This window comes from Yeosuana sp., from assembly GCF_057126245.1.
This window is the reverse complement of sequence record NZ_DBNGMQ010000075.1, coordinates 1-57,671: the sequence shown is the minus strand read 5'-3', so window position 1 is coordinate 57,671 and position 57,671 is coordinate 1. Positions and strand designations below refer to the sequence as shown.

The 57,671-nt window shown below is 31.5% G+C and carries 52 protein-coding genes and 1 pseudogene (1 of these 53 running past the window's edge); 30 read left to right on the top strand and 23 right to left on the bottom strand.

Annotation, left to right across the window (positions count from 1 at the left end):
- Positions 1-1,842: the 5' portion of a M1 family metallopeptidase gene (locus AC15TD_RS09395; RefSeq protein WP_484451884.1), read on the bottom strand. It extends 378 nt beyond the left edge of the window; 1,842 of the gene's 2,220 nt are visible here — the first part of the coding sequence; the start codon lies at positions 1,840-1,842; its stop codon lies beyond the left edge, outside the window.
- 137 nt (positions 1,843-1,979) lie between these two features.
- On the opposite strand from AC15TD_RS09395, the gene AC15TD_RS09390 reads away from it, so the two are divergent.
- The 12 genes from AC15TD_RS09390 (at position 1,980) to AC15TD_RS09335 (ending at position 17,022) form a co-directional block, all read left to right on the top strand.
- Positions 1,980-2,552, top strand: a complete 573-nt coding sequence (locus tag AC15TD_RS09390; protein ID WP_484451883.1) for a non-canonical purine NTP diphosphatase — start codon at positions 1,980-1,982, stop codon at positions 2,550-2,552.
- Positions 2,553-2,623: 71 nt separating this feature from the next.
- Positions 2,624-4,843 carry a RelA/SpoT family protein gene (locus AC15TD_RS09385; RefSeq protein WP_484451882.1) on the top strand — a complete coding sequence of 740 codons (2,220 nt, stop codon included), beginning with the start codon at positions 2,624-2,626 and terminating at the stop codon, positions 4,841-4,843.
- Between the two features lie 24 nt (positions 4,844-4,867).
- On the top strand, positions 4,868-5,320 hold the full coding sequence (locus tag AC15TD_RS09380) for a Fur family transcriptional regulator (RefSeq protein ID WP_484451881.1): 453 nt from the start codon (positions 4,868-4,870) through the stop codon (positions 5,318-5,320).
- Between the two features lie 11 nt (positions 5,321-5,331).
- Entirely contained in the window at positions 5,332-6,606 is a 1,275-nt protein-coding gene (locus tag AC15TD_RS09375) for an adenylosuccinate synthase (RefSeq protein WP_484451880.1), read from the top strand.
- A gap of 122 nt (positions 6,607-6,728) precedes the next feature.
- On the top strand, positions 6,729-8,528 hold the full coding sequence (locus AC15TD_RS09370; protein ID WP_484451879.1) for an OstA-like protein: 1,800 nt from the start codon (positions 6,729-6,731) through the stop codon (positions 8,526-8,528).
- 4 nt (positions 8,529-8,532) lie between these two features.
- Positions 8,533-9,720 (top strand): aspartate aminotransferase family protein, encoded by a 1,188-nt coding sequence (locus tag AC15TD_RS09365; RefSeq protein WP_484451878.1) that lies wholly within the window; start codon positions 8,533-8,535, stop codon positions 9,718-9,720.
- A 148-nt stretch (positions 9,721-9,868) separates the two neighbouring features.
- The gene (locus AC15TD_RS09360) at positions 9,869-11,257 is read left to right on the top strand and encodes a tetratricopeptide repeat protein (RefSeq protein ID WP_484451877.1); all 1,389 of its coding nucleotides are present in this window, start codon (positions 9,869-9,871) and stop codon (positions 11,255-11,257) included.
- A gap of 58 nt (positions 11,258-11,315) precedes the next feature.
- Entirely contained in the window at positions 11,316-12,236 is a 921-nt protein-coding gene (locus AC15TD_RS09355) for a polyprenyl-phosphate transporter (protein WP_484451876.1), read from the top strand.
- The gene (locus AC15TD_RS09350) at positions 12,236-13,255 is read left to right on the top strand and encodes a DUF368 domain-containing protein (protein ID WP_484451875.1); all 1,020 of its coding nucleotides are present in this window, start codon (positions 12,236-12,238) and stop codon (positions 13,253-13,255) included. The genes AC15TD_RS09355 and AC15TD_RS09350 overlap by 1 nt, the downstream gene beginning before the upstream one ends.
- Positions 13,224-13,985 (top strand): shikimate dehydrogenase family protein, encoded by a 762-nt coding sequence (locus tag AC15TD_RS09345; RefSeq protein WP_484451874.1) that lies wholly within the window; start codon positions 13,224-13,226, stop codon positions 13,983-13,985. The genes AC15TD_RS09350 and AC15TD_RS09345 overlap by 32 nt, the downstream gene beginning before the upstream one ends.
- Before the next feature lie 106 nt (positions 13,986-14,091).
- Positions 14,092-16,128 carry a DUF349 domain-containing protein gene (locus tag AC15TD_RS09340; RefSeq protein WP_484451873.1) on the top strand — a complete coding sequence of 679 codons (2,037 nt, stop codon included), beginning with the start codon at positions 14,092-14,094 and terminating at the stop codon, positions 16,126-16,128.
- Between the two features lie 90 nt (positions 16,129-16,218).
- Positions 16,219-17,022 (top strand): Cof-type HAD-IIB family hydrolase, encoded by an 804-nt coding sequence (locus tag AC15TD_RS09335; RefSeq protein ID WP_484451872.1) that lies wholly within the window; start codon positions 16,219-16,221, stop codon positions 17,020-17,022.
- Positions 17,023-17,068: 46 nt separating this feature from the next.
- On the opposite strand, the gene mazG is transcribed toward AC15TD_RS09335, so the two are convergent.
- The 6 genes from mazG to AC15TD_RS09305 form a co-directional block, all read right to left on the bottom strand.
- Positions 17,069-17,842: a nucleoside triphosphate pyrophosphohydrolase gene (gene mazG / locus AC15TD_RS09330; protein WP_484451871.1), complete on the bottom strand. Its 774-nt coding sequence runs from the start codon at positions 17,840-17,842 to the stop codon at positions 17,069-17,071.
- 107 nt (positions 17,843-17,949) lie between these two features.
- The gene (locus AC15TD_RS09325) at positions 17,950-20,220 is read right to left on the bottom strand and encodes an aconitate hydratase (protein WP_484451870.1); all 2,271 of its coding nucleotides are present in this window, start codon (positions 20,218-20,220) and stop codon (positions 17,950-17,952) included.
- A 292-nt stretch (positions 20,221-20,512) separates the two neighbouring features.
- Positions 20,513-21,466 carry an AAA family ATPase gene (locus AC15TD_RS09320; RefSeq protein WP_484451869.1) on the bottom strand — a complete coding sequence of 318 codons (954 nt, stop codon included), beginning with the start codon at positions 21,464-21,466 and terminating at the stop codon, positions 20,513-20,515.
- Positions 21,467-21,469: 3 nt separating this feature from the next.
- Positions 21,470-22,960 (bottom strand): peptidylprolyl isomerase, encoded by a 1,491-nt coding sequence (locus AC15TD_RS09315; protein ID WP_484451868.1) that lies wholly within the window; start codon positions 22,958-22,960, stop codon positions 21,470-21,472.
- Positions 22,923-23,747 carry a peptidyl-prolyl cis-trans isomerase gene (locus AC15TD_RS09310; RefSeq protein WP_484451905.1) on the bottom strand — a complete coding sequence of 275 codons (825 nt, stop codon included), beginning with the start codon at positions 23,745-23,747 and terminating at the stop codon, positions 22,923-22,925. Before AC15TD_RS09310 ends, AC15TD_RS09315 begins: the two co-directional genes overlap by 38 nt.
- Positions 23,748-23,777: 30 nt before the next feature.
- Positions 23,778-25,733, bottom strand: a complete 1,956-nt coding sequence (locus tag AC15TD_RS09305) for a foldase protein PrsA (RefSeq protein WP_484451867.1) — start codon at positions 25,731-25,733, stop codon at positions 23,778-23,780.
- 126 nt (positions 25,734-25,859) lie between these two features.
- On the opposite strand from AC15TD_RS09305, the gene AC15TD_RS09300 reads away from it, so the two are divergent.
- The 4 genes and pseudogenes from AC15TD_RS09300 to AC15TD_RS09285 all read left to right on the top strand — a co-directional run.
- Entirely contained in the window at positions 25,860-26,096 is a 237-nt protein-coding gene (locus AC15TD_RS09300) for a hypothetical protein (RefSeq protein WP_484451866.1), read from the top strand.
- Between the two features lie 226 nt (positions 26,097-26,322).
- The gene (locus AC15TD_RS09295; RefSeq protein WP_484451865.1) at positions 26,323-26,826 is read left to right on the top strand and encodes a hypothetical protein; all 504 of its coding nucleotides are present in this window, start codon (positions 26,323-26,325) and stop codon (positions 26,824-26,826) included.
- Positions 26,813-26,899: a histidine kinase gene (locus AC15TD_RS09290; protein ID WP_484451904.1), complete on the top strand. Its 87-nt coding sequence runs from the start codon at positions 26,813-26,815 to the stop codon at positions 26,897-26,899. Before AC15TD_RS09295 ends, AC15TD_RS09290 begins: the two co-directional genes overlap by 14 nt.
- Before the next feature lie 123 nt (positions 26,900-27,022).
- Positions 27,023-27,178: pseudogene (locus AC15TD_RS09285) on the top strand (LytTR family transcriptional regulator DNA-binding domain-containing protein); the annotation flags it as partial.
- 46 nt (positions 27,179-27,224) lie between these two features.
- Here the strand turns inward: AC15TD_RS09285 and guaB are convergent.
- Positions 27,225-28,697, bottom strand: a complete 1,473-nt coding sequence (gene guaB / locus AC15TD_RS09280) for an IMP dehydrogenase (RefSeq protein WP_484451864.1) — start codon at positions 28,695-28,697, stop codon at positions 27,225-27,227.
- A gap of 564 nt (positions 28,698-29,261) precedes the next feature.
- Here guaB and AC15TD_RS09275 point away from each other — a divergent pair.
- The gene (locus tag AC15TD_RS09275; RefSeq protein ID WP_484451863.1) at positions 29,262-31,475 is read left to right on the top strand and encodes a TonB-dependent receptor family protein; all 2,214 of its coding nucleotides are present in this window, start codon (positions 29,262-29,264) and stop codon (positions 31,473-31,475) included.
- On the opposite strand, the gene AC15TD_RS09270 is transcribed toward AC15TD_RS09275, so the two are convergent.
- Complete coding sequence (locus tag AC15TD_RS09270; protein ID WP_484451862.1) at positions 31,472-32,335, bottom strand: hydroxymethylglutaryl-CoA lyase; 864 nt, start codon at positions 32,333-32,335, stop codon at positions 31,472-31,474. The two genes, AC15TD_RS09275 and AC15TD_RS09270, sit on opposite strands and share 4 nt — an antisense overlap.
- 206 nt (positions 32,336-32,541) lie before the next feature.
- On the opposite strand from AC15TD_RS09270, the gene AC15TD_RS09265 reads away from it, so the two are divergent.
- Positions 32,542-33,738, top strand: a complete 1,197-nt coding sequence (locus AC15TD_RS09265; protein ID WP_484451861.1) for a zinc-dependent metalloprotease — start codon at positions 32,542-32,544, stop codon at positions 33,736-33,738.
- On the opposite strand, the gene AC15TD_RS09260 is transcribed toward AC15TD_RS09265, so the two are convergent.
- Positions 33,739-34,776, bottom strand: coding sequence for a quinone-dependent dihydroorotate dehydrogenase (locus AC15TD_RS09260; RefSeq protein ID WP_484451860.1), 1,038 nt, complete (start codon positions 34,774-34,776; stop codon positions 33,739-33,741). It abuts the gene before it with no gap.
- Positions 34,777-34,876: 100 nt separating this feature from the next.
- Here AC15TD_RS09260 and pepT point away from each other — a divergent pair, with 100 nt between their 5' ends.
- From pepT to AC15TD_RS09245, 3 genes are all read left to right on the top strand, one after another.
- Positions 34,877-36,109 carry a peptidase T gene (gene pepT / locus AC15TD_RS09255; RefSeq protein WP_484451859.1) on the top strand — a complete coding sequence of 411 codons (1,233 nt, stop codon included), beginning with the start codon at positions 34,877-34,879 and terminating at the stop codon, positions 36,107-36,109.
- A gap of 94 nt (positions 36,110-36,203) precedes the next feature.
- Positions 36,204-37,040, top strand: a complete 837-nt coding sequence (locus AC15TD_RS09250) for a mechanosensitive ion channel family protein (protein ID WP_484451858.1) — start codon at positions 36,204-36,206, stop codon at positions 37,038-37,040.
- Between the two features lie 18 nt (positions 37,041-37,058).
- A complete protein-coding gene (locus AC15TD_RS09245; protein WP_484451906.1) occupies positions 37,059-37,193 on the top strand; it encodes a hypothetical protein in 135 nt (44 codons plus the stop codon).
- Positions 37,194-37,244: 51 nt separating this feature from the next.
- Here AC15TD_RS09245 and yajC read toward each other — a convergent pair whose 3' ends face one another.
- The 3 genes from yajC to nusB form a co-directional block, all read right to left on the bottom strand.
- Positions 37,245-37,538, bottom strand: coding sequence for a preprotein translocase subunit YajC (yajC, locus tag AC15TD_RS09240; protein ID WP_484451857.1), 294 nt, complete (start codon positions 37,536-37,538; stop codon positions 37,245-37,247).
- 24 nt (positions 37,539-37,562) lie between these two features.
- Positions 37,563-38,051 carry a DUF1573 domain-containing protein gene (locus AC15TD_RS09235; protein ID WP_484451856.1) on the bottom strand — a complete coding sequence of 163 codons (489 nt, stop codon included), beginning with the start codon at positions 38,049-38,051 and terminating at the stop codon, positions 37,563-37,565.
- Between the two features lie 82 nt (positions 38,052-38,133).
- Positions 38,134-39,078: a transcription antitermination factor NusB gene (gene nusB, locus AC15TD_RS09230; protein WP_484451855.1), complete on the bottom strand. Its 945-nt coding sequence runs from the start codon at positions 39,076-39,078 to the stop codon at positions 38,134-38,136.
- A gap of 234 nt (positions 39,079-39,312) precedes the next feature.
- On the opposite strand from nusB, the gene AC15TD_RS09225 reads away from it, so the two are divergent.
- Positions 39,313-41,079, top strand: coding sequence for an ABC transporter ATP-binding protein (locus AC15TD_RS09225; RefSeq protein WP_484451854.1), 1,767 nt, complete (start codon positions 39,313-39,315; stop codon positions 41,077-41,079).
- A gap of 151 nt (positions 41,080-41,230) precedes the next feature.
- Positions 41,231-41,620 (top strand): PUR family DNA/RNA-binding protein, encoded by a 390-nt coding sequence (locus AC15TD_RS09220; protein WP_484451853.1) that lies wholly within the window; start codon positions 41,231-41,233, stop codon positions 41,618-41,620.
- A gap of 54 nt (positions 41,621-41,674) precedes the next feature.
- On the opposite strand, the gene AC15TD_RS09215 is transcribed toward AC15TD_RS09220, so the two are convergent.
- The 3 genes from AC15TD_RS09215 to AC15TD_RS09205 are packed head-to-tail and all read right to left on the bottom strand — an operon-like array spanning position 41,675 to position 43,956.
- Positions 41,675-42,709, bottom strand: coding sequence for a 1-acyl-sn-glycerol-3-phosphate acyltransferase (locus AC15TD_RS09215; RefSeq protein ID WP_484451852.1), 1,035 nt, complete (start codon positions 42,707-42,709; stop codon positions 41,675-41,677).
- Positions 42,703-43,614 carry a bile acid:sodium symporter family protein gene (locus tag AC15TD_RS09210; protein WP_484451851.1) on the bottom strand — a complete coding sequence of 304 codons (912 nt, stop codon included), beginning with the start codon at positions 43,612-43,614 and terminating at the stop codon, positions 42,703-42,705. Before AC15TD_RS09210 ends, AC15TD_RS09215 begins: the two co-directional genes overlap by 7 nt.
- Positions 43,615-43,620: 6 nt before the next feature.
- A complete protein-coding gene (locus AC15TD_RS09205; RefSeq protein ID WP_484451850.1) occupies positions 43,621-43,956 on the bottom strand; it encodes a tRNA-binding protein in 336 nt (111 codons plus the stop codon).
- Between the two features lie 46 nt (positions 43,957-44,002).
- Between AC15TD_RS09205 and AC15TD_RS09200 the strand changes: the two genes are divergently transcribed.
- Complete coding sequence (locus AC15TD_RS09200) at positions 44,003-44,563, top strand: thioredoxin family protein (protein ID WP_484451849.1); 561 nt, start codon at positions 44,003-44,005, stop codon at positions 44,561-44,563.
- Here AC15TD_RS09200 and AC15TD_RS09195 read toward each other — a convergent pair.
- The 4 genes from AC15TD_RS09195 to AC15TD_RS09180 all read right to left on the bottom strand — a co-directional run bounded on the left by AC15TD_RS09195 (position 44,560) and on the right by AC15TD_RS09180 (position 48,673).
- Positions 44,560-45,042, bottom strand: coding sequence for an N-acetyltransferase family protein (locus AC15TD_RS09195; protein ID WP_484451848.1), 483 nt, complete (start codon positions 45,040-45,042; stop codon positions 44,560-44,562). The genes AC15TD_RS09200 and AC15TD_RS09195 overlap by 4 nt on opposite strands.
- 70 nt (positions 45,043-45,112) lie before the next feature.
- Entirely contained in the window at positions 45,113-46,726 is a 1,614-nt protein-coding gene (locus AC15TD_RS09190) for a lipocalin-like domain-containing protein (protein ID WP_484451847.1), read from the bottom strand.
- A gap of 181 nt (positions 46,727-46,907) precedes the next feature.
- Entirely contained in the window at positions 46,908-47,597 is a 690-nt protein-coding gene (locus AC15TD_RS09185) for a tetratricopeptide repeat protein (protein ID WP_484451846.1), read from the bottom strand.
- A 143-nt stretch (positions 47,598-47,740) separates the two neighbouring features.
- Entirely contained in the window at positions 47,741-48,673 is a 933-nt protein-coding gene (locus AC15TD_RS09180; RefSeq protein ID WP_484451845.1) for a peptidylprolyl isomerase, read from the bottom strand.
- Positions 48,674-48,774: 101 nt separating this feature from the next.
- Here AC15TD_RS09180 and AC15TD_RS09175 point away from each other — a divergent pair, with 101 nt between their 5' ends.
- Positions 48,775-49,212 carry a hypothetical protein gene (locus AC15TD_RS09175; RefSeq protein ID WP_484451844.1) on the top strand — a complete coding sequence of 146 codons (438 nt, stop codon included), beginning with the start codon at positions 48,775-48,777 and terminating at the stop codon, positions 49,210-49,212.
- A 5-nt stretch (positions 49,213-49,217) separates the two neighbouring features.
- Here the strand turns inward: AC15TD_RS09175 and AC15TD_RS09170 are convergent, their stop codons facing one another.
- A complete protein-coding gene (locus AC15TD_RS09170) occupies positions 49,218-51,416 on the bottom strand; it encodes a RecQ family ATP-dependent DNA helicase (protein ID WP_484451843.1) in 2,199 nt (732 codons plus the stop codon).
- A gap of 212 nt (positions 51,417-51,628) precedes the next feature.
- On the opposite strand from AC15TD_RS09170, the gene AC15TD_RS09165 reads away from it, so the two are divergent.
- From AC15TD_RS09165 to lptB, 4 genes are all read left to right on the top strand, one after another.
- The gene (locus AC15TD_RS09165) at positions 51,629-52,594 is read left to right on the top strand and encodes a KpsF/GutQ family sugar-phosphate isomerase (protein ID WP_484451842.1); all 966 of its coding nucleotides are present in this window, start codon (positions 51,629-51,631) and stop codon (positions 52,592-52,594) included.
- Positions 52,595-52,617: 23 nt separating this feature from the next.
- Positions 52,618-53,418, top strand: a complete 801-nt coding sequence (gene tatC / locus AC15TD_RS09160) for a twin-arginine translocase subunit TatC (protein ID WP_484451841.1) — start codon at positions 52,618-52,620, stop codon at positions 53,416-53,418.
- A complete protein-coding gene (locus AC15TD_RS09155) occupies positions 53,411-53,758 on the top strand; it encodes a carboxymuconolactone decarboxylase family protein (protein ID WP_484451840.1) in 348 nt (115 codons plus the stop codon). The genes tatC and AC15TD_RS09155 overlap by 8 nt, the downstream gene beginning before the upstream one ends.
- A gap of 70 nt (positions 53,759-53,828) precedes the next feature.
- Positions 53,829-54,569 (top strand): LPS export ABC transporter ATP-binding protein, encoded by a 741-nt coding sequence (lptB, locus tag AC15TD_RS09150; protein ID WP_484451839.1) that lies wholly within the window; start codon positions 53,829-53,831, stop codon positions 54,567-54,569.
- On the opposite strand, the gene AC15TD_RS09145 is transcribed toward lptB, so the two are convergent.
- Together AC15TD_RS09145 and AC15TD_RS09140 are read right to left on the bottom strand one after the other, a co-directional pair.
- Complete coding sequence (locus AC15TD_RS09145) at positions 54,566-55,465, bottom strand: DUF808 domain-containing protein (RefSeq protein ID WP_484451838.1); 900 nt, start codon at positions 55,463-55,465, stop codon at positions 54,566-54,568. The two genes, lptB and AC15TD_RS09145, sit on opposite strands and share 4 nt — an antisense overlap.
- Positions 55,466-55,482: 17 nt before the next feature.
- Positions 55,483-56,223 carry a CDP-alcohol phosphatidyltransferase family protein gene (locus AC15TD_RS09140; RefSeq protein WP_484451837.1) on the bottom strand — a complete coding sequence of 247 codons (741 nt, stop codon included), beginning with the start codon at positions 56,221-56,223 and terminating at the stop codon, positions 55,483-55,485.
- Positions 56,224-56,349: 126 nt separating this feature from the next.
- Between AC15TD_RS09140 and AC15TD_RS09135 the strand changes: the two genes are divergently transcribed.
- On the top strand, positions 56,350-57,420 hold the full coding sequence (locus AC15TD_RS09135) for a putative type IX sorting system protein PorV2 (RefSeq protein ID WP_484451903.1): 1,071 nt from the start codon (positions 56,350-56,352) through the stop codon (positions 57,418-57,420).
- The last annotated feature ends 251 nt before the right edge of the window (positions 57,421-57,671 follow it).

The following is a 57,671-nucleotide window of genomic DNA, read 5'->3' as shown; positions in this document are numbered from 1 at the left end:
ACCACTTGAAAAATCCTTTGCTATTCCTCCAGAGTTTTCACCTTCAATTTTCATTTTTACATTTTTAATTTGATCTTCAATATTCAATGATTCTTCATAAACCTTAAACCATTTGACATTCGATAATTCCATATCTACATTATCGGTTGTAAAAAACCAACCCTTAAAAAACCAATCTAAATCAACGGCCGTCGCATCCTCAAGCGTTCTAAACAAATCTCCTGGATTAGGGTGTTTATATTTCCAACGGTTACAGTACTCTTTAAAGGCTTGATCAAACAATTCTTCTCCTACAATTGAATGTCTTAACATTTGAAGACCAACAGTTGGCTTCATGTAAAAATTAGCTCCAAATTGACTTAATAATTCACTATCAGAAGTTGTCATAATTGGTCTCATAATACTTTTATCACCACTCATAAAAGGAACAATGCTTTTAGGAGTTGTACTATTAAAATCAGGATAACGTTCTGCTATTGTTCTTTGATGAATGAAGGTATTTAATCCTTCGTCCATCCACATCCATTTGCGTTCATCAGAACTTATAATCATCGGAAACCAATTGTGTCCTACTTCATGAACGATGGTTCCAATCATCCCTGCTTTCGCTCTATCACTTATTTTTCCGTTTACTGGCCTTCCACCGTTAAAACTAATCATTGGAAATTCCATACCTATATTAGATGTGTTTACCGAAATAGCCACTGGATAAGGATATTCAAAGGTTGATTCTGAATATACTTCTAAAGCGTTAACCACTGCTTTTGTAGATTCTTCCTGCCAAACGGGTAATCCCTCCTTTGGATAAAAGGACATAGCCATCGTATTATGGTCTGAGAATTTTACAGCTTGTGCATCCCAAATAAATTTTCTTGAGGATGCAAAAGAGAAATCTCTAACATTAGTGGCTTTAAATTTCCACGTTTTTAATTTTTTTGATTTTGATTTCTCATTAGCCTCTGCTTCAGCTTTAGTAACAATTAATACGGGCTTATCGAATGATTTTTTTGCTTCATCAAATCTTTTTTGTTGCGTTCTGTTTAAAACTTCATTTGTATTTTGCAACGCACCTGTCGACGCTACTACATGATCTTCTGGCACAGTAATGTCTACCTCATAATCACCAAACTCTAAAGCAAACTCACCAAGCCTTTGAAACTGTTGATTTTGCCAACCTTCAGTATCATTATAAACGGCCATTCTTGGAAACCAATGCGCTATTAAATATACGGTATTGTCATCTTCAGGAAAATATTCATAACCTTCTCTTGATAACATAAACATGCTTCTGTCTGTAACAGGATAAGACCAACCTATTGAAAAACTTAAAGTGGCTCCTGATTTCAAAGGCTCATTTAGGAGTACTTTCATCATGGTATTATTAACCAACGATTTAATATTACTTCCATTAACATCTTTTATATATTTAATAGAGTAACCTGCTGGAAAATCTATAGCTCTTGTGAGCATTTGCATTTGGCGTGTACTAATGCCGTCTGCTAAAGTATTTCCTATAGAACCAAAATCTTCACTTCCCTTTTTATTAACATTCTGCTCTAATTGAATCCACAAGTAACTTAAGTCATCCGGAGAATTATTGTAATAGGTAATGGTTTCATCACCAGAAATAGTATTATTAGCCTCATCTAATCGCACATTGATTTTATAATCTGCCCGCTGTTGCCAATAGGCCTTTCCTGGTGCTCCGCTTGCTGCTCTAAAACTATTTGGTGGATTAATCATGTTATCAATTGGTTCAAACTTACCTTGCCAGGGTTGATTTTGAGATTGAAGATTACACATTAAAAAAACGGAAATGGCAAAAGTTAGTATACGTCGCATTTATAAAATAATATTATTATGAATTAAATACTGCAAGTTATAAATTTTAGATAGATTTTTTTATATTAAAATTCTGAGTTCAATTTTAAGTTATAGATTTGTTTTAAAATAGTTTACACATATTAAATCTCAATTATATGAAACTTGTTTTCGCCACCAATAACCTTAATAAACTCAATGAAGTACAAGCCCTTATTCCAAAACATATAACCTTACTAAGTCTTAAAGATATTGGTTGTTTAGAAGACATTCCAGAGACAAAAAATACAATTGAAGGTAATGCTGTTCAAAAAGCAAAGTATGTTAAAGAACATTATGGCTACGATTGTTTTGCTGATGATACTGGACTGGAAGTTGATGCTTTAAATGGTCAGCCAGGCGTCTATTCGGCCCGTTTTGCTGGTGAACAACGAAATAGTGACGACAATACAAAAAAACTACTTGACCAGCTTCAAAACAAGGATAGTAGAAAAGCCCAATTTAAAACGGTTATTGCGCTATCCATCAATAATAACATCGACACCTTTACAGGAATATGTAAAGGTAACATTACCAAAACTAAACATGGTAAAAATGGTTTTGGCTATGATCCCGTTTTTAAACCGATTGGTTATAAACAAACATTTGCTGACATGGATTTAGCTTTAAAAAATAAGATTGGTCATCGCGGAAAAGCAGTGTCTTTATTGATAGATTTTCTTAATTCTTAATATATTCCTTTTTTATCGTAAAAGTTATCAAAGCTGTTGCTTGTTAATATTCTTTATAGTATTTTTAATTTATGACAGATGTAGACATAGAAGAAGAAAACGCAGCCATTGCTAAAGCTTACAAAGAACTTTTAAAAGTTAGTTATAGAACACTATCTGATGAGGACAAGAAACTTATTAGAAGTGCTTTTGATGTTGCACTTGATGGTCATAAAAACCAACGCAGACGCTCTGGAGAAGCCTATATATTTCATCCACTTGCTGTTGCAAGAATCGTTGCTAAACAAATCGGTTTAGATGCTACCTCTATAGCCGCTGCATTACTTCATGATGTTGTTGAAGATTGTGACGACTATTCTATCGTAGATATTGAGCGGCTTTTTGGAAATACCGTTGCTAAAATTGTAGATGGCTTAACTAAAATTTCATCCTTAAGTAAAGAAAAAGACATGGATGTGTCTTTACAGGCTGAGAATTTCCGTAAAATGCTTCTTACGCTGAATGATGATGTTCGAGTCATTATCATAAAAATTGCAGATAGACTTCATAACATGCAAACCATGGATGTTATGCGTCCTGAAAAGCAAGTAAAAATAGCTTCAGAAACACTCTATATCTATGCACCTTTGGCTCATAGAATTGGTCTGTATAACATAAAAACAGAACTCGAAGACCTTGGATTAAAATATACAGAACCAGAAGTTTACGATGATATTCTTAATAAAATTAAAGAAAGTAAAGAAGAACAAGATCTTTACATTAAGGATTTTAGTAAAGTCATTAAAATATCGTTAGACAAAGAAAATCTAAATTATAGTATAAAAGGAAGGCCAAAATCTATTTTCTCCATCAGAAAGAAAATGCTAAAACAAGGGGTTTCTTTTGATGAAGTGTATGATAAGTTTGCTGTTAGAATCATTTATAAAAGTGATTTTGCAAATGAAAAGTTTTTAGCTTGGAAAATCTATTCCATTGTTACAGACCATTTTAGACCTAACCCGGTAAGGCTAAGAGATTGGATTTCCTCCCCAAAATCAACGGGTTATGAAGCGCTTCATATTACCGTTATGGGCCCGAAAGGAAGATGGGTTGAAGTACAGATACGAAGTGAGCGCATGAATGAAATAGCAGAAAAAGGATATGCAGCTCATTATAAATACAAACAAGTTTCTGAAAAAGAAGATAATCTAGAAGACTGGATAAATAGATTACAAGAAGCACTCGAAAATCAAGGAGGAAATGCAGTAGATTTTGTTGAACAGTTTAAACTTAATCTTTATTCTAAAGAAATATTTGTGTTTACGCCAAAAGGTGAATTAAAATCATTGCCAAAAGGAGCTACCGCGTTAGATTTCGCTTTTAATATTCATTCAGAAGTGGGCATGAAAACGAGAGGTGCTAAGGTTAATGGTAAACTAGTTCCCTTAAGTCATGAGCTTCAAAGTGGTGATCAAGTCGATATATTAACATCTGAAAGTGCGAAACCAAATCCCAACTGGTTAGATTATTCAACGACTGCTAGAGCCAGAAGTAAAATAAAATCAGCTTTAAAAGAAGACAAAAAACGCATCGGTGAAGAAGGAAAAGAAATTTTAAGACGAAAACTAAAACAACTTAAAGTTACTTTAAATGAAACCAGCGTTAATGAGTTAGTAAATTATTTTAAACTTAAAACTAGTTTAGATTTATTTTACAGAGTCGGTATTGGTACGATAGATAACACCATGCTTAAAGACTTTGCGTCTTCTAAGAACAATGCCTTGATGAGTTTTATTAAAAATAAAATTACAAGGAAGTCAAATATTAAAAAAGAAGATTTAGAAAAAGAAGAAATTACTGCTAACTACGATTCTCTTGTCTTTGGCAAAGAAGAAGATAAACTAGACTATAAGTTGGCCAACTGCTGTAATCCAATACCTGGTGATGAAGTTTTTGGATTTTTAACAGTTACAGAAGGAATAAAAGTCCATAAAAAAAATTGTCCTAATGCCGTAAGCTTACAATCTAATTATGCATACAGAATTATGTCTGCCAAATGGATAGATTCATCACAACAAGAGTTTCTAGTAAAAATACTCGTATCTGGTATTGATCATATTGGTTTGGTAAATGACATTACTAAAGAGATTTCATCTAACATGCATGTTAATATGAAAAGTTTAAGTTTTGAAAGTGATGACGGTTTATTTAAAGGAAAAATTAATATCGTTGTAAAAAATAATACACTTGTTAAAAAACTAATAGAAAAACTTAAAAAAATTAATGGTATAGATAAAGTAAATAGAGCTTAAAAAGTGTAAATTTGCAATGAGCGTATGAATGTTAAAGCTGAGACAAAAAATCAAGATATTGTTAAGAGTGTTTTTACAAACTTCTTAGAGACTAACGGGCACCGTAAAACACCCGAGCGTTACGCTATACTTCAAGAAATATACAATAAAACAGAGCATTTTGATATAGAATCATTATATCTAAGCATGAAAAACAAAAAGTATCGCGTATCTCGTGCTACTTTGTATAATACTATTGAGCTACTTTTAGAATGTGGTTTAGTAAGAAAACATCAGTTTGGTAAAAACCAAGCACATTATGAAAAATCGTATTTTGACAGACAACATGACCATATAATTCTTACTGATACTGGTGAGGTTATTGAGTTTTGTGATCCACGAATACAATCTATAAAAAAAACAATAGAAGAAGTTTTTGATATTGAAATTAATAATCATTCACTCTACTTTTACGGAAACAGAAAATCAAACAAATAATTATTTTTACAATGGCAGTAGATTTACTACTAGGTTTACAATGGGGAGACGAAGGCAAAGGAAAAATTGTTGACGTATTAACATCCAAATATAATATTATTGCACGTTTTCAAGGTGGGCCAAATGCAGGTCATACACTGGTTTTTAACGGAAGAAAACATGTTTTACATACCATTCCTTCAGGGATTTTTCATGATGAAGCGACCAATCTAGTTGGTAACGGCGTTGTTATAGATCCTGTTATTTTTAAAAAGGAATTGGATAAACTTGAAGAACAAGATGTAGATTACAGAAAATCACTCTTAATCTCGCGTAAGGCGCATATAATTTTACCAACACATCGCTTATTAGATGCCGCTAGTGAAGCTTCAAAAGGAAAGGCCAAAATTGGTTCTACGCTTAAAGGTATTGGCCCGACTTACATGGATAAAACTGGTAGAAATGGTATTCGTGTAGGAGATTTAGAATTAAAAGATTGGAAAGAACGTTATAGAGCGTTGGCTGACAAGCATGAGTCTATGATAGCTTTCTATGATGTAGATATAGAATATGATTTAGCCGAATTGGAAAAAGAATTCTTTGAAGCGGTCGATATTTTAAAATCTATAACTTTCATTGATTCTGAAGAATACATGTATCAAGCTCAAAAATCGGGTAAAACTATTTTAGCCGAGGGTGCTCAAGGTTCTTTATTAGATATTGATTTTGGAACGTATCCGTATGTAACCTCAAGCAACACGACTGCCGCTGGCGCATGTACCGGCTTAGGTGTTTCACCAAGTCAAATTGGTGATGTTTTTGGAATATTCAAAGCCTATACAACACGTGTTGGTTCTGGGCCATTTCCAACAGAATTATTTGATGAAGATGGCGCAACCATGAGCCGTGTTGGTAACGAATTTGGAGCAACAACAGGAAGACCAAGACGATGTGGCTGGTTAGATTTGGTGGCGCTAAGATATGCTTGCCAAGTCAACGGTGTTACGCAACTTATGATGATGAAAGGTGATGTGTTGTCTGGCTTTAAAACCTTAAAAGTTTGTACAGCTTACAATTATAAAGGTGATATTATAAAACATTTCCCTTATAACATTGATCCTGATAATGTAAAGCCTCTTTTTACTGAATTTAAGGGTTGGAGTGAAGACTTAACAAACATGTCTCAGGCCGACCAGCTTCCTAAAGAATTGAATGAATATATTAGTTTTTTAGAAAAAGAATTAGAAATCCCAATTACTATTGTATCTGTTGGACCAGACAGAAAGCAAACGATATTCAGGCATTAATAAAAGTTTTTCTTTTAAGATTAAATACTTACAAAACGCTCCAAACTATTTTGGAGCGTTTTTTGATTCAACATACGTATACATCATATTAATCGTTATTTTTGCGTCAAACATTTTTTATTTTGAATAGACTAACATCTATATTTATTATAATCTTTTTTAGTTTAGTTTCAACGACTATTGTTTTTGCTCAACAACAGAAAAAAATTAAAATTGAATATTCTGGTTTTTTAACCACTAATGAGACAAAGTTTCCTGGAGCAAAAATTTTAACCCGTGATGATTCGCAACAAATTCATATTGTTCACGAAAGCATTAATATGTGGTGTGATAAGGCTTACTTTTATGGAAGTGAAAATTTTATTGAGGCTTATGGTCATGTAAAAATGATTCAAGGTGATACCATTAATATGAGTTCTAAATATGTTGAATATAGTGGTGTCACAAAATTAGCTTTTGCGAGTGGCGATGTGGTTTTAACCGATCCGAATTCAACAATAACAACAGATACACTCCATTTTGACAGGGAAAAACAACAGGCTTATTACGAAACAGGTGGTACAGTCGTAAAAGACACTTCGGGCACCATTACAAGTAAGATAGGTCGTTATTATATGAATTTAAAAAAATATCAATTTGTAACTGATGTGGTTTTAGTAAATCCCGATGCGACCATCAAATCCAATTTTTTTGATTTTTATTCAGATACCGGTCAGGCCTATCTTTTTGGTCCTTCTACTATTACTACCGAAGAAAGTGTTACCTATTGTGAAAAGGGCTATTATGACACAAAAACGAAAATTGGCTACGCTTTAAAAAAGGCTAAAATTGATTACGACAACAGAATTATAGAAGGTGATAGTTTATATTTTGATAATAATATAAATTTTGCTTCGGCGACTAACCATATAACCGTAACAGATACAATAAATAACAGTATTGTAAAAGGGCATTATGCAGAAGTTTTTAAAGCAAAAGATTCTGTATTTATAACCAAAAAAGCGCTGGCCATTACGCTTCAGGAAAATGACTCTATCTATATGCATGCCGATACCTTAATGGTTACTGGTAAACCAGAAAAAAGAATTACGCGCGCTTTTAGAAATGTGAGACTTTATAAATCTGACATGAGTGGAAAAGCAGATTCTGTTCATGTAGATCATGAAAAAGGTTTAACACAGCTTATTAATATTTCAAAGTTGTCAAGCACAGATGCTTTTGCTACAAAAAGGCGTCCAATTTTATGGAACATTGGTAATCAAATGACCGGCGACACGATTCACATCATATCTAATCCTGAAACAGAAAAAATAGACTCTTTAGTGGTTTTTAAAAATGCTTTTTTAATAAGTAAAGATACGCTTGACGCTGGTTTTAATCAGATTTCAGGACAAAAACTTATTGGTTTATTTAATGAAGAAAATGAATTGGATGTGGTTGATATTATTAAGAATGCCGAATCTATATATTATTTTAGAAATGATTTAAATGAATTAGTGGGTATTGACAAAGCAAAATCAGGTAGTATTAAAATGTTTTTAGACAAAAAAACAATTGAAGAAGTCAGGAAAATAAATCAAGTTGATGGTAAGATTTATCCCGTATCTCAATTTCCTGAAAAAGAAAAAATATTAAAGGGTTTTGATTGGCGAGAAGATGAACGTTTAACAAGTATCGAAGATTTGTTTAAAGATGATGCGCCTTTAGTGTTGCCAAAAATTAAAGGCTTAGATGATTACGTGCCTCAGGAAGAATTTTTTGATGACGCAATGCTTGAACGCATCGATGAAGCTAATAAAACATCAAACATAAAAAACGAGCAACAAGAACCAAAAGCATCGAGAAACCTTCCTCAAAATATTAAGGATAAAAATAAAATATTACCAAATAAGAAGAAGCCTATAAGGTCTAAGAAATCATAACTTTATGAAGTCAGACTTCTTTAAATATCAAGCGCAAACTACCCCACATCCGTTGGCAATGGAAATATCTCATGCTAGTGGTTCTTATATCTACGATTTAAACAATAAAAGTTATTTAGATTTTGTTGCTGGCGTTTCTGCAACACCGCTAGGACATAATCATCCAAAAGTAATTACCGCCATAAAAGAACAATTAGACAAGTACATGCATGTAATGGTTTATGGTGAATACATTCAAAAACCAGCTGTTGAACTCACCAAGCTTCTCGCTAAAAATCTGCCTGATTCATTAGATACCACGTATTTAACAAACTCAGGAACCGAGGCCATTGAAGGAGCTTTAAAACTAGCAAAACGTGCTACAGGGAAAAGTGAAATTATTGCAGCAAACCATGCCTATCACGGCAATACTATGGGCTCTATGAGTGTTATGGGACATGAAGAGAGAAAACAAGCCTTTAGACCATTATTACCTGACGTTCGATTCATAACATTTAATAATGAGACGGATTTAAATCAAATTACAAGCAAAACAGCCTGTGTTATTTTAGAAACCATTCAAGGTGGTGCAGGTTTTATTGAACCTAAAAATGATTATTTAAAGAAAGTTAAAAAACGATGTGAAGCTGTTGGGGCATTACTTATTTTAGATGAAATTCAACCAGGTTTTGGTAGAACAGGAAAACTTTTTGGTTTCGAGAATTATAATTGTATTCCAGATATCCTGGTAACCGGGAAAGGTCTTGGTGGTGGAATGCCTATTGGTGCTTTTACAGCATCTACAGATTTGATGAATTTATTGCAAGACAATCCAAAACTTGGTCATATTACAACCTTTGGTGGTCATCCAGTAATAGCCGCTTCTGCCCTTGCCACGCTAACCGAGATCACTGAAAGTAATTTGATAGCTGATACTTTAAAAAAAGAACAACTTTTCAAAAACTTATTAGTACATCCTTTAATTTCGGAAATAAGAGGAAAAGGCTTGATGTTAGCGCTAATTATGACATCCGAAGATATTACAAACAAGCTTATTCTTACATGTCAAGAAGAGGGATTAATACTTTTCTGGTTATTATTCGAGCCAAAAGCAGTAAGAATCACTCCTCCACTAACTATTTCGGATGACGAAATTATCAAAGGATGCGCAATAATCATAAATGTTTTGAATTTTATTCAATTAAAAACATAGAGGTAACTCACTGTTAATTAGATATAAATAATCTATATTATAAACAATTAGTTTATATGTTGATTACTTTGTTAAAAACATTTAAAGCATATTCCTTTAAAAGACAATTAGAACGTTAAATTTATTGATGTAAAACACAAACTTGCTTATGGAGTATAGCTCTAATGACAATAATAGTTTACCTCTCGTAAAATTTGAATCAATGCTAAAAACAAACAATGTGTTGTTTTTTGATTCTGAAGAATTCGAAAATATTATACACTATTACCTAAATCAAGGTAAAATGTCATTAGCAAAAAAAGCGATTAAATTAGGTTTAGAGCAACATCCAACATCAACTAATCTAAAATTATTTAGAGTTGAAGTCTTTGTTTTTGAAAATAAACTTGCCGAAGCAGATGCCTTACTAAATGAATTATACCTTCTTGAACCTATGAATGAGGAAATTTATATTCAGAAGGCTAATGTGTTTTCTAAAAAAGACGAACATTTGCAAGCGATTAATGTATTAAAAAAAGCTTTAGAATTAACCGATGATGTTGTAGATATTTACTCATTAATAGGTATGGAATATTTGTTTCTAGATAAGTTTGAAGAAGCGAAAACATATTTTATTAAATGTCTTGAAGAAGATATTGAGGATTATTCTGCATTATACAATATTATATATTGTTTTGATTTTCTGGATCAGAATCAAGAAGCCGTTGAATATTTAAATTCATTTTTAGATTTAAATCCATATTGTGAAGTTGCTTGGCACCAATTGGGAAAACAATATTTCACATTAAAAGATTACAACAAAGCATTAGCTGCTTTTGATTTCGCTATTATTTCTGACGACACCTTTGTAGGCGCCTATTTAGAAAAAGGAAAAGTTCTAGAAAAATTAAAACGCTTTGAAGAAGCTATAGAATTTTATAGTATTACCTTAACATTAGACGACCCAACTTCTTTTGCTTTATTACGTATTGGAAATTGCCATGAGAAATTAAGAAAGGATGATTTAGCCGTTCAATACTACTATAAAACAGTTCACGAAGACCCTTTATTAGATAAAGGCTGGATTGCCATTACTAAGTTTTACAATAAAAAAAGAAACTATCAAAAAGCGCTTTATTATATTAATAAAGCTATTAATATTGACGGTGAAAACGTTATTTATTGGAAGCTATATTCTCAAATAACTCTTAGGTTAAAATTATATGAAGAAGCCGAAAGAGGTTTTAAAAAAACCCTAGAATTAGGAAATTACGAGCTTTCAACATGGTTATCGCGTGGTGATTTACTTATTAAACTTGGTGATACAGAAGCTGCTATTTACAATTTTGAACAAGCCACAGAGTTCTATCCTGAAAATGCCGAAATTGAGTATCGATTGGCTGGGTTGTACTTTTCATTAAATGAAACAGATAAAGGATCTTTTCATCTAAAGAATGGCTTAAAATACAATCCCGATTATCATTTTATTATTGATGAACTTTTTCCTAAAGTTCTTAATAGAATTCAAGTTAAAAACATACTAAAAACAAAACCTTAAAGATAACCTCTATTAAAAATTTGTATACCTTTGGATTTCATTTTTAAAAGACCAACGTATGCAAAGGCGTTTTATAGACTATTTAGTAATTTCCCTAAAAGGATTGGCTATGGGTGCAGCCGATGCTGTTCCAGGAGTTTCGGGTGGTACCATTGCTTTAATATCTGGGATTTACGAAGAATTAATTTCTACAATTAGTAATATAAATATATCGCTTTTTAAAACCCTAATTCAAAAGGGTTTTAAGCCTTTTTGGACAGAGTTAAACGGTAATTTTCTTATAGCATTAGTATTAGGTATCATCATAAGTTTTGTTTCTTTTATGAGGTTTGCTAAATATTTAATTGAGAATGAACCTATTTTAATATGGTCGTTCTTCTTCGGGCTTATCATAGCAAGTATCTATTTTGTTGGTAAACAAATAACCAAATGGAATTTGCCTGTAATTATAAGTTTCATTATTGGTACTGTTTTAGCATTTTATATATCAACATTACCATCAATGGCATCAAATGATAGTGTCACCTTTCTGTTTTTTGCAGGTGCTATTGCTATTTGCGCTATGATTTTACCAGGTATTTCTGGTTCATTTATTCTGGTAATCTTAGGTGCCTACAAAACATTAAGTGATGCGCTACATGATTTTGATATAAAGAAAATAATTGTTTTTGCTCTAGGTGCTTTTATAGGCCTTTTAAGTTTTAGTCATTTATTAAAATGGCTTTTTAAACGTTATCACAACTTTACACTTGCAGTTCTTACAGGTTTTATATTTGGGTCGTTAAATAAAGTATGGCCTTGGAAAGAAACATTAACATGGCATCTTAATTCAAAAGGAATAAAAATACCACTAGTTGAAAAAAGCATATCCCCTTTTTCGTATGAGGGAGACACTCAACTATTTGTAGCTATAATAGTAATGTTTATTGGATTTTTAGCGATATTTATTCTAGAAAAAGTAGGTTCAAAACAAAACTAATGGAAAGCACTAGGACACTAAGAGACAAAATTTTTCTAGTCTTAAAAGGTTTAGGAATGGGAGCCGCCAATAAAGTTCCTGGTGTTTCTGGTGGTGTTGTTGCTTTTGTGGCTGGTTTTTATGAGGAATTTATATATTCCCTTAGAAAAGTTAATGGCAAAGCTTTTAAATTACTCATTAATGGACGTTTTAAAAGTTTCTACATGTACATTAATGGTAAATTTCTCAGTTTGCTATTTTTTGGAATGATTGTTAGTTATTTTAGTGTTTCAAAAGTTCTAGACTACCTTATTAAGCACTTTGAGTTATACGTTTGGAGTGTGTTTTTTGGAATGATAATTGGTTCTATTTATTATATTAATAAAGATTTTAAAGACTGGAATTACAGAACATATACATCACTTTTAATTGGTATTATTTTAGGTGTAGGAATTAGTTTTTTAAATCCTGCAAAAGAAAATGATAATTTATGGTTTGTGTTTTTTTGTGGAATCATTAGTGTTTCTGGAATGACCCTTCCAGGGTTTTCAGGATCATTTATTCTTATTCTTTTAGGTAATTATGTACTTCTTTTAGTGGAGTCGGTTAATGCCTTATACGATACTTTTTTTGATGTCATAAGTGGAGATTTTAGCTTTGTCAATAATTATGAACGCATAAGAATGCTGAAAGTTTTAGTGGTCTTTACCCTTGGTTCTGTTACAGGTTTAATTACCTTTTCAAATGTATTAAGTTACATTTTAAAACATTATAAAAGCATTACAACATCTGCCATTATTGGTTTTATCATTGGATCGCTTGGTGTTGTTTGGCCTTGGAAAAAAACAATTTATAAGTTTAATGAAAGTGGTCAGTTTTTATTTGATTCAAGAGGAGAAAAAATTGTTGAAAATTATAAAAGGTTTATCCCTGAATTAGGTACAGACACATATTACGCCATAGCGTTTATTTTTGTGGGAATAGCCATTGTATTAGCATTAGAAATTTATGGACAAAAAACAAGAAAAGAAAATATATAGATTAGGGTTATTAGGAAAAAATATATCTTATTCCTTTTCAAAAGCTTATTTTAAAAAGAAATTTGAAGATGAACATGTTTTGAATGTCTCCTATGAAAATTTTGATATTGAAACTATAAATTTACTGCCTAATATCATTAAAAACACACCCAATTTAAAAGGATTTAATGTAACCATACCTTATAAAGAAGCCATAATCCCCTTTCTTGATAAACTTAATAAAAAAGCAAAAGCAATTGGAGCCGTTAATACCGTTAAAATCACTAAAAAAAACAAGTTAATTGGATATAATACAGATTGTTATGGTTTTAAGAAATCTATTCAACTTTATTTAAAACCACATCATAAAAATGCTTTAATATTAGGAACTGGTGGTGCTAGTAAAGCTATTGCATTTACATTAAGAGAATTAAACATAACCTACAAATATGTATCAAGATTTGCTAAAGACGGTGTTGATTTTACATATGATTCTTTAACAAATAATACTATTGAGCAGCACCAAATCATCATTAATTGTACACCGCTTGGCACATCTCCAAATATTGATTTATGCCCTAATATTCCTTTTTCAGCTATCAATAAGAATCATATCTTATTTGATTTAATTTACAATCCTGAAGAAACTAAATTTTTAAGATTAGGAAAAGAACGAGGCGCTTTAATTATAAATGGATTAAGTATGCTTAAACTTCAAGCTGAAAAAGCATGGTCTATTTGGAATATATGAAAAAATCTATGGTTTAAAGATTAAAAAGTCTTCTCCCTTTTGAAATGCTGGAGTTTGTTACTATATTTAAACTCTAAAGTAATTACTGAACCTAAACATTTATATAATGTCTGAGCTAGATAACCTGCAAGAAGCAGAAGGAAAAAAAGAAAATAAGTCATTAAAAAGTGAGCCTGTAGAAAAAGAAAAATCTAAAAATAAAACGTCTGAAGATTTAAATGCCGAGACACCTGATAATTCTACACAAGCTGATAATCCAAAAGAAATAGAATCTGAAGAAACAGCAGTTGATGATTTGAAAGAAGACACTGAATCAAAAGAAGTTGATACACCAAAGGCTGAGAATAACGATGATGTTTTAAACGAAATTGATGAATCTAATGCGGAAGATGCCGAAGATGATGGAAATAAAGAGAGACATACTATTGAGTTAAAAGAATATGACTCCATGTCGCTTGATGCTTTAACCATAGAGTTAGAAAAATTGGTTAAAAAAGAAAAAGTTCAAGCTATTAAAAATCATGTTAACCTCATAAATAATGAATTCAAAACGAAATTTCAAGCATTACTAGATGAGAAAAAAGAAGAATTTTTATCTGAAGGTGGAAATGAAATTGATTTTTATTATTCAAGCCCTATTCAAAAAAAATTTAAGAGTATTTATAAAGAATACAAAAATAAACAACATGAACATTATAAAAGTTTAGAACAAAACTTAAAACAAAATTTAGCATATAAACTTGAAATAATTGAAGAATTAAAAGGCTTAATTAATGTTGAAGAAAATATAAATACTACTTATAAGCATTTTAAAGAATTACAAGAACGCTGGAGAAATACAGGTCCAATTCCAAGAGATAGATATAATAATGCATGGAATAGCTACCATCACCATGTTGAAATGTTTTATGACTTCTTGCATCTTAACAGAGATCTTAGAGATTTAGACTTTAAACATAATTTAGAGAAGAAATTAAAAATTATTGAGCGTGCCGAAGAGCTTGCTCAAGAAGAAGATGTACTTCATGCTTTTAGGGAATTACAAGATCTTCATAAAATGTGGAAAGAAGAACTTGGTCCTGTAAATAGAGAACACAGAGAAGAAATATGGGAACGATTTAAGAATTCAACTAAAATAATTAATGACAAACGTCAAACATATTACCAAGAAATTGATAAGGTTTACGAAAAAAATCTAGAAATAAAACTTGGCATTATTGCTGAAATTGAGAGTATTAATACAGATAACGTAAACTCTCATAACATCTGGCAAAAGAAAATAAAAGAAATTGAAAAACTTAGAGATTCATTCTTTAAAACTGGTAAAGTTCCAATAAAGGTAAATGAAGAAACTTGGTCTAAATTCAAAGATGCTGTTAGAACTTTTAATAAGAGTAAAAATGCATTTTATAAAGGCTTAAAAAAAGAACAGTACAAAAACCTCCAAAAAAAATTAGAACTTATTAAAATTGCAGAAGACAATAAGGATAATGAAGATATTCCTACGACTATAGCTTTAATGAAGAAAATTCAAAGTGATTGGAAGAAGATTGGTCATGTTCCTAGAAAAGATAGTGATAAAATCTGGAAGCAATTTAAAACGGCATGTAATTACTTTTTCGATAAACTTCACGCATCCAAAAATGAGGCTAGTAAAGTTGAAATAGAAGCATACAAAAAGAAATGTGATCTTTTAGATTCAATGAAGAGTTTGAAAATAACTCAAGAAAAAGAAAAAGGTTTAGTAGAAATTAATAACCTTATTTCAAGTTGGAAAGAAATTGGTCGAGTTCCTAGCGATAAACGTTTTATCGAAGGGAAATTCAATAAAGGTTTAGATGAATTATTTTCTAAATTAAAAATGGACAAAAATGAGGTTGAGCTTATTAAGTTTGAAAACAAACTAGAAGTTTTAAGCCAAGACGAAAACAACCAAAATCTTGATCACGAACGCTCATTTATTCGTAAAAAAATAGACGAAATTAAAGCTCAAATCAATCAACTTGAAAACAATTTACAATTTTTTACTAATGTTGATGATGATAATCCTTTAGTTAAAGAAGTTCATAATAATATAAAAAATCACAAAGACTCATTAAAACTTTGGAAAACTAAACTTAGTAAAATTAAAGAGCTTTACTAACAGCCCTCCATATATTCTTGCATGTTTTTAGTATTCAATTCAAGCAAGTTTACTTTTTTAAACAAAATTAAAGGCCTATTTGCTTATTCAATGAACTATCAATTAATTTGTAGCGACATAGACGGTACATTACTAAATAAAGACAGAGAACTATCAGAAGAAACTATTAAACAAGTCAAACGTCTTTCTCGCATTCCTTTTGTTCTTATCTCATCAAGAATGCCAAAAGCTATGAGACATTTACAGCAAGTTCTAGGTAATACAAATATGCCAATAATTGCATATAATGGTGGTTTAATTTTAAATAATAATACTATTGTGGATAGCACTATTATTGATAATAATGTATTAGAATCCGTTATAGAAAAATGTGTCAATACATCCATTCATTTAAGTTTATATCATGCTGACGAATGGTACGTTCCTTCTTTAGATTATTGGGCCAAAAGAGAAATTTATCACACTAAAGTTCAGCCTGAATTAAAATCTAACCTCGCCGTTTTAGAAACATGGAAAAAAGAAGGCAAAGCACCGCATAAAATCATGTGCATGGGCAATGAACAAGAGATTGATTTTTTATATAAAACACTTGAAAAAGAACATTTTGATGATATTATTTTGTATCGTTCTAAATCAACATATATTGAAATATCTCATCGCTCAATTTCTAAAAAGACAGCCATTGAAACATTAATAAATCACTCCTATCCTAATATATCTTTAAACGAAGTTGTAGCTTTTGGAGATAATTACAATGATATTGAAATGCTAAAATCAGTTGGCTTAGGAATAGCTGTTGCAAATGCCAATAAAGACGTTTTAAAAATAGCAAAAAGAGTCACAGAAACTAATAAAAATGATGGGGTTGCCAAGACATTACAAGAACTATTTTAAAAACTTACTAAGTAATGAATATATTTTGTCCACTAAATTGTGATAATTACAAGTTTTTAGCTTCTTCCCAAAACACATCCATTTCTGCTAAGGTCATATCTTTTAATGGTTTATTAATTTCTTTCGCTCTTTCTTCAAGATATTGAAATCGTTTAGAAAATTTTTTATTGGTACGTTCTAAAGCATTTTCTGGGTTTATTTTTAAAAATCTTGCATAGTTCACCATTGAAAATAAGACGTCTCCAAATTCACTTTCCATTGACTCTTTATCTCCTTTTTCTATCTCCGTTTTAAATTCACTGAGTTCTTCTTCAACTTTTTCCCAAACTTGTTCTGGTTGCTCCCAATCAAAACCAACTCCAGCAACTTTCTCCTGAATTCTATTGGCTTTTACTAATGCTGGTAAACTATTTGGCACTCCTTCTAAAACACTTTTTTTACCTTCTTTTAGTTTTAAGTTTTCCCAATTGCGCTTTACGTCTTCTTCATTGCCAACTTTAACGTCTCCATAGATATGAGGATGCCTGCTTACTAACTTATCACTAATAGTACGACAAACATCGGCAATATCAAAATCATTGGTTTCACTACCTATTTTAGAATAAAATACAATATGAAGTAAAACATCTCCTAATTCCTTTTTAACTTCTTCTAAATCATTATCTAATATAGCATCACCAAGTTCGTAGGTTTCTTCAATAGTCAAGTGGCGTAAGGTTTCCATGGTTTGTTTTTTATCCCATGGGCATTGTTCCCGCAATTCGTCCATAATAGTTAACAATCTATCAAATGCTTTTAGTTGAGTTTCTCTAGAATTCATAAAAGTGTTTTTGTAAAAGTACAATTATATAAGATTTTATATGCCGCTATAAAATAAAAAATCCAGCTTCCTAGGCTGGATTTTATAATATGTATAACCATCACTATTTATGATGCGTTTTGCTTTTTAATTAAGTTTAACGCAGAACCTTCGTTATACCATGCTATTTGCGCATCATTATACGTGTGATTTAATTTGATTATATCTTTACTTCCATCCGCATGAATTGCTTCTAACGTTAATGCCTTATCCGGTGCAAACTCATTTAAATCTAGGAAGTTAAATGTATCATCTTCCTGAATCAAATCGTAATCAGATTCACTAGCAAAGGTTAATCCTAACATTCCCTGCTTTTTAAGATTTGTTTCGTGAATACGTGCAAACGATTTTACAATCACAGCCGCAACACCTAAATGTCTTGGCTCCATAGCAGCATGCTCACGAGAAGACCCTTCTCCGTAGTTATGATCTCCTACTACAATACTTTTAATGCCTGCAGCTTTGTAAGCTCTCGCAGTATCTGGAACACCTCCAAATTCTCCTGTTAATTGATTTTTAACAAAATTTGTTTTCTGTCCAAATGCATTCACAGCACCAATTAAACAGTTGTTAGAAATATTGTCTAAATGTCCACGGAATCTTAACCAAGGACCAGCCATAGAAATATGGTCTGTAGTACATTTTCCAAAAGCTTTAATTAACAATTTGGCTCCTTTAATCTCATTACCAATAGGTTCAAATGGCGTTAATAATTGTAACCTTTCAGAATCTTCTGCTACTTTCACTTGAACATGACTTCCGTCTGCTTCAGGTGCTAAATACCCATTATCTTTAACTTCAAAGCCTTTAGGTGGTAATTCCCATCCTGTTGGTTCATCAAACTTAACTTCTTGTCCGTCTTCATTAATCAACGTGTCAGTCATAGGATTAAAATCTAAACGACCAGCGATAGCGATAGCCGCCGTGATTTCTGGAGAGGCTACAAAGGCGTGTGTGTTTGGGTTTCCATCGGCACGCTTAGCAAAGTTTCTGTTGAAAGAATGTACAATACTATTTTTAGGAGCATTTTTAGGATCGCTATAACGCGCCCATTGTCCGATACAAGGGCCACATGCATTGGTAAATATTTTTGCATCTAATTTCTCAAATATTTGAATAATACCATCACGATCTGCCGTATATCTTACTTGCTCAGAACCAGGGTTGATACCTAATTCTGCTTTCATTTTAAGACCTTTATCTAATGCTTGTTGCGCAATTGATGACGCCCGTGATAAATCTTCGTAAGATGAGTTTGTACAAGAGCCAATCAATCCCCATTCTACAATAATTGGCCAATCGTTAGCTTTTGCTTTCTCAGTCATATCATTACCTACTGATGTTGATAAATCTGGCGTAAAAGGTCCATTTAATAATGGCTTTAACTCTGATAAGTTAATTTCTATAACTTCATCAAAATATTGTTCTGGGTTCGCATATACTTCTGGATCACCTGTTAAGTAATCTTTAACCTTATTTGCAGCATCAGCCACATCTGCTCTATCTGTAGAACGCAAATAACGCTCCATAGATTCATCATATCCAAACGTTGACGTAGTGGCACCTATTTCGGCACCCATGTTACAAATAGTACCTTTACCAGTACATGACATAGAGGTCGCACCTTCACCAAAATATTCAACAATAGCACCAGTACCTCCTTTTACAGTAAGAATATCGGCTACTTTTAGAATCACATCCTTTGGTGCTGTCCAACCTGAAAGTTTACCGGTTAATTTCACACCTATTAATTTTGGGAATTTTAATTCCCAAGCCATACCGGCCATTACATCAACTGCATCTGCTCCACCTACACCAATCGCTACCATTCCTAATCCTCCTGCATTTACCGTATGAGAATCAGTACCAATCATCATGCCCCCGGGAAATGCGTAATTTTCTAGAACCACTTGGTGTATAATACCGGCGCCTGGTTTCCAGAATCCAATACCATATTTATTTGAAACCGACTCTAAGAAATTAAATACTTCACTACTAACGCTATTTGCATTTTTTAAATCGACTGCAGCACCTTCTTTTGCCTGAATTAAGTGGTCACAATGCACGGTTGTAGGAACAGCTACTTTTGACTTTCCTGCCTGCATAAATTGCAATAACGCCATTTGTGCTGTCGCATCCTGACAAGCAATACGGTCTGGTGCAAAATCCACATAATCTTTACCTCTAGTAAAAGCTTTAGTTGGATTTCCATCCCAAAGGTGGTTGTACAATATTTTTTCTGAAAGCGCTAATGGTCTTCCTACAACGTCTCGAGCCTTATCAACTCGTTCAGCCATTTTGGTGTAAACACCTTTAATCATGTCGATGTCAAATGCCATGTGTTTTGTTTTAATTTTTGTTTATAAAAGTATTGCAAATTACGAAATTAATATAAAGATTTAAAAATAAACCCTGCATAACAATCATCAATTATCTTAATTTATTATAGTTGTATTATTAAAAGATATAATTGCTTTTTAATTGGAAAAAAGTCTAAAATATTTGACATTTCCAATTATGCATTCTTGCGAAATGTTCTTACTTGTAAATTTTTCTATTAAATCTATTCTTGGTTTTTCAAAGTGAATCCAAAATAGATTGATAAAAAGAAATGGTTATGATGATAAACAGTTAAAACAAACTTTTTATTATAAAATCATCGGTTATCCCTTCAGCTTCCGCTTTGTAGTTTTTAATAATTCTATGCCTCAAAATACTTCCAGAAACAGCTTGAACATCTTCAATATCAGGAGAAAACTTACCATGAATTACTGCATGTGTTTTAGCTGCTAAAATTAAATTTTGAGATGCTCTTGGGCCTGCACCCCAATCTAAATAGTTTTTAATTAAATCTGTTGCAGTATCACTATTTGGTCTTGTTTTTCCTACCATAGTCACTGCATATTCAATAACATTATCGGCAACCGGAATTCTTCTAATAAGATGTTGAATATCTACAATTTCTTGAGCCTTAAAAAGAGGATTTACTTTTACTTTTGTATCTGCAGTTGTCGCTTTAACTACTTGAACTTCTTCTTTAAAGGAAGGGTAATCTAAATTTACAGCAAACATAAATCTATCTAACTGCGCTTCAGGTAAGGGATATGTCCCTTCTTGCTCAATCGGGTTTTGTGTTGCTAAAACAAAATAAGGTAAAGATAATTCAAAATGATGTCCTGCAACAGTAACAGCGCGTTCTTGCATAGCCTCTAATAAAGCTGCCTGTGTTTTTGGTGGTGTTCTATTAATCTCATCAGCTAAAATAATATTTGCAAAAATAGGGCCTTTAACAAAATGAAAATGTCTGTTTTCGTCTAATATTTCACTACCTAAAATATCACTAGGCATCAAATCTGGTGTAAACTGAATGCGTTTAAAATCTAACCCTAAAGCTTGAGCAATAGTATTAACCATTAAAGTTTTTGCTAAGCCAGGAACACCAATTAACAGGGCATGTCCACCAGAAAATATAGCTATTAAAATTTGGTTTACAACCTCATCTTGCCCAACTATTACTTTGGCTATTTCAGTTTTTAATTCTTTATATTGCTTTACAAATTGTTCTACGGCAGCTACGTCTGACATATTTTACTGTTTTAACCAATTACTTGTAAAATCACAATTTCTATAAGAACCTGTGATTTTTATATAAGTATCCATTATTTTTTCATTTTGCCACGTCTCAATGGCTTTTATTTTCTTTTCATTAAGAGCTTGTTCTTTTATCTTTAAATAATCACGTGCATAATTAGCTTCGTGCTCATCTACTCTATCAGTAACAGTCAGAATTTTAAATTTAATTTTTCCCGTTCTGTCTTGCTCTGTTTGAACTAAACTAACTTCATTGTCTTTTAAATTTTGAATTTGCGAATACAATTCAGGATCCATTCTCGTTAATTCAAAATTATAATCTTGAGTTGCAGGATTTATAAGTTGACCCCCATCAAATTTAGTTTCCTTTTCATCACTTGATTCTCTTGCTGCATCAGCAAAAGTTAAATCGCCGTCAACTATAGTTTGTCTTATTTTATCTATTCGCTCCTTTGCTTCCTTAATGGCATCGTCAGAAACTTTTGGTATTAATAATACATGGCTAACATCATATTCCTGACCTCTAATTTTTTCGCAATACACGATATGAAATCCAAAATCTGTTTCGAAAGGCTCAGAGACTTCTCCCTCTTGAAGTGAAAAAGCAGCTTGTCTAAACTCTTTAACCATTCTTGGTCTTTTCCTGTTTAATGTATATTTATAACCAGATTGTTTTAAACCAGGATCTTCGCCATATAATACCACTTTTGATCGGAAACTAGCTCCATTTTCCATAACATCTGCTCTAAACTGTTTCAATCTATCAACAACTCTCTGTTTTTCCTGTTCTGAAATTTTAGGTTCTACAACTATTTGAGCAACCTTAAGTTCTGTTCCAAAAGTTGGCCTGTCATCTTTTGGAATTTTGTTAAAAAAATCTCTAACCTCTTCTGGAGTTACTTCAACTTCTTCAACAATTTTAGCCTGCATTTTTGATGCTAACTGATTGCTCTTATTAATTTCAAACATTTCCTCTCTCAAGCTGGCTTCATCCTCTTTGTTATAAATTTCTAAAAGCTTATCCATTGATCCATTTGCTGACTGTAAGAATTGTTCTATTTGGTAATCAATACTTTGACGTATTTCTGCATCTGAAACTGGCAAACTATCTTGTACGGCATGATGCGCATACAGTTTATCTTCTAATAATTTACCAAATAATTGGCAACGCGGAATATCACTGGTTTTAACACCTTGAGCTTGTAATTGCAAATAAGATTTATCTACATCTGAATCTAGTATAATATAATCTCCTACTACAGCGGCTACACCATCAACTTTTTTAGCTATATATGTTTTTACAGAGTCTGTCTCTTTAGCCGTATCTTCTATAAGTTTTAAATTTTCTACAGGCTTTATACTGTCTACAACCTCGTCTTTGATAATTTCTTGAGCTGATAAACTACTCAGAGCTATAAAAGATATAAATAAAATTAATTGGGTTTTCAAATTAATTGTAAATTTCAAATTGTTTATTTTTAATGGCATCTTTAGTGATATCTTTTTCTAATTCTTTAATAAGTTCAAGTTTTCTTTTATTAATGACAATTTGGTCAATCGTTGGTTTTACATACTCTAACGGAGCCGTTTCACTTCGTAACAAAACATCATTAATCTGCATCAAATATACTCCTAATGAATCTTTGAGTTGTACAAAATTAGATTTTTTTAACAGTTCATTTTTATTTTCAGGAGTAACGATTGGTATTTTATTAATTACCTGACTTAGTTTAATCCAGATAGAATCATTTAATGAATACGATTTAAACTGAATAGAAATAGAATCTAACTCTTTTTTATCTTCATTATTAAAGCGTTTAAATTTCTTTTCAATATCCTTAAAATTGATCATATTTTCATCAATATGAACATACCTGAATTGAATAAGCTCTTCGTTTAAATTAAAAACCTCCTTATTTGCTTCATAATATTCTTTAGCCTCTTCACTGGTAATAGTAGTATCAATACTTCTTTTTACTAAAGCCTCAACATAAGCTTTGGTGTATAAATCGTTTTTATATTGTGTGACTAATTTGTTAAAAGCATCTTGTTGAGATTCACTTAAATTAACTTTTGCACCGTCAAAAAAAAGTTGTTGAGTAGCCCAACGATTTATAAAATTTTGCACCAATAATGTACTATCTTCTTTTGAAGTATCTTCTGAAACCAAATCTTTAATATCATCATAATATAAATATTTTTCATTGACTCTTGCAATGATTTGTCTATCATCAGCCTCCTTGAAAAAAAAAGTACATGAAGTCACAGACAACATTAAAAAAATGATAAAAATTCTATTTTGCACTTATTGATTTTTTATAACAGACTTCACATGATTTAAAGCCTCTTCGTTTATTTGAATTTGATATTTACCCTTTAATTCTTCCAACCAGGTGTCTTCCTTATAAGCTTGATAATCTGCTATGACGCTTCCCTTTGCTTCGTCGAGAGATTTTTGACTTGATGGGTAAACACCTTTAACTTTCACAACTACAAAACCATCGTTATGCTCATAGATTTTAGAAATGCCTTTTTTAAACACAAAGTTTTTAGGTAATGCCTGATTTTCAATATCCATAAGGCCTGTTGTAAAAATAACATGAACTTCATCATTCTTATTAAACATGGCTTTTATGGCATCTAAGTTAGTATCCTTTTCTAACAGTTTCGTTACTTTTTTTAACACCTTTAAATCGGAAGACGATGCCACAACTGCATCAATTCTATCTGGCCAGATATAATTAGACTTGTGCGTTTCATAAAAATCTTTAACAGCCAATGTATCTGTTCTTGCAACATTCCAAATGGTATTTTCCATTAACTCAAATAACAATAATCCGTCCCTGTATTCTTGAACAATATTGGCATAATCCTGATTCTCTTCCTCCAAATGCTCTTCTTGGTATTGCATCAAATTAGTACTTAAAAACGCATCAAATTGATTTGATACTATGTTTTTAAAAGGTGCTTTGTCCTGAACACTTCGTTGACTTTTTATTAGAAAATTTCCAAAATCTTCATATGTAAGTACTTTTCTATTTATTTTTATTAAGGGTGTATCACCACTAAAATCGACTGGCAAGGTCCAAGCACGCTTAAAATAATTATCATTTAAAATGGATGAAAAATAACTTAAATCCACCTGATCGGTATTTATGATATATTTCAACTTTAATTTATGTACTAAAGCATCATCAATTAAATGGGAGCGCTCATCACGCTTCACTTTCATTTCTAATTCTGGTCTTAAATCTATGAAAGGTTTTACAGGCTGTTTATCATAAAGTTTTAAAATATGCCAGCCATATTGTGTTTTTATTGGTTTTGAAACATCGCCTATATGCTCCAAACTAAACGCTGTATCTTCAAATAATTGAGCACTTAATTGACCTGCCGAAAATGGTGTTAACATACCCCCTTTATTAGCTGAACTTTTATCTTCTGAAAACTGTTTGGCTAATGATGCAAAATCTTCGCCCTGATTTAACTTTTTATAAATATCATTAATCCTTGTTTCAGCCTTATCTAATAACGAATCGCCTTCTTTTGAATTCACCATAATATGAGCAACGGTTCGCTCTCCTCTAGATTTACGCCTATCATATACCTTTACAATATGATATCCGAAGCGTGTTCTGAACGGTTGAGAAACTTCTCCTACTTTGGTGTTAAATGCTACATTTTCAAAAGTATAAACCATTCTAAACCCAGAAAAATAACCTAAGTCTTCTCCAAACAGCGTTTTCCCATTGTGCACCTCTTTCATAACAGTTTCAAACCCTTCGCTGATAGCTCTTTCTCGTAACTTTACAATATTGTTGAAAGCGACTAAAGTGTCTTGCGGACTTGCATTTTCATCAAGTCTAACTAAAATATGATTTGCCTTTACTTCATTTGAAACCCGCTCATACGCTTCTTCAACCAAAGCATCTGTCACCTTAGAATCTGTCATAAAATTTTTAGCCAGTTGTTTTTTATAACTATCTAATTCTCTTAAATAAGACGGCTTTTTATCCAGTTCTTGGGCTTTTGCTTCCTTTAACTTTAATTTATAATTAGTAAACAATTTAAAGTACTCATCGACATTTTTTTGAGATTCGTCTTGTACCAAATCTAAATTCTTGTTATAAACTCTTATGAATTCTGATGCGTAAACTGGTTCATTATCAATAACAAAAAGCACTTCTTTTTCTGAGTTTTGTGCTTTTATGTATAACGAGCACAAGCTCAATAAAACAATTGGGAAAAATCTTAACTTCATTTAAAATAATATTTAAACTTTATCTACAAAAATAGCAATATAAACCTATATTACAAGTTGCTTTAACAAACGGTTAAAAGATTACTTTAGTATCTTTATTTTAATAATGTAAAAAGACAATAATTCATGCGAAAATTAAAACTTATCTGGGATTTCCATGGACCTGATGCTCACAGAATTGCAGAGCATCATGAGCTTCATTTAAAACAATATATTGTATTAGAAAAATTAGATATAACTATTACCGGTATCGAAGATTTAAACCCATTACATACAATTGCGTTTTTAGTAATTGATGAAGCTTCGATGAAACCGATACGAGATGCACTAAAACCTCATAGAGGACAAGTGTATATTTCATAAATGTCATTGCAATTTAACCCCAAAAGATAAATTAACTCACTTTGTTTGACTACAGATATAGATTATTAAAACAACCCATATCAAAACATTGTACTTAAGATGTTTAGAGCCTACCGATAAAAAAAAGGTATTGATAGATAAAAATACCTTTTCAAAGGATTACTTTTGGAAAAGACAAAACATAATGGGATTTTTGATTCATGTGTAATCAATAATGCATAACCATATGAACAAAACAGCTATTCATTTTCTTATTCATTTTCTAGTATGGGTCTTTGTGTGTTTTTTAGGTTTAATAATTGTTTATAATAGCATTGAGTTTGCAGATACCCCAAGTTTAATTGTTACGTCATTAATATTTTCTATCTATTTATTAATAAACTTTTATGTGTTTTATTACGAACTTGTACCAGACTATCTTGAGAAAAGAAAATACAAAAAGTTTGCTATCTGCACTATTTTAGTTGTTTTTCTCATAATCCCAAGCGAGCTATTATTGTGGTATGGCATATTTTATTATACCGACGGAATGGGGTTTCCTGGTCATTGGGGACAAGAAAACATTTCTGATCTTGGTGTTACAACTATGAATATAGTATACATCTATACAGGCAGTGTATTAGGATCCTTATTTTGCGGTGGGCTCGCTACTTCTTATAGATTTGGAATCGATTGGTTTAAAAACGAACAGGTAAAAAAGGACTTGGAAAACAAAAATCTTTTTAAGTGAGTTTAAAACCTTAAAATCAAAACTTAATCCACATGTATTATTCAATACCCTAAACAATATTGATACCTTATAAAAACTAGTTCTGAAAAAGCTTCAACTGACTTATCAAGGCTCTCAGATTTACTTAGATAGGTCGTTTATAAAACAGAACGAGAAAATTATGACATTGGAGACCTCTTAGGATTTACTTAATAAATTACCTTGCAATAAATTCTATCACATCCATAATTCGTATATTGTTTCATTAGATAGAATTGAAAATATAGAACGAAACCGGATTACTATCGATAAAAAAAGAATCCCTTTTAGTGACTCATTCATAAAGGAATTTCACAAGAGATTGAATTCCTGACATACAGCCACCAAATAAAAAAGAAACACATCAAACTAAAAAAAATCTACCTAGAATAATTAGGTGATTCTTTAGTAATTGTTACATCGTGCGGATGACTTTCATTAATTCCACTAGCCGTAATTTTTACAAATTGTCCGTTTTCCTTTAAAGCCTCAATATCTTTAGCACCACAATAGCCCATACCGGCACGAATACCGCCAATAAACTGATGGATACTTTCATTTAAATCGCCTTTATAAGGTACTCGACCCACAATCCCTTCTGGTACTAATTTCTTAATATCTGCTTCAACATCTTGAAAATAACGATCCTTACTACCTTGTTTCATAGCTTCAACAGAACCCATGCCACGATACGACTTAAATTTTCGTCCTTCATAAATAATGGTCTCGCCTGGCGATTCTTTTGTTCCAGCCAATAAAGAACCTAACATTACACAGTCTGCGCCAGCTGCAATCGCTTTAGGAATATCGCCTGTATAACGAATACCGCCATCTGCAATTACGGGTACACCAGAGCCTTTAATGGCTGCAGCAACTTCCAATACGGCCGAAAATTGTGGAAATCCAACACCTGCAATTATACGCGTCGTACAAATTGAGCCTGGACCTATACCTACTTTAACGGCATCTGCTCCAGCTTCTACCAGATATTTTGCAGCAGCTCCCGTAGCAATATTACCAACAATGACATCTAATTCTGGAAATCTTAATTTTACTTCTTTCAAAACATCAACGACACCCTTGGTATGACCGTGTGCTGTATCAATAACAACAGCATCCACACCAGCATTTACCAAAGCTTCCGCACGCTTTACAGCATCTGCAGTAACACCAAGAGCCGCTGCAACACGTAAACGACCATATTGATCTTTATTTGCATTTGGCTTTTGGCTTAATTTAGTAATGTCTCTAAACGTAATTAATCCTGACAATTTATAGTGGTCATCAACAATAAGTAATTTTTCAATCTTATGTTGTTGTAAAATAATTTCTGCATCTTTTAATGATGTTCCTACAGATGCGGTTACCAAATTTTCACTTGTCATCACCTCAATAATAGGTCTGTCATTATCATGTTCAAAACGCAAGTCACGATTGGTAACAATACCTTTTAAAATATTGTTTCCATCAATAATAGGAATACCGCCAATACCATTCTCAGCCATACTTTGCTTGGCATCTAAAACTTTCGCCGTTAAGGGTAACGTCACAGGGTCTATAATCATTCCACTTTCCGCACGTTTAACCTTTCTTACTTTTAAGGCTTGCTCTTCAATAGACATATTTTTATGCAAAACCCCAATACCACCCTCTTGCGCCATAGCAATAGCCATTTTACTTTCTGTTACCGTATCCATGGCAGCCGAAATAATAGGCACATTAATGGTAATGTTTCTAGTAAATTTTGTTTGAATATTTACTTCTCGCGGAAGTACTTCTGAAAATGCTGGAACTAAAAGGACGTCATCGTAAGTTAATCCTTCTCCTACTATTTTGTTATGATGTGAAGTCATTGTGCAATTACATTATAATTGCGTGCAAATATACAACTAATTTGAGATATTATTTTTTTTTTTAAAACCTTTAACCTTTTTTTAAAAACAGCTTTTATAAAGTAATTTTTAAAAATAAATAATCACGCATAATACAAATGATGAAGTCATAAAAATTACAGAAACGTGACGATATAATTCATTAAAAGAATAGTTGAACAAAACACAAATACCCTTAATTAAAATTGATATTCATTTAAAATTATTTTGTCAAGAGCAATAGCTGCTTTCGCCTTCTTTGTTAGTTAATTAAAATACTACAACATTAAGAAAACGTTCTAAATTTTATTTTAAATACATTTATAATTTTTCTTGTTTCTCTCCTTCTTTAACACTATCTAAGAGTCATTATTAAACATTTTAAGCTTTATCCAGGCTAACTTTTAGCGCGTAATATGATATATATCATTGTTTTACAATTATTTGAATTTTTTGTTTTTATTTATTCTAAATAAGCTTTGAGAATCAAATATTAGTTTTTATTTTTGCTTTGTAATTATATTATTTTTAATTAGTCTAAATAAGATGAAAAGATTTTTCCTACTAAATTTAACGTTTGTATTCAGTACATTAAATGCTCAAAATACACCAATCGACTCCGTTCAAAAGCTAGACGAAGTATTGTTAAAAACGAATGTGATATTTGGAAACAAATATGAAGCTAGAAATAGAACGGGTTCATCCTACTATATTTCACCAAAAGAATTAGTAAAATTTAATTATACCGATATTAATAAGGTTTTAAGGGCTGTCCCAGGTGTTAATATCTATGAAGAAGACGGATTTGGCCTAAGACCAAATATTAGTTTAAGGGGAACATCTCCAGAACGAAGCTCTAAAATTTCACTTATGGAAGATGGCGTTTTAATAGCTCCAGCACCATATAGCGCACCAGCGGCTTATTATTTCCCCTCGGTCGCAAGAATGGAGGCCATTGAAATATTGAAAGGAAGTAGTCAAGTTCAGTATGGTCCTTTTACAACTGGAGGTGCCATTAACATGGTTTCCAGTAATATTCCGGATAATTTTAATGCAAGAATTAGAGCGAGAACGGGAAGTTTTAATAGCAACCAATTACAGATAAAATTAGGAGACAATAGATCTAACTTTGGATATGTTATTGATTATTTGAATTTTAATTCAGACGGATTTAAAAATCTTCCAGATAATAGCAACACAGGTTTCGATAAAAACGATTTAGTTGCTAAATTCAGATTTCAAAGTAGTGAAAAGTCAATCATCCAGCAGTCATTAGAAATGAAATTTCAATTTTCAGATGAAGTTTCTCATGAAACCTATCTTGGTTTAACTGAATCAGATTTTGAAAACACTCCTTACGACCGATACGCGTCGTCTCAATACGACAAAATGGTTAACCAACACATTCAATTTGCGGTAACGCATCAGTTAGATGTCTCTAAATTATTTAGAGTAACCACCAATGCCTATTACAACGGATTTTCCAGAAATTGGTATAAACTAAATGATGTTGTTTTCAATGATAATAGAGTTGGTATCGCAAACATTTTAGAAACACCAGAAGCTTATCAGGACTATATGAACATTATCAATGGAACCTCAGATTCTAATAACGATGCTTTACTGCTAAAAGCAAATAATCGGGACTATATTTCTAAAGGCGTTCAAACAAAAATAGACTATCACTGGTTTGGTAATCAATTTTTTCATGATATAGAAATTGGAGTCCGTTATCATTATGATGAAGAAGATCGCTTTCAATGGGTCGATGGCTATAATATTATAGATGGAACCATGAACTTAACATCTAAAGGCAGACCCGGTACCGATGCCAACCGAATTAGTAGCGCAAAAGCCTTAGCTTCCTATTTATTATATAAATTTAAATATGACAAATTAACGGTAACACCGGGTTTAAGGTATGAGAACATAACCTTAATAAGAGAAAACTTTGGCAAAAGCGATCCAGACAGAAATGGAAATGATTTATCATTTCGCGAAAATAAAGTAGATGTGTTTATACCCGGAATTGGCTTTAACTATAAATTTAGAAACGACTTATCGCTTTTTGGTGGCATTCACAAAGGGTTTTCTCCTCCTAGCAATCAAGAAGGTCAAAAACCCGAAGAAAGCGTTAATTACGAATTAGGGACTCGATTTAATATTCTTGGTTTAAGAGGAGAACTGGTAAGTTTTTATAATAAATACAGCAACTTACTTGGCAGTGATTTAGCTGCTACCGGAGGAACAGGATCTTTAGAACAATTTAATGCTGGTAAAGTAAATGTAAAAGGAGTTGAATTCTTAATAAATTATGATCCTTTGCAACGCAACAAAAATTTAGCTTTACCAATCACTTTTGGCTATACGTTTACCGATTCAGAATTTTTAACAAGTTTTGGAAGTGATGATGAATTATGGGGAGAAGTAACAACCGGAGACCAATTACCTTACCTAGCTAAACATCAATTTAACACAAGTATCTCTATAGAACATAAAACTTTTGAAATAAACCTAAACGGAAGATATAATGGTGCCTTTAGAACGTCCGCCGGAACCGAAAAAATAACAAACACCAATGGCGTAAACTCTAATTTTATAATAGATGCCTCTGGAAAATATTTTCTAACCAGTTACCTTAATCTAACCGCTAATATTATTAATTTATTTAATACAACCTATGTGGTTTCAAGAGTTCCATCTGGATTAAGACCAGGTCATCCTTTTGGTGCTTATGCAGGATTAGAATTCAATTTTTAATGGTATTTAGAGAAAATTTTAGTGGCCTCATTATATGCGCTTTCGAAACTTAAGGCATCAAGTTGATTATATTTCTTAGAAGTGAAATAGGATAATAATTTTTCAGTTGGCATATTCCCTATAAGCTCATCTTTTGCCATTGGGCAACCTCCAAATCCTTGAATAGCAACATCAAAACGCATACATCCAGATTTGTATGCTGCATCCACTTTTTCGAACCAAGTGGTTGGAGTGGTATGCAAATGGGCACCAAACTCAATAGTTGGATATAGAGGGATTAAATTGGCGAACAAATAATGAATACTTTCAGGGTTTGAACTTCCAATAGTATCGCTTAATGAGATAATTTTAACGCCCATTTTACTTAATCGTTCTGTCCACTCACCTACTATATCAACATTCCATGGATCTCCATACGGATTTCCAAACCCCATAGAAATATAAACCACCACCTGTTTATTTGCTTTATTGGCGATATCTAAAATTCTATCTAAAGTAATTACAGATTGCGCAATGGTTTTATGGGTATTTCTCATTTGAAAGTTTTCAGAAATTGAAAATGGAAACCCTAAATAATCTATTTGATTATGCTGTGAAGCATCTTCCGCGCCTCGTTCATTAGCAACAATAGCTAGTATTTTACTGATTGTTTTACTTAAGTCTAACTGAGCTAGCACATTTGAAGTATCAACCATTTGCGGAATAGCTTTTGGAGACACAAAACTACCAACATCAATAGTATCAAACCCTACACGTAACAAAGACTGAATATATTGCACTTTATTCTTTGTAGGAATAAAGTCCTTAATGCCTTGCATGGCATCTCTAGGACATTCAATAATCTTTATCTTTTTAGACATTATTTTGTTTACTAGTAAGAGGATAAAAATAATATTATTGAGACAGAAAACATAACATCTATTCATTTAATAAACATTAAACTTGTTAGCTGTGCTTTTGTAACTTAGGAATGATTTTTCTTACTTAAACGAAAATAACAACCACTTAACGTCTATTTTATTATAGAAAGTTGATTGTAATTACATTTAATTAATACTTCGTCCCAATGAAAGTTTTTATTTGTAATCTTAAGATCATTCTTTTTATAATTGTTGCTACAACGACCTTTCATGTACAATCCCAAAATAACTTAAATAAGAGCTGTGGGACCAATACTTCTGCGGAAACTCTTAAATATTTTAACGATATAAAACCTCAATTAAAAAACTATCAATCACAGTTTTTAAATTTAAAATCAAAAGGGAGTAATTCTTCAAAAGGTAATAGTTCAAAAAACCTTTCAAAGAAATATATACCTATTAAAGCACATATTATTAGAACTTCTGATGGCACAAACGGTATAAGTGAACTTGAACTTGAGGAAGCTATTACGAATCTAAACGAAACATTTGGTGGTGCATTTATGGAGTTTTTTCTCTGTAATGGAATTAATTTTATAGATAGTGATGATTTTTACCAATTTAAAACAACAAATGAAAAATTATTAATTCAAGATTATTATACATCGGGTGTGATTAATATTTATTTTACAGACTTAATTAAAAATTCGTCTGACGAAAATATTTGTGGTTATACATATAGCAACAAAGTTTTTGATATTATACTAATGCAAAATGATTGTGCTACAAATGGTTCTTCATTGGCCCACGAAGTGGGACATTTCTTTTCTTTAATTCATACACATGGTGTCGATAATTCTAATTTAACTTCTGAATTAGTAAACGGTAGCAACTGTAGTAGCGACGGTGATCAAATTTGTGATACACCTGCAGACCCTAAGTTAACTGCTGAAAATGTAAATAATTTTTGCAGGTATATTGGTACCCAAACGGATGCTAATGGAGATTTGTATGCCCCAAATACTAAAAATATCATGTCTTATGCTTACAAGGGTTGTCGTTCTTATTTTTCCGAAGAACAACTTGCAAGAATGTATGCCTACTACATGACTGCCAAAGACTACTTAACTTGTGATGAATCGACCGATGAAATTTCTAGAACAGAATCAAAAGATGAATCAGACATTAAAGTATATCCAAATCCTATTTCAGGGAACCTCCTTTATGTTAAATTGAATAATAAAGAATCGAATTATTTTGAAATTTCTAACTTGATGGGACAAGTCTTTGTTTCTGGAATCTTAAAAAATGAGCCAATACAAGTCGATCATTTATCTTCTGGATCTTATATTATCACAATCACTAATAAAGATTCAAAAATCATAAAAAGGTTTATTAAATAGCTAAATATATTTTTTAAGAAGTTCTTTATTAATAGCTTTAACTAGTTTGGGTCCTTCATAAATAAACCCGGTATATAACTGAATTAAATCGGCTCCAGCCTCTATTTTTTCTATGGCATCTTTAGGAGAATGAATACCACCAACACCTATAATTGGAAACGCCTTCTTACTTTTCTCTGATAGATATTTTATAACATCTGTACTTTTATCTTTTATGGGCTGACCACTTAAACCTCCATTTCCTATGACTTTTAAGAGCTCTTGAGATGCTTTTAACCCTTGCCTATCAATGGATGTGTTACTAGCAATCACACCATCTAATTTGGTTTCGATTACTAAGTCAACTATTTCATCTAATTGCGTATTATTTAAATCGGGTGCAATTTTTAAAACAATTGGTTTTTGCTTTTTAAAACTTTTATTAGCTTTTTGCACCTCTTTAATAAGCTCTTCTAAATAAGCTTTATCATTTAATTTGGCATGACTACTTACATTGGGGCAACTTACATTAAGCACAAAATAATCTACAAAAGGATGCAAAGCCTTAAAACAGTCTAAATAATCCTTAGTGTAATCCTCGGGTTTAGTAGCTGTATTCTTTCCAATATTCCCTCCAATAATAACATGTCCTTTATTTTTTCTGAGATGATCAACAATTACTTCAACACCTTCATTGTTAAAACCCATTCTGTTAATTATCCCTTGATCATCTTTTAATCTAAACAAACGCCTTTTGGGATTGCCAATTTGTCCTTTAGGTGTTACTGTACCTATTTCAATAAAACCAAATCCAAAATGTGATAGTTCATTATACAAAACTGCATTCTTATCAAAACCAGCTGCTAACCCAACGGGGTTTTTAAAAGTGAGTCCAAAAACATGACGTTCTAACCTTGAATCTTCAACAGTATATACTGATTTAATTAATTGGGTAACTAGAGGAATCTTATTAATAAAACGAATTAAAGAAAAGGTAAAATGATGAACTTGCTCAGGATCGAACCAAAATAAGATAGGACGGATAATTGATTTGTACATCTAAGTTGTTTTGCTGTGCAAAAATACTATTCATTTCTAAATAAATACGTATTAGCTTTTTAAAAATTAGTAGTATTTTTGAAAGAACTAAAATTATATCATGCAACACATTATAAATAGATTTATTAGTTATATTACTGTAGATACTCAGTCAGACCCTAAATCTGAGAGTACGCCAAGTACAAAAAAACAATGGGATTTAGCCAATAAACTGTTTGAAGAACTAAAAACTATAGGCTTGCAAGACGTCACTATTGATGATAACGCCTATATTATGGCTACCTTACCTAGTAATGTAAAACATCAGGTTCCAACCATTGGGTTTATTGCTCATTTTGATACGTCTCCAGATTATTCTGGCACTAATGTTAATCCTCAAATTATAAAAAACTACGATGGAAAAGATATTGTTTTAAATGCCGAAGATGATATTATTCTATCACCAGATTATTTTGAAGATTTATTACAATACAAAGGTCAAACTTTAATTACAACAGATGGAACAACGTTGCTTGGCGCCGATGATAAAGCAGGGATTTGTGAGATTGTTTCGGCTATGGAATATTTAATAAAGCATCCCGAAATAAAACATGGAAAAATTCGTGTTGGTTTCACTCCTGATGAAGAAATTGGTCGTGGTGCACACAAATTTGATGTAGAAAAATTTGGTGCAGATTGGGCCTATACCATGGATGGCAGTCAGATTGGTGAGTTAGAATATGAAAATTTTAATGCGGCTGGAGCAGTGGTAAAAGTAAAAGGAAAAATAGTACACCCAGGGTATGCTAAAGGCAAAATGATAAACTCTATGTACATTGCACAAGAGTTTATAAACTCATTGCCACGTTTAGAAACTCCAGAGCATACAGAGGGTTACGAAGGTTTTTTTCATTTATCTTCAATTAAAGGTGAAGTAGAAGAAACTGTCTTGGAATATATTATTAGAGACCATGATAGGGGTCATTTTGAAGCTAGAAAAGAAGTCATCCAAAAATTAGCTGATGAGCTAAATTCACAATATGGAAGAGAGGTTATAGAAATAAGTATTAAAGATCAATATTACAATATGAAAGAAAAGGTTGAACCCGTGATGCATATTGTTGATATTGCCGAAGAAGCGATGAAGCAATTAGCTATCAAACCTATAATTAAAGCCATTCGTGGCGGGACAGATGGGGCACAACTAAGCTATATGGGCTTGCCTTGTCCTAATATTTTTGCTGGAGGACATAACTTTCATGGACGTTATGAATATTTACCTATTGAAAGCATGGTAAAAGCAACAGAAGTAATTTGTAAGATTGCTGAATTGACAGCTCAAAAAAGTAATTAACCTTTCAAGAGTTGTGTTTATTCATATTAACAATTTATAAAACGACTAGAATTTTATTTTGCCAAGGCATTATTAATACTAATAAATGAATCCTATGGAAACCATAAATGACATATTACAATTTGAATTAATTAACTCCGGACAATATAAACTAAGAGTTGTTACATTGTTTATGGTACTATTAATTATTATCATAATAAAAGTGTTGCTATGGCTAATTAAAAAATCGCTCTTTCGTAAAAGCAGGTTAAAACAATTTGATAGTGGAAATACATATTCATTATTCCAAATCATCAAATATGTCATGTGGGTAGTTGCTGTTGGTTTTATTTTAGAAACAATAGGAGTAAAAGTTACCGTATTAATTGCAGGTTCTGCGGCCTTACTTGTTGGAATTGGTCTCGGTTTACAACAAACATTTAATGATGTTATATCCGGAATAATTCTGCTCTCTGAGAGGTCCATTAAAATAAATGATGTCTTAGAAATAGATGGTGATGTTGTAAAAATTCAAGAGATTGGATTACGTACTTCAAAAGGATTAAATAGAGATGATATTTCAATTATAATTCCTAACTCACTTATCACAACTAATAAAGTAATAAACTGGAGTCATCAATCAAAAAAAACCCGCTTTAGAATAGATGTCGGAGTTTCTTATGGTAGCGATGTGGATTTAGTAATTAAAATACTTGAAGAAAGCACATTTGAACATCCCGATATCTTTAATAGAGAATTAACTGAAGCAAGACTTGTTAATTTTGGAAATTCATCATTAGACTTTCAGGTTTTGTTTTTTAGTAAAAATATTTTTAGAATCAGTAAAGTAAAGAGTGATATTAGGAGAAATATTAATAGGAAATTTATTGAAAATAATATTACAATCCCATTCCCTCAAATGGACTTGCATTTAAAATCTAAAATAAATTAAATTGACTAAAATAAATCAATGAGAAAAATAAGTTCCGTTGAAGAATATATAGAAACTGCTAAACGGGAGGCTACAGTAAAAAGTCGTTTAGAGAAAATAAAACCCATGATTTTAAAAGGCATTGGGTTGAATGATAAATACAAAAATTGTTAAAAACGAAAAAGCTTCCAATTTTGGAAGCTTTTTATAGTCTATAATTTATTATTACTTCTTTTTTGCAGGAGGTGCATTTAAAGCAGAACTCAATTCCATTGAGATGGCAGAACGCTCAAACTTTACTTTACCAGACATGGTTTCAATAATACAGGTATTATCTTTATCACCTAGTTCTAATATTTTACCATGCAAACCACTTTTTGTAATTATTTTATCCCCTTTTTTTAATTCTGCTGCAAATTTCTTTTCTTTTTTAGCACGTTTCATTTGTGGTGCAATCATAAAGAAATACACAACTACAAACATTAAGATAAACGGTAAAAATTGTCCTATATCACCCATTTTTTATAAATATATTTATTATTGTTAGTTAGTTCTAAGTGGTCCTTGTACTTGAGCCGTTTTATTTGGATCTGCTTTCACAAAAGCTGTTATTTTAACAACTTCAGAACCTTTTTCTGTATTGGCAGTTACTGTAATGGTTTTTGTTATTTTATTTGAACCACTGCCGTTAAATTTTACCGAAAATTTACCTGATTCACCTGGAGCTAAAGGTTCTCTACTCCAATCTTTAGGAACCGTACAACCACAAGAACTTTTAATATTAGTAATAACTAAAGGAGCATCACCAACATTAGTGTAACTAAATTCTGTTTCTACTGATTGACGGGCTTCAATTTCACCAAAATCATGCTCCATTTTATCAAATTCAAGCACTGGGAATTTATTTGAATTTGCATCTCTTTCTGCCGCAACGACTACATTACTTTCATTAATTTTTTTAGTAGCATCTTCTTTACAAGAAGTAAAGGATATTAAACCCAAAGCAGCTATTCCTAATATAACTTTTTTCATAATTTATGTTTTACTATTTGGTTTGTAAAAGTAACAATTATTTAATCTATTTAAAATTTTTTAGTCCTTTCTTAACAGAAAACTACATGAGCCCTCGCCCCATTTTTTTTAGCTTTCCTTCGTTCTCATATTCTTTAACCAATTTGTCTAAAATACCATTGATAAAAATGCTGCTTTTTGGCGTCGAATATTCCTTAGCTATTTCTAAATACTCATTAATCGTCACCTTTACAGGTATTGAAGAAAAATTTAAAAATTCACAAATAGCCATTTGCAATAAGACAAAATCAACATTGGCAATTCTATCTTTATCCCAATTTTTTGTTTTCAGTTCAATTTCATTATTTAAAACGTCTTGGTTCAAAATAGTCTTCCTAAACAAATCAATAGCAAACTGTTTATCCTCTATATCTTTATATAATTTCGGTGTAAAATAACTATCTGACAAGGTTGATTTGGCTTTTCTTAAGAGTTTTAAGATAGTCGTATTTACGGTAGGAAGATCATCTAACCAAGTTAGGTTTCTATCTTCAATATACTCGTAAAGCTTATCGTTAGGAGCAATAACTTCTTTATAAATATCAACTAAAAACTCTTTATCTTCTTTAAAATCAGATACTCTAGTTTTCATATATTCCTTATATAAATCACTTGAAATAATAGCCTTAAAAATCACATCAACATACTCACTATCTAACTCCCAATCAACAACTTTATACGTTTTTACTTTATGTTTTAAAGCGCTGTTTTCTTTTAGAATTTCAAATAGTTGATTATTTACAAACTTTCTATTGGGATCTTTATCTTCTTGAGTTGCTAAATGCTTTTTTTGCTTTTTACTTAAATCAGTTTCTGCTCTTTTTTGAACTTCAAGCAAAAGAGAAATCAATAATAAATAAAGGTTATACATATTATCGATACTAAAAAGTAAAAACTTTTCATTTTTACTAAAATCATCACCCTCACTTCCTTTAAAAGCATATAGCGTCTGCATCACTTTTACACGAATATGTCTTCTGTTTAGCATATTTATAAAGAACTTATTTTTATTTAAAAGGTAAAAGAATCATTTCTTTTAAAGCGCAAAAATAATACTATTTTAAAAAGAACGTTGACAATTTCTGTTTTTATTATTCCAAAATTAGTTTAAGTTATTTTTAACAGACCTAACAAGGGTTTCAGTTATTTTATAGTGTTTAATGCTGTATCTTTGCCATTTCCTACATTAAGAAACAGATAAAAGATAACGGCACCCCTTTAAATGAAAGAATTACAGCATTTAAACAAATACTTTTTAAAATATAAATGGCATTTAGTAATAGGTGTTATTATAACCATTATAGCAAGAATATTTCTATTATTTACACCACGTTACGTTAGAAAAATATTTGAAGTTATTGAAAAATATAAAAAGAATTTAAGTTCTGGAGAAAACACGATTCAATCAGAACTTGCTGAAATTATTTTCTATATAATAGGAGCTGCTATTATTGCTGGTCTTTTAAGTTTTTTAATGCGGCAAACAATTATTAATGTCTCTAGATATATCGAATATGATTTAAAAAATGAAGTGTATCAACATTACCAAAAACTATCTTTAAATTTTTATAAGAAGAATAGAACAGGCGATTTAATGAACCGTATAAGTGAAGATGTAGGTAGAGTTAGAATGTATGTTGGCCCGGCTTTAATGTATAGTATAAATACGATTACGCTTTTTATAATTGCCATTCTTTATATGTATAGAGAAGCCCCATCACTTACGCTTTATACAATTATTCCTTTACCCATATTATCTATTGCTATTTATAATTTAAGTCGAGAAATTCATAAACGTAGTACTATTGTTCAACAATATTTATCGAAATTATCAGAATTTACTCAAGAATCATTCAGTGGTATTTCAGTCATAAAAGCGTATGGCATAGAACCACAGACGTCTAAAAGTTTTAATGAGCTTTCAACCGCTAGCAAGCAAAAACAGTTGAGTTTAGTTAAGGTTCAAGCTCTTTTTTTTCCAATGATGATATTACTTATCGGCGTTAGTAATTTAGTGGTCATTTACATTGGGGGCATGCAATATATTAATGGTCAAATTGAGAGTTTGGGAACCATAGCAGAATTTATTATTTATGTTAACATGCTTACATGGCCAGTCGCTACGGTTGGTTGGGTGACATCTATAGTTCAACAAGCTGAGGCATCTCAAAAGCGAATTAATGAATTTTTAAAAATTGAACCCGAAATTAAAAATAACGTTCAGGAACATACCACTGTTACTGGAGACATTGTTTTTGAAAATGTAGTTTTTACCTATGATGATACTAATATAAATGCCTTGAAGGGTGTTAGTTTCAGTATTAATCATGGAGAAACACTCGCCATTTTGGGTAAAACTGGTTCCGGTAAATCAACTATTTTAGACTTAATTGGTAGATTGTACGATATTGATAAAGGTTCTATACAGGTGAATGGACTAGAAATTTCAAAACATCATTTAACCGATTTAAGAAACGCCATTGGATATGTACCTCAAGATGCATTTTTATTTTCTGATACGATAAAAAATAATATAAAATTCGGTAAAGAAGAAGCGACTGATGAAGAGGTTATTGAAGCTGCTAAGCAGGCACATGTTCACAAGAATATTGTGAAGTTTAATAATGGTTATGAAACTATTTTGGGAGAACGTGGCATAACGCTTTCTGGCGGGCAAAAACAGCGTGTTTCAATTGCTAGAGCAATTATTAAAGATCCAGAAATTTTGTTGTTTGATGATTGTCTTTCTGCTGTTGATACGGAAACAGAAGAAAAAATATTAAAAAATTTAAATAAAGTCTCTAAAGGAAAAACTACCATTATTGTGGGACATAGAGTCTCATCAGCAAAAAATGCAGATAAAATTATTGTCTTAGATAATGGGAAAATTGTACAAGAAGGCACCCATGATACGCTTGTAAATATTGATGGATATTACAAACATCTATATTTGAAACAATTAAGCGAAAATACAAATGAAAATCATTAAGTTCTCTCATTTTTACCATGTTTATTTTTGTGTACTGATTATCAACTAATAAAAATTCATATTAAAAGAATGTTATTAATTTGTTGGTTAATAGCAGTTTTTTTCAGATTTTTGATAGATATAATTATAATCATATAAATTTTAATACAATATGGGTACACATGACATGATGGAGAAAGAGGAAATTTTTTCTAAAGTATTAAGAGCCGGAAGACGAACGTATTTTTTTGATGTAAGAGCTACAAAAGCTGATGATTACTATCTTACCATTACAGAAAGCAAAAAATTTACAAATGATGATGGTTCTTTTCATTACAAAAAACACAAAATATACATTTATAAAGAAGACTTCTCTGAATTTAAAGAAATTTTAGCTGAAATGACAGATTTTATCATTAATGAAAAAGGTGATGAAGTTATTAGTGAACGCCACCAAAAAGACTTTAAAAAGGAGTATGATACTGAATCTAAAGATAACAAAGAGGAAGAAGACATCAAATCTGCAGAAAGTTTTACGGACATTAGCTTTGACGATATTTAGTCTTTAAATTTTATAAAAAAAATCAAACCGCTATTTTTAGCGGTTTTTTTATGCTCAAATCTTAACTGCAATTAACGCCAAAACGAATACCGAAAGAAGATAAACAAATGCAATAAAAAAACCTAAAACATTTATTAAGCACAAAGTGATAATAAACAAATAAATAGGTACCAGCGTTACGGATAGAGCAAATCTAAAGGTTGAAACAAACTCAATTTCCTTTATTTTAGGTTCTACAAGAAATTTCCATACTAAATAAGGCAATAAAATATTTAGCTTTAAAACCCATAATAGTAACGTTTTAAGACCAGTGAATTTAGGCTTTTTATCAATTGAACAATCTTTAAAATTATTTGAGATACAAGAATTCACAGCTTCAGGATCTAAAAAATTAACTCGTATGGTTTCTAGCTTACTTAAAATGGCGTTATAATTATCTGTTGGAATATGGGTTGTAAGTTTACATATTGACCGATGCACTAAGCTTTTTAATTTTAAAACCGCTTCGTTTTTTTTATAAGAAGTAAAGTCATGAAAGGCAATAGGTTCACCCACATGAACACTTACTTCATCAATAAAATATTCTGCATGCTTGTAATTCAGTCCAATAGGAACTAATTGTAAATCTAAACTTGGATTTATATCACTCGATTCAAAAATAATTCGTGTAAAGCCCTTACTTAGAGGTCTCACTGTTCGCTTTAAATTATGATTGCCTTCAGGAAAAATAACGACTGACTCATTATGATTAAGTAACTGCGAACAGGTATTAAAAACATCATGGTTTTTAGTGATGGTTTTTATGCCATCTCTAATTCTATAAACTGGAATCATTCTTAAACTTTTTAATATATTACTAATAATTGGAGAATTAAATACAGAAGCTCTTGTTAAGAAATAAGAAAATCGCTTGGTTTTAGTCGCTATAATTAGTGCATCCATTAATGCGTTTTGATGGTTTGCGAGTATTAAAACTGGCTTATTATGGGGCATTTTATGGAAATTAACTTTGTGAATTTTTTTATAATAAAAGAATAGGCCTAAACGTATATAAGCCCTTACCGTATATATCCAAAATATTTTTAACACGCCACAAGTTTTTCAGACTTCTTAGACCAATATAATGCAAGTAATAATCCAGAAATAATATGCCAGATCCCCCAAAATGCAGCCATAATAGCCATTCCTCCTAATCCATTAAAGAAAGTAAAAATTAACAAAAGTCCTAGTCCAGAATTTTGAATTCCTGTTTCAATAGCTAATGTTTTTTGATTTCTAAAAGACAAACCGAAAATTTTGGCCACTAAAAATCCTAATAAAATTGCTAAAAAATTATGGCTAATTCCTAATAGTAAGACATGATGAACATATGTATTGAATACATCCAAATTGTTTGTAAACGCTATAATAACGATACAAATAAATAAAATAATTGAAAACGGGCTCAAAATTCTAGAAAGTTTAATCGCCAGTAATTCATTTTTTTGTCTTAACCACATTCCTGAAAATAATGGAATTCCTAAAATTAGCAACACTAGTTTTACAATTTCAAAAGGTTCTACCTGTACGTTTTTTAAAATTTCTGAAGTAGGTTCATATAAATTACCATAAAGTTCAAAGTTAAAAGGCGTCATAAACATGGCCAAAAAAGTTGCGAAGGCCGTTAAGCTAACGGACAAAGCAGAATTTCCTTTTGCCAAATGCGTCATAAAATTTGAAATATTTCCGCCAGGACACGCTGCAACCATCATCATACCTAATGCAATACTTGGTTGCGGTTTTATTAAAACAATGAGTAAAAAAGTAAAAAATGGTAATAAGACAAATTGAGACAATACACCTAACAACACTAATTTAGGTTCTTTTAATAAACGCTTAAAATCCTCAATAGAAATTCCTAAAGACACTCCGAACATTACTATAGCAAGTGCTATATTTAAAATCCAAAGACTGCTATTATCAAAATGGATTTGAACACTATCTAAGTCATTCATATAAATTTAAGCTACAGTTGAACCATTTTTAACTTTATTCTCCGAATTTAAAAGAATCACATCCTTTCCTTTAACAGCACCAAGTACTAAACATTCACTCATAAATTTAGCGATTTGCTTATTTGGAAAATTAACAACAGCTACAATCTGTTTATTCAATAATTCATCTTTTGTATATAAACTTGTAATTTGCGCAGATGATTTTTTTACACCTAAATCACCAAAATCTATGGTTAGTTGATACGCAGGATTTTTAGCTTCGGGAAAATCATTGACTTCAATAATGGTTCCTATACGCAAATCTACTTTAGTAAAATCTTCAAAAGTTATTGTTTGGCTCATTTTTTAAAAATACAAATAATCACGAACTTAGCATAAAACTTTTTTTATGGCAAATACTCCTTCAAATATGATTGCTTTAGGAACAAAAGCACCTTATTTTTCGCTTCTAGATACTGTTTCTGGACACATTTTAAGTCTGAATGAACTTCAAGGCTCGAAAGGAACCGTTATAATGTTTATCTGTAATCATTGTCCGTTTGTGATTCACATTAATACAGAATTAGTAACTATTGCTAACACCTATTTAAAAAAGGGAATCAGATTTATCGCTATTTCTAGTAATGATGTGATTAATTATCCTCAGGATGGACCAGATAAAATGAAAGTTCATGCAGAAAACGAGCACTATCCGTTTCCTTATTTATACGACGACACTCAAGAAGTGGCGAAGGCTTACAATGCAGCTTGCACACCGGACTTATATCTTTTTGATTCCCACTTGAAATTAACTTATAGAGGACAGTTAGACGATTCCAGGCCAGGAAATAACATTCCTATCACAGGTCATGACTTGAAACATGCTTTAAATTGTTTAATTGAAGATAAAGAAAATACGTTGCCCCAAAAACCAAGTATTGGTTGTAATATTAAATGGAAACATAATTAAAAGGTTAATTGCCAAAAACCGACATCATGCCAACTTCCAAATTTTAACCCCGTTTCTTTTAAATGAGCCACTTGTTTAAATCCAAATTTTTCATGAAGTTTTATACTTGCTTCATTAGGTAAGGTTAATACCCCTAAAACCACATGAAACTTCTCCTGCTTTAATAATGACAATAATTCAGTATACAACTTAGTTCCTATTTGCTTTCCGTAGGTTCCATGTTTCACATACACCGTCGACTCAACCGTTTGATTATACGCTGGTTTAGGTCTAAACTTACTTCCATATGCATACCCCAAAATTTCATTGTTTTCTTCATAAATAATAAAAGGATAGTCCGTCATAATACTTTTGATTTTCTCAGTAAACCTATCTAAAGACAATGCTTCAAGATCGAAAGTAGTGACCGTGTTCAATACATAATAATTATAAATATTGAGGAGTGTTTGGGCATCAGAGATTGTTACAGGTCTAATCATTTCTTATATTAAATTGATCATTTCAATGAAACAAATATAAGATTATGCGCTTTTAAAAAATACTCGTTCATTATTTTTTCACAAACTTTATAACATGCTGAACGTTCTTAGAGGATATTTGTAAGAAATAAATTCCTTTAGATATAGAGGCCGTATTTAAGGTTTGAACTAATAAATTATCGGTCTTCTTTGTTGATATAATACGACCATTAATATCCATAATTGAAATGGTGCTATCAACTAATGGTTGTTGAAATTCTAAGCTTATCTCGTGATCTACAGGATTCGGATATACCTTCATATTTTTTCTGTCAAAATCAAAGGCTGATAAGGTCACCGAAAATGATGAAGCGCTTACAACTTCCTTGTTTAAAGTATTATCAATCGAATACGATTTTACTTTAAACCAAACATCATTACCATTTGTAAGACCAGATCCATCCCAAGTATAAGATGAAGTTGTTAAACCTGTCACAATGGATGTGAATGCAACATTGTCTGTGCTATACTCTAAATCATATAATAAAGGCCTACCATCATCTGGATTATTCACAGTCCATGTAATAGGATTTGAGGTGTTATAAACACCGCTGCTAGGACTATTAATACTAACATCTGGATGCTCATAATCATGCAGTAGTTCTGCAAAACCAATACCTGTAACATCTGTTCCATCAATAGTTCCTGTTATAGTTACAGCACCTTCAAAAAAACGAAACGATAATTCTGTAATATCGACTTCTGAAGTTGTATGATTGGCAGTAATAATTAAATCAATATTTTGCGAAATCGATGTTAGATGCCATTTTTTTGAATAACTTTTTTGATTATCTGGTGTAAAGAAATATTCTAAACGTTCTATTTCAAAATCACTAATTGTATATTGGGTAGACTCATCCACATAGGCGGAAAAAATTTTATATTTAGGGTCATTAGGTATTGTTCTTTCTGCTGTAAAAATATTCCAAAGATTTAAATCGGTTCCGTTATCAAGTTGCAAGCTAAACCATTCATATTTTTCTCCTGTAAACGGATTAAAATCCCCATATTGCCTATCAATCCAAGCGGTTCCTGAAACATTTTCTGTAACTCCATTTAAAGTGAATGTTCCCGATAAATCGTTTCCAGTTTGTGAATAATAATAGGTGTTATTTACTGATCCTTGATCGAAATTACCATCACCAGCTAATATAAGAGGTCTTTTGGTGGTTTCTAATTCAAAATTTATACTAGCGGTTAAACTGGATGCCGATAACTCATATTGAAACGGCAAGGGATTGCTGCTACCATCTAATTTATTACGCCAATATTCTGTTCCAGTAGCTATATTTAAACCTGTTATTGACATAGATGAATAACTAGTTATAGGGAGTGTTTGTTGATAAAATTCTCCTGTAGCTTCATCTGTGATATTTAAAATTCTAAACCCTTCGAAATTGAAAAATAAATAAGTAACTGGATAATAAAAATAGGTTAGCATATAGCTATATTCTTTTCCAGAAGTAGCCCCTGTAAAATGTCCTGAGGTATACCACCATTCAACAGGTTCATTTATATGTCGGCCTTCATCTATTGGAAAATCAATTAAACTTCCACCACCTGGATTGTATGGATAGGTTTTCCAGTCTTGTGCTGATAAACTAAAAGATATTATGAACAATAAAATTGTAATTCTTGATATCATAGGATTGGTTTTTAATTCTGAAATGTATAAGGAACTTTAAAACAATACAAGAATTTAAGACTAATGACTAATTTTATGGTATAACAAGTTTAATCAAGCATTAAAAAAAGTGATAAACTAAAAAACCAATTGAGAACCTATTGTTTTTAACATTACTACTTCTAAGTAGTGCAACAATATATTATTTCTCTTTGTAATTGTTTACATATTCCTTAGCCCGTTTATTTCCGTTATTTAATTCTAATACTTTTTTATAATTATAAAATGCTTGGAGACTATCACCACTATTTAAATAAGCGTCTGCTAAACTATCATAAGCATTATCACTGTCAGGAAATAAGGCAACATTGATTTTAAAGACACCAATGGCGTCATCAATCTTTTTTTCTCTCAGAAACTTATAACCCATGCGATTAAAATCGCCTTCATTTATAAAAACACTTGTTGAATCTCGTTTTTTAATATCTAAATATCCTAAAAGTGCTTTATCATATTCCCTGTCTTTTAATAGCATACTTGGTGTTTTAAAGGAATCAGCAACTTTTAAATAATCATAAGAAATACTATTTTCGTCTGCTTCAGATACTATAGACAAATAGCGTTCTTTTGTTTCTGGATGCTCAACAAAATGAAGTTTCCTATACATATCTGCAACAAAAAAAGTATTTTCATCTAAAATTACAGGTTCAATATTATCTGCACCTCTCCATTTTAAATACAATTTTTTATTCTGATAATAGACGTCAATAACCTCATCATCATTAAATAAATAGCGCCCAGAGGTTTTTTCTATATATTCTGGAGAATAATCTATGTTTTTAGAACAACCATATAAAGCAGTTATAATAAATAAATAAAAAAGAATTCTCATTTTATTTCTTTTTGGTTAATTAATTAGTACTAAAATATAAGCAAAAAAAAGTCTCATTATAAATGAGACGATTTTTTTTTGTGTTCGTTACTTACTTTAGCAAAAATTACGGTAACTAATTTACTTTTTAAATTTATAGCGATTTATTTTACATCCATAAGCTCTACGTCAAAAATCAACGTTGCATCTGGTGGAATAACACCACCTGCACCACTGCTGCCATAACCCAAATTACTTGGAATTACAAAACGTGCCTTATCACCTACTTTTAATAAAAGAATTCCTTCATCCCACCCTGAGATTACCTGACCAACTCCCACTTGAAAATCGATGGGTTGATTGCGCTTATATGAAGAATCAAACACTGTTCCATCTGCTAATTGCCCTTTATAATGAACAGAAACCATATTTCCTGATTCCGCTTTTTTACCGCTACCTTTTTGAATAATTTGATAACGTAATCCACTCTCAGTTTCTTTAAAACCTTTAGCTAACTTATCTAATTCCGCTTTTGCAGCTTTTTTAGCCTCAGCTATTTTTTGCTCTCTGGCGCCTTCAAAGGTTCTAAAGGCTTCAATTGAATTGTAAGCTTCAGCTTCCTCTCCTACTCTAATAATTTCTAAACTTTCAATTTTATCTCCTTGAACAATAGCGTCAACCACATCTTGACCTTCAACAACTTTACCAAAAACAGTATGTTTATTATCTAACCAAGGTGTTGCAATATGTGTGATAAAAAATTGACTACCATTGGTTCCAGGACCAGCATTAGCCATTGATAAAACTCCCGGACCATCATGTTTTAAATCCACATGAAATTCATCATCAAATTGATACCCTGGATTTCCCCCTCCAGTTCCTTGCGGGCATCCTCCCTGAATCATAAAATCTGGAATAACTCTGTGGAATTTTAATCCAGCATAATAAGGAGTTCCTTGTGGTTTTACAGAATTTTCTAAATTACCTTCTGCCAAAGACACAAAATTACCAACTGTTCCCGGTGTTTTTTTGTATTCTAAAGCCACTAAAATTTCGCCTTTATTAGTATTAAATTTTGCGTATAATCCGTCTTGCATTTTTCTATTTTTATATTGACGTTGCAAATATATGAAATGATTTAAGAATATAGTTTTGTGCTTTATAATTATAATTCTAGTTTTACAAAAAACATTTTTTTATGAAATTTAAGTTAGATAAAATCTTAGCGGCTTTTGGTCGTGCTCCTTCCAAGGAGGAAACTCATGTTGAAAATTATACCGAGGATATTATGAACTCTATAGATGAGGAAGCCTTCGCAATTTCTGAACAGAATGTTCTTTTTTCAAAAATTTCAGAATTGGGAGGTTATTATTATGTGATAAGTATAGTTGTAGGTACTTTTAAAATCAAAACTAAAAAAGGTGCTCATCTTAGTATAGAAGGGGAGGATTTTAATTTGATATTAAATTCTGATATAGAGGAATTTGAATCAGATTATTCAAATGAATCTAATCGATTTATTACAAGAATAGATTTTCAAATTGAAAAAGAAGATGTTCCAAAATTTGATAAAAAAAACATCAAAACTTTAAAATTATCAGCGAAAAAACAAGATGTTATTTTTACTACTATCTAAAAAAATTAGTTTGCCACTTCACTAATAAATTTAATACGATATAAACGCAGCTCCTCATCATCGTAATCACCATCAAATTCATCAATAGCTTTATCTATATTGTCTGTTGGAGATTCCATAAAGTAGTCATGAATTTCTTCCTGTTGATCTTCGTCTAAAATATCATCAATCCAATAATTAATATTCAATTTGGTGCCAGAATATACAATAGCTTCCATTTCTTTAATAAAATCTCTCATAGACATTCCTTTGGAAGAAGAAATATCATCTAACGGTAATTTTCTATCTATATTCTGAATAATATAAAGTTTTATAGCCGAGTTACTTCCAGTAGATTTAACCACTAAATCATCCGGACGAATTATATCGTTTTCTTCAACATAGTTGGCTATTAAAGTCACAAAATCTTTTCCATATTTCTTAGCTTTCCCCTCGCCGACCCCTTGAACATTCGAAAGTTCTGATAAAGTAATTGGATATTTAAGAGCCATGTCTTCTAATGAAAATTCTTGAAAAACGGCATAAGGTGGCACGCCACTTCTCTTGGCAACATGCCGTTGTAAATCTTTAAGCATCCCCATTAAAACAGTATCCGCAACGGCTCCTGAACCTTTTGAAGATGTAATAATACCAGTATCATTCGAATCACTATCAAAAATATGATCTTCAGTCATCATAAAAGATTTTGGGTTTTTTATAAAATCTTTACCTGATTCATTCAGTTTAATAACGCCATAGGTCTCAATATCTTTTTTTAGATAACCTGCAACTAACACTTGCCTCAACAACGCCATCCAATACTTATTTTCTTTATTTTTACCTTTACCAAAAAATGGTTGTTCACTAGTTTTATGAGATTTTATTAATGCGTTTTCCTTTCCTATTATAACACTCACTAAATCTTTAGACTTATACTTTTCATTGGTTTTTTGGACTGTTTCTAAAAGGAGTTTAGCTTCATCTTGCGCTTCATGCTGTTTTTTAGGGAAACGCACATTATCATCCATATCACCACCTTCACCCGTTTTAGTATCAAATTCTTCTCCAAAATAATGAAGGATAAATTTTCTTCTTGAAATAGATGTTTCTGCAAACGCCACTACTTCTTGTAATAATGCCTGACCTATTTCTTGCTCAGCAACCGGCTTACCAGACATAAATTTCTCTAATTTTTCTATGTCTTTATAGGCATAAAAGGCCAAGCAATGACCTTCACCTCCGTCACGTCCTGCCCTACCTGTCTCTTGGTAATAGCTTTCAATACTTTTTGGAATATCATGATGTATTACAAATCGAACATCTGGTTTATCAATACCCATTCCAAAAGCAATCGTAGCAACTACAACATCAACATCTTCCATTAAAAACTTATCTTGATGCCTTGAACGCGTTTTAGCATCTAATCCTGCATGATACGGCACTGCCTTGATACCATTTACCTGTAATACTTGAGCCAATTCTTCAACACGTTTTCTACTTAAACAATACACAATTCCAGATTTTGCATTATTTTGCTTTATAAACCGAATAATATCTGCATCTACGGTTTTAGTCTTTGGTCTTACCTCATAATATAAATTTGGTCTATTAAAAGATGCTTTAAATGTATTAGCCCCAGTAATGCCTAAGTTCTTAATAACATCTTCTTGAACCTTTGGCGTTGCCGTAGCTGTTAACGCAATAATTGGAATATTATCACCTATTCTTGAAATAATATGTCTTAAATTTCTATACTCTGGTCTAAAATCATGGCCCCATTCGCTAATACAATGTGCTTCATCTATAGCCATAAATGACACTTTTACTGAACGTAAAAAGTCTACATTTTCTTCTTTGGTAAGAGATTCTGGAGCTACATATAATAACTTGGTAATACCTTTAACAATATCTTCTTTAACACGCTTTATTTCAGTTTTGTTAAGAGATGAATTTAAAACATGTGCAATACCTTCTTCATTTGAAATACCTCTAATGGCGTCTACTTGATTTTTCATTAAAGCTATTAAGGGAGAAACAACAATAGCAGTCCCTTCTTGCATTAATGCAGGTAACTGATAACAAAGCGACTTTCCGCCTCCTGTTGGCATTATTACAAATGTGTGATTACCTTCTATAATACTTTCAACAACACCTTCTTGTAGACCCTTAAATTTATTAAAACCAAAATATTTCTTAAGCGCAGAATGCAAGTCTTTATTAGACATTAAAATGAATTTTAAAAAAATTAATTTAAATAATTTAAACCCACTGTCATATTAAAATGAATAAATATTTAATTTTAATATGTGGATTTAGAGAACCCTCTTTTTTTCGTTAGTTTTGTACACCAAATTAAAAATTAAAAACTAATTTTAATCTGATTATCATTAAAGATAATAAAATCTTTAAAAGCACCTGCTAAAAAAAAAACAAAATTTTGAGCACCAATAAATCAATCATTAAAACTGCAAAGCAAACCATTGAACTTGAAAGTCGCGCGATATCATATTTATCTGAATTAGTTAATAATGATTTTGCCGAAGCCGTAAACCTTATTCATAACTCAAAAGGCCGAGTAATTATAACTGGAATAGGAAAAAGTGCTATTATTGCTACTAAAATTGTAGCCACTTTAAATTCCACGGGTACGCCATCGATATTTATGCATGCTGCTGATGCAATTCATGGTGATTTAGGACTTATTCTTGAAGATGATGTTGTTATTTTTATTTCTAAAAGTGGAAACACACCCGAAATAAAAGTGTTAGTTCCTTATATTAAGAGTGCGAAAAATAAAATGATTGCCATTACTGGTAATAAAGATTCCTTTTTAGGACAACAAGTTGACTATGTTTTAAATGCTTTTGTTGAAAAAGAAGCGTGTCCAAATAATCTAGCACCAACCACAAGTACAACCGCGCAATTAGTTATTGGTGATGCACTTGCTGTTTGCTTATTAGAATTGCAAGGTTTTTCTAGTAGAGATTTTGCTAAATATCATCCAGGAGGTGCATTAGGGAAAAAATTATATTTACGAGTTCATGATTTATCATCTGTTAATGAAAAACCTCAAGTAACCCCTGACACATCAGTGAAAGATGTTATTATTGAGATTTCAGAAAAAATGCTTGGTGTGACTGCTGTTACAGAAAACAACAAAATAATTGGGATTATAACAGATGGCGATTTACGTAGAATGCTTAGCAAGGTTGATAATATTTCTTCTGTAAAAGCAAAAGATATTATGAGTGTGAAACCCAAACGAATAGATTCAGATGCTATGGCCATAGATGCCATGGAAGTTATGGAAATACATGGTATATCGCAACTTCTTGTTGAAGAAAATGACAATTATGCAGGTGTTGTTCATTTACATGATTTAATAAAAGAAGGAATTATATAATGGCGAAGAAAAATGTAAACGAAATGTCATTTTTAGATCATCTTGAAGAATTAAGATGGCATTTAATTAAATCTGTATCAGCCATTATGTTGACTGCTACAGCTGCTTTTTTAGCGAAAGGATTTATTTTTGATGTAATTATATTTGGCCCATCAAAAGCTAGTTTTGTTACTTACTCGTTTCTTTGTGATATTTCACAATATATTGGTATGCAAGAAAGTTTTTGCTTTACAGAACTTCCTTTTGAAATTCAAAGTAGAACCATGGCAGGGCAATTTTCAGCGCATATATGGACAGCTATAACTGCTGGTTTCGTAGTGGCATTTCCTTATGTTATTTATCAACTATGGCTTTTTATAAGTCCCGGATTACATTCCGATGAACGGAAGCATTCCAGAGGTTTTATTATTATTTCATCTTTATTATTTTTTACTGGTGTATTGTTTGGCTATTATATTATTTGTCCTTTATCCATAAATTTTCTTGGAAGCTATCAAGTAAGTACTCAAGTGCACAATGATTTTGATTTAAATAGCTACATTGGTTTAATAAGAGCCTCTACTCTCGCTTCAGGACTAGTATTTGAGTTGCCAATCATTATCTATTTTTTAACTAAAGTTGGTATAGTAACACCCGAATTCCTTAAAAAATATAGAAAATATGCATTGGTAATTGTGTTAGTTTTATCGGCTATTATTACACCCCCAGATATTGCCAGTCAAGTCATCGTTGCTATCCCTATTCTTATACTTTATCAAGTAAGTATTTTAATTTCCAGAATAGTCGTTAGAAACCAAAAAAGAAAAGAAAAGAAACATGCCTAACATCGTTACAGAATTTAATGATTATCGTTCTAAAATGAACGATGAAATTCTTTCTGATAATAATAAAATTATCAAACGGATATTTAATTTAGACACCAATGCATATTCAGAAGGTGCTCTTGATGTTAAAACCAAAGAACTTTTAGGTTTGGTGGCGTCAACTGTACTTAGATGTGATGATTGCGTTAAATATCATTTAGAAACCTGTTATAAATTAGGCATATCCAAAGAACAAGTCGTTGAATCGTTGAGTATTGCTACCTTAGTTGGTGGTACCATAGTAATTCCGCATTTACGTCGTGCCTACGAGTTTTGGGATGCCTTAGAACAACAATTATAAATCAATTAAAATATGATTACCGCTTAATAGTCTATATGATTTTACTATTTTTAGCGTTCATTACTAATATATGATTTTAAGAGCCGAAAATTTAATGAAGTCCTATAGCGGACGAAAAGTTGTAAAAAACGTTACGCTTGAAGTAAATCAAGGAGAAATTGTTGGTTTGCTGGGTCCTAATGGAGCAGGTAAAACGACCAGTTTTTATATGATTGTCGGGTTAATAAAACCTAATGGGGGAAGTATTTTTCTAGATAATACTGAAATCACGAAATATCCTATGTATAAAAGAGCTCAAAATGGTATTGGATATTTGGCACAAGAAGCATCGGTTTTTAGAAAATTGAGTATCGAAGATAATATTTTAAGTGTGTTACAGCTTACAAAATTAAGCAAGAAAGAACAGCATTTAAAAATGGAATCGCTTATTGAAGAATTTGGTTTGGGTCATATTCGTAAAAACCGTGGTGATTTATTATCGGGCGGCGAACGTAGACGAACTGAAATTGCACGAGCCTTAGCAACCGATCCTAATTTTATATTGTTAGATGAACCTTTTGCTGGTGTTGATCCTGTAGCTGTAGAAGATATTCAGCGTATTGTAGCGCATTTAACCAAAAAAAATATTGGCATTTTAATTACGGACCACAATGTGCAAGAAACACTGGCCATTACAGATAGAACGTATTTAATGTTTGAAGGCAGTATTTTAAAAGCTGGTATTCCTGAAGAACTAGCTAACGACGAAATGGTTCGTAAAGTGTATCTTGGTCAGAATTTCGAGTTACGTAAAAAGAAGATTAGAGATTAAATCTTATCGGATTTTTGTAATAGCTTAAAAATTATTTTGAATAAAGTAACCACTAAAAAAGCGACTAATCCAACCATTAATCCTATAGTTAAATCTTTAATTGTTGAAGGGATATTTTCTAAAATATGATGAAAAAATTCAATATTATGAGAAAATATACCTCCAGCCACTAGTAACAAGGCTATCGTACCCGCTACGGATAAACTTTTTATAACCCATGGTAAAGTATTTATTAATAAATTACCTATGATGTGTGACATACTCTTTTTATTGTCATTCAAGAGTACTAATTTTAAGCCAAAATCATCCATTCTAACTATTAATGCTACAATGCCATAAACCCCAACAGTGGCAATAACAGCGACAATCGAAACGACTAAAACTTGAAATAAAATAGGTTTCCCGATAACGGTTCCTAGGGCAATAATGACTATTTCTACAGATAATATAAAGTCTGTAAAAATAGCTGACTTGATTTTTGCTTTTTCAGCAATAATTAGCTCTTCTTTAGATAATATAACATCGGTAATAGCATGTTCCTTCTTAATCTCCTTGTGTTTATGAGGGAAGAAAAAATGATAGACTTTTTCAAATCCTTCATAAGATAAATAAACACCTCCTAAAATTAAAGCCAACGTTACTCCCCAAGGTGCAAATGCGCTAAGTAAAAAGGCAATTGGCAAAATAATTAATTTATTACGTGCAGAACCTTTGGTTATAGCCCATAAAACGGGTAATTCTCTTGAGGAAACAAATCCAGTTGCTTTTTCTGCGTTTACAGCCAAATCATCTCCTAAAATACCTGCTGTTTTCTTAGTTGAAATTTTACTCATTACAACCACGTCATCCATAAGCGCTGCAACATCATCTAATAAAGCAAAAAAACCTGAAGCCATTTATTTCAATTAAAAAATTATTCCGAAAAAAAATTATCTAAAACAGACATGGAAATGTATAGTAAAATTATAACTGGTATCGCAGCGAACTGCAACAATATTAAAAGAATTAAACATAGAATGATGAAGGTATATCTTGATGCATTAGCCTTAAATCCCCATTCTTTAAACTTTAAAGCAAACAACTTAATATTTGAATTTAAAAGATAACAACTAAGTAGCGTCAACCCTATTAAAAACCATTTATTGATGATAATGGCATTCAGTAAATCACTATTTTGAAATTCGATTATTAAAGGAAGTGATATAATAAGTAAAGTATTGGCTGGGGTTGGAAGACCTTTGAAATAGGTTTGTTGATCTTCATCTATATTAAATTTTGCTAGTCTGTAGGCTGAGGCTAGAGTGATTAGTAACCCCAGAAGAGGAAATACCGTAATTTCTGAAAAGTCAAATAAAGAATCTGATGTTGCATCAGCATAATCCCATTCTGAATTTGATAAACTTATTAATTTATACATGATAATTCCTGGCACCAAACCGCTAGTAACCATGTCTGCCAAAGAGTCTAGCTGAACGCCCAATTCGCTTTGAACATTTAATTTTCGCGCTGCAAAACCATCAAAAAAATCAAAAAAGATTCCAAGAAATACAAAAAATGAAGCAGAAACAAAGTTGTTATTTACAGCAAAAATCACAGCAACACTTCCGCAAAACAAATTTAAAAGTGTCAATGCATTAGGTATATACTTTTTCATATATTCATATTTGTATGTTGTAAAAATAATAAACAATTTTCGTCTAAAACAACTATAAAACAATATCTATTAATATTTCAAGTTTATAGATAATAAATTATGTGCATATTTGTAGAAAAAATACGATTGAAGGCTTATATAACCACGTGCTTTTGTATTCTCTCATTGACATTTTTTGGCCAAACTGCCAGAAAATATTCTAATGAGTTTATGAATATCGGGGTTGATGCGGCGGCACTTGGCATGAGTAGCGCTGTAACGTCTCATACGGCCGACGTGAATGCCGGGTATTGGAACCCTGCTGGTCTGATGAATCTTGAAGATAATCAACTTTCGCTCATGCATTCCAGCTATTTTGCTAATATTGCTAATTATGATTATGTAGCATTTGCAAAACCGTTAGATGATAGAAGTACCATTGGGATTTCGTTAATTAGATTTGCTGTTGATGATATTTTAGATACTACGCAGCTTATTGATGACCAAGGAAATATTAATTATGACAGAATTAGTTTATTTTCTACAGCAGATTATGGATTAACATTTTCATACGCTAGAAAACTACCAGTTCAAGGACTTAATTATGGCGTTAATGCCAAAGTGATACGCAGAATTATTGGTGATTTCGCATCTTCTTGGGGATTTGGTTTAGATGTAGGCATCCAATTTGAAAGTGATAATAACTGGAAGTTTGGACTTATGGCAAGAGATATTACTACCACCTATAATGCCTGGAATATTAATGAAGATGAATTTGCTAAAGTTCAAAATGCCGTGGAAGGTCAGAATCAAGAACTACCGGAAACGACCGAGATCACCATTCCTAAATTACAAATTGGGATTTCAAAAAAAATGATATTCAATTATGACTACTCGCTTTTAACAGCTGTAAATTTAAATGTTCGATTTGAGGAAAATAATGATATTTTTTCGTCATCTTATGCAAGTGTAAATCCAGCTTTGGGGTTTGAATTTGGATATGTGGATATGGTTTATTTACGCGCTGGTGTTGGAAATTTTCAAAACGAACTACAAATTGATAATACCGACCAGTTAAGTTTTCAACCTAGTTTTGGTGTTGGCTTTAAATATAATGGTATACAAGTAGATTATGCGTTTACTGATATAGGAGACCAAAGTGTAGCGCTGTATTCCAATGTGTTTTCATTGAAACTCGATTTTAGTATCTTTAGATAATATATCACGTCTTTTTATGTTTAAAAATCTACTTACCACAGTCTCTCTTATATTTTTCACATACTCATTTTCGCAAACTTCTACCTTATCCAATGAGGTTAAAATTAGTGTGATTACTGTTGCTCCGGGTAGTTCATTGAATGATGCTTTTGGTCATAATGCGATAAGAATAAATGATCCAATCAAAAATTTAGATATCTCTTTTGATTATGGTCGCTTTGATTTTGATGCCCCTAATTTTTACTTAAATT

Excerpts from the sequence above, each read along its gene's own strand:
- AC15TD_RS09235 (WP_484451856.1), bottom strand. The coding sequence starts at position 38,051 with ATGAAAAAAGTTATATTAGGAATAGCTGCTTTGGGTTTAATATCCTTT.
- AC15TD_RS09350 (WP_484451875.1), top strand. The coding sequence starts at position 12,236 with ATGGAAAGCACTAGGACACTAAGAGACAAAATTTTTCTAGTCTTAAAA.
- nusB (WP_484451855.1), bottom strand. The coding sequence starts at position 39,078 with ATGCTAAACAGAAGACATATTCGTGTAAAAGTGATGCAGACGCTATAT.
- AC15TD_RS09320 (WP_484451869.1), bottom strand. The coding sequence starts at position 21,466 with ATGTCAGACGTAGCTGCCGTAGAACAATTTGTAAAGCAATATAAAGAA.
- AC15TD_RS09210 (WP_484451851.1), bottom strand. The coding sequence starts at position 43,614 with ATGAATGACTTAGATAGTGTTCAAATCCATTTTGATAATAGCAGTCTT.
- AC15TD_RS09190 (WP_484451847.1), bottom strand. The coding sequence starts at position 46,726 with ATGATATCAAGAATTACAATTTTATTGTTCATAATATCTTTTAGTTTA.
- AC15TD_RS09175 (WP_484451844.1), top strand. The coding sequence starts at position 48,775 with ATGAAATTTAAGTTAGATAAAATCTTAGCGGCTTTTGGTCGTGCTCCT.
- AC15TD_RS09180 (WP_484451845.1), bottom strand. The coding sequence starts at position 48,673 with ATGCAAGACGGATTATACGCAAAATTTAATACTAATAAAGGCGAAATT.
- AC15TD_RS09345 (WP_484451874.1), top strand. The coding sequence starts at position 13,224 with ATGGACAAAAAACAAGAAAAGAAAATATATAGATTAGGGTTATTAGGA.
- AC15TD_RS09270 (WP_484451862.1), bottom strand. The coding sequence starts at position 32,335 with ATGTCTAAAAAGATAAAGATTATTGAATGTCCTAGAGATGCCATGCAA.
- AC15TD_RS09220 (WP_484451853.1), top strand. The coding sequence starts at position 41,231 with ATGGGTACACATGACATGATGGAGAAAGAGGAAATTTTTTCTAAAGTA.
- AC15TD_RS09340 (WP_484451873.1), top strand. The coding sequence starts at position 14,092 with ATGTCTGAGCTAGATAACCTGCAAGAAGCAGAAGGAAAAAAAGAAAAT.
- AC15TD_RS09310 (WP_484451905.1), bottom strand. The coding sequence starts at position 23,747 with ATGTTGTCTGTGACTTCATGTACTTTTTTTTTCAAGGAGGCTGATGAT.
- AC15TD_RS09195 (WP_484451848.1), bottom strand. The coding sequence starts at position 45,042 with ATGATTAGACCTGTAACAATCTCTGATGCCCAAACACTCCTCAATATT.
- AC15TD_RS09205 (WP_484451850.1), bottom strand. The coding sequence starts at position 43,956 with ATGAGCCAAACAATAACTTTTGAAGATTTTACTAAAGTAGATTTGCGT.
- AC15TD_RS09295 (WP_484451865.1), top strand. The coding sequence starts at position 26,323 with ATGAACAAAACAGCTATTCATTTTCTTATTCATTTTCTAGTATGGGTC.
- AC15TD_RS09145 (WP_484451838.1), bottom strand. The coding sequence starts at position 55,465 with ATGGCTTCAGGTTTTTTTGCTTTATTAGATGATGTTGCAGCGCTTATG.
- AC15TD_RS09305 (WP_484451867.1), bottom strand. The coding sequence starts at position 25,733 with ATGAAGTTAAGATTTTTCCCAATTGTTTTATTGAGCTTGTGCTCGTTA.
- AC15TD_RS09265 (WP_484451861.1), top strand. The coding sequence starts at position 32,542 with ATGAAAGTTTTTATTTGTAATCTTAAGATCATTCTTTTTATAATTGTT.
- AC15TD_RS09250 (WP_484451858.1), top strand. The coding sequence starts at position 36,204 with ATGGAAACCATAAATGACATATTACAATTTGAATTAATTAACTCCGGA.
- AC15TD_RS09225 (WP_484451854.1), top strand. The coding sequence starts at position 39,313 with ATGAAAGAATTACAGCATTTAAACAAATACTTTTTAAAATATAAATGG.
- AC15TD_RS09375 (WP_484451880.1), top strand. The coding sequence starts at position 5,332 with ATGGCAGTAGATTTACTACTAGGTTTACAATGGGGAGACGAAGGCAAA.
- AC15TD_RS09385 (WP_484451882.1), top strand. The coding sequence starts at position 2,624 with ATGACAGATGTAGACATAGAAGAAGAAAACGCAGCCATTGCTAAAGCT.
- AC15TD_RS09390 (WP_484451883.1), top strand. The coding sequence starts at position 1,980 with ATGAAACTTGTTTTCGCCACCAATAACCTTAATAAACTCAATGAAGTA.
- AC15TD_RS09275 (WP_484451863.1), top strand. The coding sequence starts at position 29,262 with ATGAAAAGATTTTTCCTACTAAATTTAACGTTTGTATTCAGTACATTA.
- AC15TD_RS09155 (WP_484451840.1), top strand. The coding sequence starts at position 53,411 with ATGCCTAACATCGTTACAGAATTTAATGATTATCGTTCTAAAATGAAC.
- guaB (WP_484451864.1), bottom strand. The coding sequence starts at position 28,697 with ATGACTTCACATCATAACAAAATAGTAGGAGAAGGATTAACTTACGAT.
- AC15TD_RS09315 (WP_484451868.1), bottom strand. The coding sequence starts at position 22,960 with ATGCCATTAAAAATAAACAATTTGAAATTTACAATTAATTTGAAAACC.
- tatC (WP_484451841.1), top strand. The coding sequence starts at position 52,618 with ATGTCATTTTTAGATCATCTTGAAGAATTAAGATGGCATTTAATTAAA.
- AC15TD_RS09300 (WP_484451866.1), top strand. The coding sequence starts at position 25,860 with ATGCGAAAATTAAAACTTATCTGGGATTTCCATGGACCTGATGCTCAC.
- AC15TD_RS09365 (WP_484451878.1), top strand. The coding sequence starts at position 8,533 with ATGAAGTCAGACTTCTTTAAATATCAAGCGCAAACTACCCCACATCCG.
- mazG (WP_484451871.1), bottom strand. The coding sequence starts at position 17,842 with ATGAATTCTAGAGAAACTCAACTAAAAGCATTTGATAGATTGTTAACT.
- AC15TD_RS09325 (WP_484451870.1), bottom strand. The coding sequence starts at position 20,220 with ATGGCATTTGACATCGACATGATTAAAGGTGTTTACACCAAAATGGCT.
- AC15TD_RS09140 (WP_484451837.1), bottom strand. The coding sequence starts at position 56,223 with ATGAAAAAGTATATACCTAATGCATTGACACTTTTAAATTTGTTTTGC.
- lptB (WP_484451839.1), top strand. The coding sequence starts at position 53,829 with ATGATTTTAAGAGCCGAAAATTTAATGAAGTCCTATAGCGGACGAAAA.
- AC15TD_RS09260 (WP_484451860.1), bottom strand. The coding sequence starts at position 34,776 with ATGTACAAATCAATTATCCGTCCTATCTTATTTTGGTTCGATCCTGAG.
- AC15TD_RS09380 (WP_484451881.1), top strand. The coding sequence starts at position 4,868 with ATGAATGTTAAAGCTGAGACAAAAAATCAAGATATTGTTAAGAGTGTT.
- AC15TD_RS09335 (WP_484451872.1), top strand. The coding sequence starts at position 16,219 with ATGAACTATCAATTAATTTGTAGCGACATAGACGGTACATTACTAAAT.
- AC15TD_RS09170 (WP_484451843.1), bottom strand. The coding sequence starts at position 51,416 with ATGTCTAATAAAGACTTGCATTCTGCGCTTAAGAAATATTTTGGTTTT.
- yajC (WP_484451857.1), bottom strand. The coding sequence starts at position 37,538 with ATGGGTGATATAGGACAATTTTTACCGTTTATCTTAATGTTTGTAGTT.
- AC15TD_RS09185 (WP_484451846.1), bottom strand. The coding sequence starts at position 47,597 with ATGAGAATTCTTTTTTATTTATTTATTATAACTGCTTTATATGGTTGT.
- AC15TD_RS09360 (WP_484451877.1), top strand. The coding sequence starts at position 9,869 with ATGGAGTATAGCTCTAATGACAATAATAGTTTACCTCTCGTAAAATTT.
- AC15TD_RS09200 (WP_484451849.1), top strand. The coding sequence starts at position 44,003 with ATGGCAAATACTCCTTCAAATATGATTGCTTTAGGAACAAAAGCACCT.
- AC15TD_RS09245 (WP_484451906.1), top strand. The coding sequence starts at position 37,059 with ATGAGAAAAATAAGTTCCGTTGAAGAATATATAGAAACTGCTAAACGG.
- AC15TD_RS09355 (WP_484451876.1), top strand. The coding sequence starts at position 11,316 with ATGCAAAGGCGTTTTATAGACTATTTAGTAATTTCCCTAAAAGGATTG.
- pepT (WP_484451859.1), top strand. The coding sequence starts at position 34,877 with ATGCAACACATTATAAATAGATTTATTAGTTATATTACTGTAGATACT.